The sequence below is a fragment of the Nocardia concava NBRC 100430 genome, assembly GCF_000308815.1.
Taxonomy (GTDB): Bacteria; Actinomycetota; Actinomycetes; order Mycobacteriales; family Mycobacteriaceae; genus Nocardia; species Nocardia concava.
In genome coordinates, this window is sequence record NZ_BAFX01000086.1 from 1 (window position 1) to 57,671 (window position 57,671).

At 68.7% G+C, this 57,671-nt stretch carries 51 protein-coding genes and 1 pseudogene (1 of these 52 running past the window's edge); 17 read left to right on the plus strand and 35 right to left on the minus strand.

Going from position 1 to position 57,671, the window contains the following annotated elements; all coding sequences use genetic code 11:
• Positions 1–370: pseudogene (locus ON43_RS46285) on the plus strand (shikimate kinase); the annotation flags it as partial.
• A gap of 668 nt (positions 371–1,038) precedes the next feature.
• A complete protein-coding gene (gene aroB, locus ON43_RS19805) occupies positions 1,039–2,157 on the plus strand; it encodes a 3-dehydroquinate synthase (protein WP_040809588.1) in 1,119 nt (372 codons plus the stop codon).
• Positions 2,158–2,219: 62 nt separating this feature from the next.
• Here aroB and ON43_RS19810 read toward each other — a convergent pair whose 3' ends face one another.
• Positions 2,220–2,687 (minus strand): B-4DMT family transporter, encoded by a 468-nt coding sequence (locus tag ON43_RS19810; RefSeq protein WP_040809742.1) that lies wholly within the window; start codon positions 2,685–2,687, stop codon positions 2,220–2,222.
• A gap of 123 nt (positions 2,688–2,810) precedes the next feature.
• On the opposite strand from ON43_RS19810, the gene ON43_RS19815 reads away from it, so the two are divergent.
• Entirely contained in the window at positions 2,811–3,428 is a 618-nt protein-coding gene (locus tag ON43_RS19815) for a helix-turn-helix transcriptional regulator (RefSeq protein WP_218003306.1), read from the plus strand.
• Positions 3,429–3,441: 13 nt separating this feature from the next.
• Positions 3,442–3,903 carry a DUF3291 domain-containing protein gene (locus ON43_RS19820; RefSeq protein WP_218003307.1) on the plus strand — a complete coding sequence of 154 codons (462 nt, stop codon included), beginning with the start codon at positions 3,442–3,444 and terminating at the stop codon, positions 3,901–3,903.
• On the opposite strand, the gene ON43_RS19825 is transcribed toward ON43_RS19820, so the two are convergent.
• The 4 genes from ON43_RS19825 to alaS form a co-directional block, all read right to left on the minus strand.
• Positions 3,892–4,716, minus strand: coding sequence for a shikimate dehydrogenase (locus ON43_RS19825; protein ID WP_040809593.1), 825 nt, complete (start codon positions 4,714–4,716; stop codon positions 3,892–3,894). The genes ON43_RS19820 and ON43_RS19825 overlap by 12 nt on opposite strands.
• Positions 4,691–6,184, minus strand: coding sequence for an endolytic transglycosylase MltG (locus tag ON43_RS19830; RefSeq protein ID WP_040809595.1), 1,494 nt, complete (start codon positions 6,182–6,184; stop codon positions 4,691–4,693). Before ON43_RS19830 ends, ON43_RS19825 begins: the two co-directional genes overlap by 26 nt.
• On the minus strand, positions 6,181–6,702 hold the full coding sequence (ruvX, locus tag ON43_RS19835; RefSeq protein WP_040809744.1) for a Holliday junction resolvase RuvX: 522 nt from the start codon (positions 6,700–6,702) through the stop codon (positions 6,181–6,183). Before ruvX ends, ON43_RS19830 begins: the two co-directional genes overlap by 4 nt.
• Before the next feature lie 129 nt (positions 6,703–6,831).
• A complete protein-coding gene (alaS, locus tag ON43_RS19840; protein WP_040809597.1) occupies positions 6,832–9,498 on the minus strand; it encodes an alanine--tRNA ligase in 2,667 nt (888 codons plus the stop codon).
• Between the two features lie 71 nt (positions 9,499–9,569).
• Here alaS and ON43_RS19845 point away from each other — a divergent pair, with 71 nt between their 5' ends.
• On the plus strand, positions 9,570–10,229 hold the full coding sequence (locus ON43_RS19845; RefSeq protein WP_218003308.1) for a CatB-related O-acetyltransferase: 660 nt from the start codon (positions 9,570–9,572) through the stop codon (positions 10,227–10,229).
• 48 nt (positions 10,230–10,277) lie between these two features.
• On the opposite strand, the gene ON43_RS19850 is transcribed toward ON43_RS19845, so the two are convergent.
• Both ON43_RS19850 and ON43_RS19855 read right to left on the minus strand, forming a co-directional pair.
• The gene (locus ON43_RS19850) at positions 10,278–11,636 is read right to left on the minus strand and encodes a replication-associated recombination protein A (protein WP_083913551.1); all 1,359 of its coding nucleotides are present in this window, start codon (positions 11,634–11,636) and stop codon (positions 10,278–10,280) included.
• Between the two features lie 142 nt (positions 11,637–11,778).
• Positions 11,779–12,948, minus strand: coding sequence for a phosphotransferase family protein (locus ON43_RS19855; RefSeq protein ID WP_040809600.1), 1,170 nt, complete (start codon positions 12,946–12,948; stop codon positions 11,779–11,781).
• A 357-nt stretch (positions 12,949–13,305) separates the two neighbouring features.
• Between ON43_RS19855 and ON43_RS19860 the strand changes: the two genes are divergently transcribed.
• Positions 13,306–14,205, plus strand: a complete 900-nt coding sequence (locus ON43_RS19860) for a DUF2189 domain-containing protein (RefSeq protein WP_245568674.1) — start codon at positions 13,306–13,308, stop codon at positions 14,203–14,205.
• A gap of 70 nt (positions 14,206–14,275) precedes the next feature.
• Here ON43_RS19860 and aspS read toward each other — a convergent pair whose 3' ends face one another.
• Complete coding sequence (gene aspS / locus ON43_RS19865) at positions 14,276–16,069, minus strand: aspartate--tRNA ligase (RefSeq protein WP_040809747.1); 1,794 nt, start codon at positions 16,067–16,069, stop codon at positions 14,276–14,278.
• Positions 16,070–16,189: 120 nt separating this feature from the next.
• Between aspS and ypfJ the strand changes: the two genes are divergently transcribed.
• Both ypfJ and ON43_RS19875 read left to right on the plus strand, forming a co-directional pair.
• Entirely contained in the window at positions 16,190–17,107 is a 918-nt protein-coding gene (gene ypfJ / locus ON43_RS19870) for a KPN_02809 family neutral zinc metallopeptidase (RefSeq protein ID WP_040809604.1), read from the plus strand.
• A 386-nt stretch (positions 17,108–17,493) separates the two neighbouring features.
• Positions 17,494–18,021 (plus strand): hypothetical protein, encoded by a 528-nt coding sequence (locus tag ON43_RS19875; protein WP_157514116.1) that lies wholly within the window; start codon positions 17,494–17,496, stop codon positions 18,019–18,021.
• A gap of 27 nt (positions 18,022–18,048) precedes the next feature.
• Here ON43_RS19875 and ON43_RS19880 read toward each other — a convergent pair whose 3' ends face one another.
• The 4 genes from ON43_RS19880 to ON43_RS19895 all read right to left on the minus strand — a co-directional run bounded on the left by ON43_RS19880 (position 18,049) and on the right by ON43_RS19895 (position 23,272).
• Positions 18,049–19,128, minus strand: coding sequence for a 2-oxoacid:ferredoxin oxidoreductase subunit beta (locus tag ON43_RS19880; RefSeq protein WP_040809608.1), 1,080 nt, complete (start codon positions 19,126–19,128; stop codon positions 18,049–18,051).
• Positions 19,128–21,071 carry a 2-oxoacid:acceptor oxidoreductase subunit alpha gene (locus ON43_RS19885; RefSeq protein ID WP_040809609.1) on the minus strand — a complete coding sequence of 648 codons (1,944 nt, stop codon included), beginning with the start codon at positions 21,069–21,071 and terminating at the stop codon, positions 19,128–19,130. Before ON43_RS19885 ends, ON43_RS19880 begins: the two co-directional genes overlap by 1 nt.
• 169 nt (positions 21,072–21,240) lie before the next feature.
• Positions 21,241–22,254 (minus strand): Rv2578c family radical SAM protein, encoded by a 1,014-nt coding sequence (locus ON43_RS19890; RefSeq protein WP_040809611.1) that lies wholly within the window; start codon positions 22,252–22,254, stop codon positions 21,241–21,243.
• Between the two features lie 31 nt (positions 22,255–22,285).
• Complete coding sequence (locus ON43_RS19895; RefSeq protein ID WP_040809613.1) at positions 22,286–23,272, minus strand: NAD-dependent epimerase/dehydratase family protein; 987 nt, start codon at positions 23,270–23,272, stop codon at positions 22,286–22,288.
• A gap of 182 nt (positions 23,273–23,454) precedes the next feature.
• On the opposite strand from ON43_RS19895, the gene ON43_RS19900 reads away from it, so the two are divergent.
• Together ON43_RS19900 and ON43_RS46825 are read left to right on the plus strand one after the other, a co-directional pair.
• Entirely contained in the window at positions 23,455–23,784 is a 330-nt protein-coding gene (locus ON43_RS19900) for a type VII secretion target (protein ID WP_040809615.1), read from the plus strand.
• On the plus strand, positions 23,781–25,328 hold the full coding sequence (locus ON43_RS46825; protein ID WP_051178739.1) for a hypothetical protein: 1,548 nt from the start codon (positions 23,781–23,783) through the stop codon (positions 25,326–25,328). The genes ON43_RS19900 and ON43_RS46825 overlap by 4 nt, the downstream gene beginning before the upstream one ends.
• Before the next feature lie 144 nt (positions 25,329–25,472).
• Here ON43_RS46825 and ON43_RS19910 read toward each other — a convergent pair whose 3' ends face one another.
• Positions 25,473–26,222, minus strand: coding sequence for an SDR family oxidoreductase (locus ON43_RS19910; protein WP_040809617.1), 750 nt, complete (start codon positions 26,220–26,222; stop codon positions 25,473–25,475).
• 247 nt (positions 26,223–26,469) lie between these two features.
• Between ON43_RS19910 and ON43_RS19915 the strand changes: the two genes are divergently transcribed.
• Complete coding sequence (locus ON43_RS19915; RefSeq protein ID WP_040809619.1) at positions 26,470–27,342, plus strand: TIGR03619 family F420-dependent LLM class oxidoreductase; 873 nt, start codon at positions 26,470–26,472, stop codon at positions 27,340–27,342.
• Positions 27,343–27,366: 24 nt separating this feature from the next.
• Here the strand turns inward: ON43_RS19915 and ON43_RS19920 are convergent, their stop codons facing one another.
• From ON43_RS19920 to hisS, 3 genes are all read right to left on the minus strand, one after another.
• Entirely contained in the window at positions 27,367–28,368 is a 1,002-nt protein-coding gene (locus ON43_RS19920) for a malate dehydrogenase (protein WP_040809621.1), read from the minus strand.
• Positions 28,369–28,472: 104 nt separating this feature from the next.
• Positions 28,473–29,120 (minus strand): hypothetical protein, encoded by a 648-nt coding sequence (locus ON43_RS19925; RefSeq protein ID WP_040809751.1) that lies wholly within the window; start codon positions 29,118–29,120, stop codon positions 28,473–28,475.
• Between the two features lie 255 nt (positions 29,121–29,375).
• The gene (gene hisS, locus ON43_RS19930; RefSeq protein ID WP_040809753.1) at positions 29,376–30,656 is read right to left on the minus strand and encodes a histidine--tRNA ligase; all 1,281 of its coding nucleotides are present in this window, start codon (positions 30,654–30,656) and stop codon (positions 29,376–29,378) included.
• A gap of 171 nt (positions 30,657–30,827) precedes the next feature.
• On the opposite strand from hisS, the gene ON43_RS19935 reads away from it, so the two are divergent.
• Positions 30,828–31,685: a peptidylprolyl isomerase gene (locus ON43_RS19935; protein WP_040809623.1), complete on the plus strand. Its 858-nt coding sequence runs from the start codon at positions 30,828–30,830 to the stop codon at positions 31,683–31,685.
• A gap of 403 nt (positions 31,686–32,088) precedes the next feature.
• Positions 32,089–32,655: a hypothetical protein gene (locus ON43_RS19940; protein WP_040809625.1), complete on the plus strand. Its 567-nt coding sequence runs from the start codon at positions 32,089–32,091 to the stop codon at positions 32,653–32,655.
• A gap of 64 nt (positions 32,656–32,719) precedes the next feature.
• Here the strand turns inward: ON43_RS19940 and ON43_RS19945 are convergent, their stop codons facing one another.
• From ON43_RS19945 to ON43_RS20005, 13 genes are all read right to left on the minus strand, one after another.
• Complete coding sequence (locus tag ON43_RS19945) at positions 32,720–33,106, minus strand: DUF4913 domain-containing protein (RefSeq protein ID WP_245568668.1); 387 nt, start codon at positions 33,104–33,106, stop codon at positions 32,720–32,722.
• Positions 33,103–35,082 carry a type IV secretory system conjugative DNA transfer family protein gene (locus tag ON43_RS19950; RefSeq protein ID WP_051178741.1) on the minus strand — a complete coding sequence of 660 codons (1,980 nt, stop codon included), beginning with the start codon at positions 35,080–35,082 and terminating at the stop codon, positions 33,103–33,105. Before ON43_RS19950 ends, ON43_RS19945 begins: the two co-directional genes overlap by 4 nt.
• Positions 35,083–35,119: 37 nt before the next feature.
• Complete coding sequence (locus tag ON43_RS19955; RefSeq protein ID WP_245568669.1) at positions 35,120–35,674, minus strand: hypothetical protein; 555 nt, start codon at positions 35,672–35,674, stop codon at positions 35,120–35,122.
• A 68-nt stretch (positions 35,675–35,742) separates the two neighbouring features.
• Entirely contained in the window at positions 35,743–36,051 is a 309-nt protein-coding gene (locus ON43_RS19960; RefSeq protein ID WP_040809628.1) for a transposase, read from the minus strand.
• Positions 36,048–39,035, minus strand: a complete 2,988-nt coding sequence (locus ON43_RS19965) for a hypothetical protein (RefSeq protein ID WP_444543741.1) — start codon at positions 39,033–39,035, stop codon at positions 36,048–36,050. The genes ON43_RS19960 and ON43_RS19965 overlap by 4 nt, the downstream gene beginning before the upstream one ends.
• A 3-nt stretch (positions 39,036–39,038) precedes the next feature.
• Positions 39,039–40,529 carry an SCO6880 family protein gene (locus tag ON43_RS19970; RefSeq protein WP_083913552.1) on the minus strand — a complete coding sequence of 497 codons (1,491 nt, stop codon included), beginning with the start codon at positions 40,527–40,529 and terminating at the stop codon, positions 39,039–39,041.
• Positions 40,526–42,016, minus strand: a complete 1,491-nt coding sequence (locus ON43_RS45770) for a hypothetical protein (RefSeq protein ID WP_040809760.1) — start codon at positions 42,014–42,016, stop codon at positions 40,526–40,528. The genes ON43_RS19970 and ON43_RS45770 overlap by 4 nt, the downstream gene beginning before the upstream one ends.
• An 85-nt stretch (positions 42,017–42,101) precedes the next feature.
• The gene (locus ON43_RS19980; protein WP_040809632.1) at positions 42,102–42,929 is read right to left on the minus strand and encodes a DUF8175 domain-containg protein; all 828 of its coding nucleotides are present in this window, start codon (positions 42,927–42,929) and stop codon (positions 42,102–42,104) included.
• A gap of 89 nt (positions 42,930–43,018) precedes the next feature.
• Positions 43,019–43,285, minus strand: coding sequence for a hypothetical protein (locus ON43_RS19985; protein ID WP_040809633.1), 267 nt, complete (start codon positions 43,283–43,285; stop codon positions 43,019–43,021).
• Complete coding sequence (locus ON43_RS19990) at positions 43,285–43,575, minus strand: hypothetical protein (protein ID WP_040809635.1); 291 nt, start codon at positions 43,573–43,575, stop codon at positions 43,285–43,287. The genes ON43_RS19985 and ON43_RS19990 overlap by 1 nt, the downstream gene beginning before the upstream one ends.
• 175 nt (positions 43,576–43,750) lie before the next feature.
• Positions 43,751–44,416 carry a hypothetical protein gene (locus ON43_RS19995; RefSeq protein WP_040809637.1) on the minus strand — a complete coding sequence of 222 codons (666 nt, stop codon included), beginning with the start codon at positions 44,414–44,416 and terminating at the stop codon, positions 43,751–43,753.
• Positions 44,413–45,285, minus strand: coding sequence for a MinD/ParA family ATP-binding protein (locus ON43_RS20000; protein ID WP_040809639.1), 873 nt, complete (start codon positions 45,283–45,285; stop codon positions 44,413–44,415). The genes ON43_RS19995 and ON43_RS20000 overlap by 4 nt, the downstream gene beginning before the upstream one ends.
• A 17-nt stretch (positions 45,286–45,302) precedes the next feature.
• Positions 45,303–46,049, minus strand: coding sequence for a hypothetical protein (locus ON43_RS20005; protein WP_040809640.1), 747 nt, complete (start codon positions 46,047–46,049; stop codon positions 45,303–45,305).
• Positions 46,050–46,323: 274 nt separating this feature from the next.
• Between ON43_RS20005 and ON43_RS20010 the strand changes: the two genes are divergently transcribed.
• A complete protein-coding gene (locus tag ON43_RS20010; RefSeq protein WP_040809642.1) occupies positions 46,324–47,085 on the plus strand; it encodes a 3-hydroxyacyl-CoA dehydrogenase in 762 nt (253 codons plus the stop codon).
• Between the two features lie 114 nt (positions 47,086–47,199).
• On the opposite strand, the gene ON43_RS20015 is transcribed toward ON43_RS20010, so the two are convergent.
• Entirely contained in the window at positions 47,200–47,979 is a 780-nt protein-coding gene (locus tag ON43_RS20015; RefSeq protein WP_040809644.1) for an ArsR/SmtB family transcription factor, read from the minus strand.
• A gap of 235 nt (positions 47,980–48,214) precedes the next feature.
• Here ON43_RS20015 and ON43_RS20020 point away from each other — a divergent pair, with 235 nt between their 5' ends.
• Positions 48,215–49,252, plus strand: a complete 1,038-nt coding sequence (locus tag ON43_RS20020; protein ID WP_086007982.1) for an alpha/beta hydrolase — start codon at positions 48,215–48,217, stop codon at positions 49,250–49,252.
• Between the two features lie 13 nt (positions 49,253–49,265).
• Complete coding sequence (locus ON43_RS20025) at positions 49,266–50,072, plus strand: SDR family oxidoreductase (RefSeq protein WP_040809647.1); 807 nt, start codon at positions 49,266–49,268, stop codon at positions 50,070–50,072.
• Positions 50,073–50,083: 11 nt separating this feature from the next.
• Here the strand turns inward: ON43_RS20025 and ON43_RS20030 are convergent, their stop codons facing one another.
• The 5 genes from ON43_RS20030 to ON43_RS20050 all read right to left on the minus strand — a co-directional run bounded on the left by ON43_RS20030 (position 50,084) and on the right by ON43_RS20050 (position 56,291).
• Complete coding sequence (locus tag ON43_RS20030; RefSeq protein WP_040809763.1) at positions 50,084–50,479, minus strand: PPOX class F420-dependent oxidoreductase; 396 nt, start codon at positions 50,477–50,479, stop codon at positions 50,084–50,086.
• 109 nt (positions 50,480–50,588) lie between these two features.
• Positions 50,589–51,947, minus strand: a complete 1,359-nt coding sequence (locus ON43_RS20035; RefSeq protein ID WP_051178744.1) for a lipase family protein — start codon at positions 51,945–51,947, stop codon at positions 50,589–50,591.
• 60 nt (positions 51,948–52,007) lie between these two features.
• On the minus strand, positions 52,008–54,047 hold the full coding sequence (locus tag ON43_RS20040; protein ID WP_040809648.1) for a helix-turn-helix transcriptional regulator: 2,040 nt from the start codon (positions 54,045–54,047) through the stop codon (positions 52,008–52,010).
• 278 nt (positions 54,048–54,325) lie between these two features.
• Positions 54,326–55,240 (minus strand): beta-ketoacyl-[acyl-carrier-protein] synthase family protein, encoded by a 915-nt coding sequence (locus ON43_RS20045; protein WP_040809650.1) that lies wholly within the window; start codon positions 55,238–55,240, stop codon positions 54,326–54,328.
• 4 nt (positions 55,241–55,244) lie between these two features.
• On the minus strand, positions 55,245–56,291 hold the full coding sequence (locus tag ON43_RS20050) for a 3-oxoacyl-ACP synthase III family protein (RefSeq protein WP_040809651.1): 1,047 nt from the start codon (positions 56,289–56,291) through the stop codon (positions 55,245–55,247).
• A 447-nt stretch (positions 56,292–56,738) separates the two neighbouring features.
• On the opposite strand from ON43_RS20050, the gene ON43_RS20055 reads away from it, so the two are divergent.
• On the plus strand, positions 56,739–57,671 hold the 5' portion of the coding sequence (locus ON43_RS20055) for a fatty acid CoA ligase family protein (protein ID WP_051178776.1). It continues 729 nt past the right edge of the window; the window shows 933 of its 1,662 coding nt (coding positions 1–933); it begins with the start codon at positions 56,739–56,741; the stop codon falls past the right edge of the window.

Genomic DNA, 57,671 nt, shown 5'->3' on the forward strand with positions numbered 1-57,671 from the left:
CACCATTCCGGAGATCTTCGCCCAGGACGGCGAGCCGGAGTTCCGCCGCATCGAGGAAGAGGTCGTGCGCGACGCGGTGCTGGCCGGGCACGGCGTGGTCTCGCTCGGCGGCGGCTCGGTGCTGTCGGCCGCCACCCGCGCGCTGCTGCGCGACCGCACCGTCGTCTACCTGGAAATCAGTGTGGGCGAAGGGCTTCGACGCACGGGCGCCAGCACCAACCGGCCGCTGCTCAATGATGTCGATCCGGCCAAGAAGTACCGCGAGCTGATGAAGATCCGCCGCCCGCTCTACCGCGAGGTGGCGACGGTCCGCGTGCGCACCGACGGCCGCAGTCCGGGCCGCGTGGTCCGCATGGTTTTGGCCAAACTCGGCCTGGAACCGGTTGCCCGCCCGGCGGATTCGGCCACCGAGGCCCCCACGGTCGAGCCCGGCATCAGCAGCTCGCGTTCCCGCGCCCGCCGCAAACGTCGACGTGGCGGCGGCCGCGCCGGTGCAGAGTCGCCCGCCGCCGGGACGACCGCCGTCACCGCGAATACGACTGCCGCCGATGCCGATGCGGCTGCGACCACTGCTGCGCGCAACGGCCAGGCCGCACCCGCCGACTCGTCAGAAGGCACGAACGAAGGCGCGAAACGGCCCCGCCGCAATCGCCGTTCGCGTCGCCGCGGCGGCCGAGCCGAGGTGACCTCGGGCACCGCCACACCGTCAGCCGCCGTCGCGTCCGACGCCGCCGGCGGCGAATCCGGCGCTCGCGCACCCGAATCCGGTGGCGAACCCGACGCGGTTGCCAAGCGCAGCAGCCGCAACCGCCGCCGTCGCGCTTCCCGCGCGGCCGGCGCCCCGGCGAATCCCGCTGCCACTCCCCCGGATTCGGCGCCCTCCACCGACTCGGCCGGTCGCGCCGAGTCCGGACCGTCCGCCCCCGCGGCCCCCGGCAGCGGCCGCTCCCGGCGGGCGCGTGCCCGTCGTGCCCGGGCCCGGGCGCGCGCCGACCAGCCCGCAACTCAATCCGCACAAGCAGAATCGGAGCAGCAAGCATGAGCGAGCCGACTCGCATCGAGGTCCGCACCGCCGACCCGTACCCGGTGATCATCGGACGGGGGCTGCTGGGCGACCTGGTCGACGAGGTGACCGGCCGGTCCGGGGTGCGGACGGTGGCGATCTTCTATCAGCCGTCGCTGGCCGAGACCGCCGAGGTGGTGCGGAAGGCGCTGGTGGACAAGGGCGTCGACGCGCACCGGGTGGAGATCCCGGACGCGGAGGCCGGTAAGGATCTGCAGGTCGCGGGCTTCTGCTGGGAGGTGCTGGGCCGGATCGGGCTGACCCGCAAGGACGTGATCGTGAGCCTCGGCGGTGGCGCGGCCACCGACCTGGCCGGATTCGTGGCCGCCACCTGGATGCGCGGCGTGGACATCGTGCACGTGCCGACCACCCTGCTGGCCATGGTGGACGCCGCGGTCGGCGGCAAGACCGGCATCAATACCGAGGCGGGCAAGAACCTGGTCGGCTGCTTCCACGAGCCCGCCGCGGTCCTGGTCGACCTGGCGACGCTGGAAACCCTGCCGCGCAACGAGATCGTGGCCGGCATGGCCGAGATCATCAAGGCCGGTTTCATCGCCGACCCGGTGATCCTGGAGCTGGTGGAGCGCGACCCGGAGGCCGCCCTCGATCCGACCGGCGAGGTGCTGCCCGAGCTCATCCGCCGCGCCGTCCAGGTCAAGGCCGATGTGGTGGCCGCGGATCTGAAGGAATCGGACCTGCGCGAGATCCTCAACTACGGCCACACCCTCGGCCACGCCATCGAGCGCCGTGAGCGCTACCGCTGGCGGCACGGGGCGGCCGTGTCGGTCGGCCTGGTGTTCGCGGCCGAATTGGGCCGTCTGGCCGGGCGTCTCGACGATGCCACCGCCGAGCGCCACCGCACCATCCTGGCCAGCATCGGCCTGCCCACCACCTACGACGCCGACGCGCTGCCGCAGCTGCTGGACGCCATGCAGACCGACAAGAAGACCCGTTCGGGCGTGGTCCGTTTCGTGGTGCTCGACGGTCTTGCCAAGCCGGGCCGCCTGGAGGGCCCGGATCCGAGCCTGCTGGCCGCCGCCTACTCTGCGGTCGCCCGCGAGGACGGCCCGACCGGCGGAGCCATCCTGCTGTAAGCCGGACACACGAAAAACCCCGCGCCACAACGAGGATGGCGCGGGGTCTTCTTTGTGGAACGTCAGGCGTTGACGGCTTCGGGGGTGGTGGCCGGTGCGCTCTTCTTCTGCTCCCGCCCGACCAGGAAGCGGCCCAGCGCCACACCCAGCATGCCCGGGATGAAGATCAGCAGCACGATCCAGGCCGCGCCGGAGGTGAGGTTGAAGAACAGCCCCTGGTCGCCGAGGTCGAACTTGGGCAGGAAGTCCAGCAGCCACGACACCAGCCCCGCGCCCAGGCCGCCGACGAGGGCGGCCTTGAGCCAGCGCATGGTCAGATCGGACCCGTGCTCGGGATCGGGATGGGCCTTGCGGTCGGCCCGGCCGTCCAGCACGCCCCAGGCGATGACCGCGCCGACCAGGACGATCAGGCACAGGATCCGCATCCACGCGCCCGCGGTCGGCCAGCTCATCATGCCGAAGCCGAGGAGGGTCTCCAGCACAACGGTCAGCGCCCCCAAGCCCACGGCGCGCAACACCCACGCATTCATGTCGATCACCTTAACCTGCGCGGCCGCACGGCCGAACCCAATGAACTGAAACTTGTTCCAGAACCCTAGCCGGACCGGGCCCGCGAGACACACCCGACCCCGACACGCTGCTAGAAATGCGTGGTGAGCATCGAAGCCGTCGCCCTGCTGCAGGACCCGATCCGCAAGCGGCTCTACGACTATGTCGCGGCCGCGGATCACGACGTCAGCCGGGACGAGGCCGCCGAGGCGGTGGAGATCAAACGTCCGCTGGCGGCCTTCCATCTGGACAAGCTCACCGAGGCGGGACTGCTCGACGCGGTGTTCCGCCGCCCGGAGGGCCGCACGGGACCGGGTTCGGGACGGCCCGCCAAGTTCTATCGGCGCGCCGAGACGGAATTCAGCATCAGCCTGCCCGCACGCGACTATCACACGGTCGCAACGGTTCTCGCCGAGGTGGTGGAGCACCAGGGTTTCGAGGAGGCGATCGAGAAGGCCGCGGCCGCGCACGCCCCGAAGCTGGAGGGCCGCAGCCTGTTCGAGGCGCTCGGCGAACACGGCTACGAGCCGTACCTCGACGGCGAGACGATCCGGCTGCGCAATTGCCCCTTCCACAAGCTGGCCGTGGACTTCCCGCCGCTGGTCTGCGGCATGAATCTGGCCCTGCTGGCGGGCCCGGCCGCGGCGGCGGGCTGGACCGCGCGGATGGACCCGGCTCCGGGCCGATGCTGCATAAGCTTTTCTAAAATCAACGATGACTAGTTATAGTCGAGACATGCACCTCGCACAGTTCAATATCGGGCGCATGATCGCGCCCCGCGGCGATGCGCGCGTCGCCGAGTTCTACGACCACCTCGATGAGATCAATGCCGTCGCCGACAACTCCCCCGGCTTCGTCTGGCGCATGGTGGACGAGGAGTCCAACGACGCCACCTCGATCCGGCCCTATGACGGCGATCCGGACATGCTGGTGAACCTGAGCGTGTGGGAATCGCGGGAGACGTTGTTCGACTACGTCTATCGCAGCGGCCACATGGATTTCGTGCGGCGGCGCCGCGAATGGTTCCTGCCGCTGGGCGAGGTCTTCACCGCGCTGTGGTGGATTCCGGAGGGCACCATCCCCACCCTCGGCGAGGCCATGGATCGCTTGACGCATCTGCGTGAGAACGGGCCCACGCCTTACGCTTTCACCTTCCGGCAGGCGTTCGAACCGGAAGTGCCGGAATCAGTTCTGTAGTGCCGCGGCCATTTCCGCGCGCGGGGCGGGCTTGCCGGTGAACTGCTCGACCTGGCCGTAGGCCTGGTTCAGCAGCATATCCAGGCCGCTGACGACCGTATTGCCCGCGCGGGCAACGGCTTCGGCGAGCGGTGTCGGCCAGGGGTTGTAGATGGCGTCGAGCACCACCGGCGCCACCGCGACCGAATCCGCCACGGCCGCGGCCGCTTCCGCGGGCACCGTGCTGACCACGGCGTCCACATCGGAGCAGACGAACAGCAGCCCCTCTGGATCGAATCCGAGCACCTCGGCCGACATGCCGAGCTGCTCGGCCAATTCCAGGGTGTCGGCGGCGCGCCCGCGGTCACGAGCGACGATGGTGACGGTGTGCGCGCCCAGATCCGACAAGGCCAGCAGCGCCGGGCGGGCGGTGCCGCCCGCGCCCAGCACGACGGCCCGCGAAATCTCCTTCACGCCCGCGCCTTCCAGCGCGCCGCGCACCCCGTCCACATCGGTGCAGTCGGCGCGCCAGCCGGTTTCGGTGCGCACCAGGGTATTCGCGGACCCGACCAGTTCGGCGCGTTCGGTCCGCTCGTCGGCGTACGCCAGCGCGGCGACCTTGCCCGGCATGGTCACCGACAGCCCGACCCATTCCGGCCCGAGCCCGTCCACCAGCCCGGGCAGCTGCTCCCCGGTGCATTCGATGCGCTCGTAGGTCCAGTCCAGGCCCAGCGCCCGGTAGGCCGCCAGATGCAGTTGCGGCGAGCGCGAATGCGAGATCGGGCTGCCGAGCACGGCCGCCTTGCGCTTACCGTCCACTGTCGAGGATTCCACTCTGCCTGGCCTTTTCGATATTGCGCAGGTGTTCCTTGTAGTCCTCGGTGAACAAGGTAGTGCCCTGCTTGTCGACGGTCACGAAGTACAGCCACGGCCCGGGCGCGGGATTCTCCATCGCGCGCATGGCATCCAGCGACGGCGCGGAGATCGGCGTCGCGGGCAGCCCGACCATCGCGTAGGTGTTCCACGGGGTCTGCTTGGCCCGGTCGGCGTCGGTGGTCGCGACCTCGGTCTGGGCCAGGCTGTAGTTGACGGTCGAGTCGAATTCCAGCTTCTGTTTGGCCGCCAGGCGGTTCACGATGACCCGCGCCACCTTGGACATGTCCTGCGGCAAGGCTTCCCGCTCCACCAGCGACGCCGCGATCAGCGTGTCGTAGGGCGAGAGGCCGTTGGCCGCGCCCGACTGCTGCAGCCCGCTGGCCTCATAACTCCGCGCGCTCGCGGTCACCAGCTGCTTGAGGATGTCCTGCGGGCTGGCCGCCGGATCGAAATCCATGGTGCCACCGGCGATCAGACCCTCGAGCTGCCGCGAACGGTCCGGCGCCGTCTTCACCCGGTCCAGCGCCCACGCCGGGACGCCCAGCGCGACCGGATCCCCGGCTCCCGCCTGGTCCAGCTGCTCGTAGGTCACGCACTTGGCCGCGGTGCCGGTGCCGACACAGCTGGCATCGGCGATCTTGCGGTAGATGCCGTCCTTGCGCGCACCGGTATTGACGTCGGTGGAGTCGTGCAGCTGGCGGCCCTCGGAGATGACCACATTGCCGACCCGCGCGTCCTTGGCGAACAGCGCGGTCACCGCTTCGGCGCCCTTGCTGTGGCTGGGCACGGCGTAGTAGCCGGGCTGGATGGAGCTCATGTTCGTATTGCGCACGGCCGCTTCGTAGAACGCGCCGCTGCTCTGCACCACGCCCTTGTCGGCCATGGTCTGCGCGATATTCGTGGCGGTGTCGCCCGACTTGATCTGGATGATCACCAGCGGTCCCTGCGGACCGGAGAAGTCGGCGGGACCGCTCAGCTTGCCGACGAACTTCCAGCCCGCGAACCCGACCGCGCCGACGAACAGGATGGCGAACACGCCCGCGATGACGAACAGGTTGCGCCGGCGGCGCTTGCGCTCGGCCGCCTTGCGCGAGGCCATGCGGGATCGCTTGGGCCGCTGGCCACCCCGGCCCTTGCCGCCCGACGCGCGCGAGCCCACCCGGGCCGGGCGCTCGGGGGCGCGGCGGCCCACGCGGTCGGCGCGCTGAGGTGCGCTGCGACGCGGGGGTTCCGGGTCGAGGGGCGGCTCGTCGTACTCGTCGCCCTCGTAGGGCTCGTCGTCGTAGCGCTCATCCTCGTAGCGCGGGATGACGGTGGTGTCGTCCTCGTAGTCGTCCGCCTCGGACCATTCCAGATCGTCGCGGCGGTAACGCCGTTCGGCATTCTGCCGGTAGCGTTCCTCGGCCCGAGTCCAGCGGTCGGTCATGCGTCACCACGCGGCTTCAATAGGGCACTCCGTTCGTCCAACCATCCTTGCAGGATCGACACGGCGGCGGCTTGATCGATGACCTGCCGCTGCCCGCGTGCGCGAACTCCACTGTCTCGCAACGCACGTGCAGCAGACACCGTAGTCAAACGTTCGTCGGAAAGTCGCACCGGCACCGGCGCTACCAGCGTCCGCAAACGCCCCGCGAAGGTGGCCGCCAGCTTAGCCGAAGAGCCGCTCTCCCCGCGCAATGTGCGCGGCAGGCCGACGATCACTTCGACGGCCTCGTACTCCCGCACAATCTCGGCAATTCTGGATAGATCGGACGCCAGTGTCCCAGGTGCGACTTTCTTCGCGCGCGGAACCGTCTCCACCGGCGTGGCGAGCAGACCGTCGGGATCGCTGGAGGCGACACCGATTCGGACCGAACCGACATCGATGCCGATGCGCCGGCCGCGCCCGGGATCCCGCTCGGCGCTGGGTCGTTCGGAGGCGAATCCGCGACCGTCCGGAGACACGCCGGAGGCCTCGGTGGGCGTCCGGGCAAATCCGGAGGAATGTCGCGAATCCGTCGGCGACGGATTCGCTTCCGGTGTGGACCGGGTCCCGCGTTCGGGACCCGGTGTGTCGGAGTCGTCGGCGGACATCTACCCGGCGAGCTCGGCGACCCGCACGCGCAGCGCGGCCAGACCCGCCTCGATGCCCGACGGGTCGGTACCCGCGCCCTGGGCCATCTCCGGCTTGCCGCCACCGCGACCCGCGATGGACGGGCCGAACGACGCCACCAGATCCCCGGCCTTGATGCCGAGATCCTGGGCGGCCTTGGTGACCGCGGCGACGAAGGGCACCTTGCCGTCGGCATTGCCGAGCAGCACCACGATGGCGGGCTCGGAACCCAAGCGGCCCTTGATGTCCTGCACCAGGGTGCGCAGATCGCCCGCGCCGACACCCTCGGGCGCGGCGGCGGCGACCAGCAGCACCTTGCCGACCCGCTGGGCCTGCTCGGCGAAGGTGCCCGCACTCGACAGCACGGCGGCCATCTTGGTGCGCTCGAGCTCCTTCTCGGCGACCTTCAGCCGCTCGACCAGCTGCTCGACGCGCCCCGGGACCTCGTCCGAGGGCACCTTCAGCGAGGAGGCGACACCGGCGAGCAGCGCGCGCTCCTTGGCCAGGTACTTGTAGGAATCGAGGCCCACGAAGGCTTCCACGCGGCGGATACCGGAACCGACCGACGACTCACCGAGCACGGTGATCGGCCCGATCTGCGCCGAGGACTGCACGTGGGTGCCACCGCAGAGCTCCATGGAGAACGGTCCGCCGATCTCCACGACGCGCACCTCGTCGCCGTAGTTCTCGCCGAACAGCGCCATGGCGCCCATCTTCTTGGCCGAGGGCAGATCGGTGACGAAGGTGTTGACCTGGAAGTCGTTGGCCACCGCGTCATTGGAGACGGCCTCGATATCGGCCTTCTGCTGCTCGGACAGCGCGCCCTGCCAGTTGAAGTCGAAGCGCAGGTAGCCCGGCTTGTTGAGCGAACCGGCCTGAACGGCGTTGGGGCCCAGGATCTGTCGCAGCGCGGCATGCACCATGTGGGTGCCCGAGTGGCCCTGGGTGGCGCCCTTGCGCCAGGCCGGATCAACCTGGGCCAGCACGGTATCGCCCTCGGTGAGCTGACCGGCCTCGACGGTGGCCTTGTGCACCCACACCTTCTTGGCGATCTTCTGCACGTCGTTGACCTTCACCTTGAGGCCGTGCGACGAGACGAGGGATCCGCGGTCGGCGATCTGGCCGCCGGACTCGGCGTAGAGCGGGCTGCGGTCGAGGATGACCTCGACGTCCTGGCCCACCTCGGCCACCGGCACCCGGACGCCGTCGCGGATCAGGGCGAGAACCGTTGCCTCGGTGGCCAGTTCGTCGAAGCCGGTGAACTCGGTCGCGCCGCGGTCCACGAACTCCTTGTAGACGGTGAGATCGGCGTGCGCGTGCTTGCGCGAGAGCGCGTCCTCCTTGGCGCGCTTACGCTGCTCGGCCATCAGCGCGCGGAAGCCCTCCTCGTCGACCTGCAGTCCGGCCTCGGCGGCCATCTCCAGGGTCAGGTCGATCGGGAAGCCGTAGGTGTCGTGCAGGGTGAACGCGTCGGTGCCGCTGATCTTCTTGCTGCCCTGGGCCTTCACCTCGTCGACGGTCTCGTCGAAGAGCTTGGTGCCGGTGTTGAGGGTCTTGAGGAACGCGGCTTCCTCACCGACGGCGACGGTCTCGATGCGCTTGAAGTCGGTGGCCAGCTCCGGGTAGGAGGGGGCCATGAGCTCGGAGACGACCTTGATGAACTCGCCCATCACCGGCTTCTCCGCGCCCAGCAGGCGGGCCGAGCGCACGATGCGGCGCAGCAGGCGGCGCAGCACATAGCCGCGACCGTCATTGCCGGGGTTCACGCCGTCGCCGATGAGCATGGCGGCGGTGCGGGCGTGGTCGGCGATGACGCGGAAGCGCACATCGTCGGCGTGCTCGACACCGTAGGAGCGGCCGGTCAGTTCCTCGGCCTTGTTGATGATCGGGCGCAGCAGATCGGTCTCGTAGACATTGTCGACACCCTGCAGCAGGAAGGCGACGCGCTCGACGCCCATGCCGGTGTCGATGTTCTTCTTGGGCAGCGGGCCCAGGATCTCGAAATCATCCTTGCCGCGACCGGCGCCCCGCTCGTTCTGCATGAACACGAGGTTCCAGATCTCGAGGTAGCGGTCCTCGTCGGCCTCCGGGCCGCCCTCGACGCCGTACTCGGGGCCGCGGTCGAAGTAGATCTCCGAGCACGGGCCGCACGGGCCCGGAATGCCCATGGACCAGTAGTTGTCGGCCATGCCGCGGCGCTGGATGCGGGAATCCGGCACGCCCAGCTCACGCCAGATCTGCTCGGCCTCATCATCGTCGAGATACACGGTGACCCAGAGCTTTTCCGGATCGAAGCCGTAGCCGCCGTCCTCGACGGACTTGGTCAGCAGCGACCAGGCCAGTTCCATGGCCCCGCGCTTGAAGTAGTCGCCGAAGGAGAAGTTGCCCGCCATCTGGAAGAAGGTGTTGTGGCGGGTGGTGACGCCGACATTCTCGATATCGCCGGTGCGCACGCACTTCTGCACGCTGGTCGCGGTGTTGAAGGGCGGGGTCTGCTGACCGAGGAAATACGGCACGAACTGGACCATGCCTGCGTTGACGAACAACAGGTTGGGGTCGGCCAGGATCAGCGAGGCACTGGGCACCTCGGTGTGTCCGGCCTTTACGAAATGCTCCAGGAAGCGCCGTCGAATCTCGTGGGTCTGCACAACGTTCAAGCCTACCGGTCGCGGTCCAGGGAGTTTCCACCCACCACCGGGCGATAGCTACCATCGCCCTGGTGACTGTGATCCCGGACCCATCCCAGCCATTCCCGCTGCCCCACGCGCACCGGACCGTCTTCCTGAAACCCCATGTGACCTCGCCGAATATCGTGGTCGGCGACTACACCTACTTCGACGATCCAGAAAAGCCGACGGCCTTCGAGTCGGAGAACGTGCTCTACGCCTTCGGACCCGAGAAGCTCATCATCGGCAAATACTGCGCCATCGCCACCGGCACCCGCTTCATCATGGCGGGCGCCAACCACGCCACCTCGGGCGTGTCGACCTTCCCGTTCACCATCTTCGGCGGCACCTGGGCCGAGGAGACCATGGACATCATCACCTCGATCCCGTCCAAGGGCGACACCGTGGTCGGCAATGACGTGTGGTTCGGCTACAACACGCTGATCATGCCGGGCGTGACGATCGGCGACGGCGCGATCATCGCCACCGGCGCGGTGGTGACCGCCGACGTCCCGCCGTACACGATCGTCGGCGGCAACCCGGCGACCGTGGTCAAACAGCGCTACGCCGACGCGGATACCGCCCGGCTCCTGCGGGCCGCATGGTGGAACTGGCCCGTCGAACTGGTCACCGAACACGTCCGCGCCATCATGGGTGGCACCCCGGCCGACATCGAGCGCATCGCCGTCCAGAACGGACTGCTCACGGACTGAGCGGCTCCCGAATCCCCTTGGCCCACCAGCCATCCGGTACTTCCGGGACTATTTACCGCGGACGATCCGGCGGAGTTTGGTGACGCGGGGTCCGACTTCCCGTTCGTAGCCGTGGTCGGTGGGGACGTAGTAGTCGGTGCCGACCAGCTGGTCCGGCGGATATTGCTGGGCGAGAACGCCATCCGGGTGATCGTGCGGGTACTTGTAGCCCTGCGCGTTCCCCAGGGCCGCCGCTCCCGCGTAGTGCCCGTCACGTAGGTGAGCGGGGACCGCGCCCGCCTTGCCGGCGCGGATGTCGGCCATCGCGGCCCCGAGGCTCTTGGGCACCGAGCCCGACTTCGGGGCGGTGGCGATGTGGATGGTGGCCTGGGTCAGGGCCAGTTGCGCCTCGGGCATGCCGACCAGCTGGACTACCTGGGCGGCGGCGACGGCGGTCTGCAGGGCGGTGGGGTCGGCCATGCCGACCTCCTCGCTGGCCTGAATCATCAAGCGGCGGGCAATGAATCGCGGATCCTCGCCGGCGCTGATCATGCGGGCCAGATAGTGCAGCGCCGCATCGACATCGGAGCCGCGCAGGGATTTGATGAAGGCGCTGATCACGTCGTAGTGCTGGTCACCGGCGCGGTCGTAGCGCACGGCGGCCTTGTCGACGCTGGCCTCGACCAGCTCGACGCCGACGGTGCCGTCGAGCGAGGATTCTGCCGAGGCTTCGAGTGCGGTCAGCGAGCGCCGCGCGTCGCCGCCCGCGATGCGCACGATGTGATCGATCGCCTCATCGGTGACGGTGTACTCCCCCGCCAGCCCGCGCGGATCCTCGATGGCCCGCTCGAGCACCGTGCGAATGTCGTCCTCGGACAAGGACTGCAGCTGCAGCACCAGCGATCGCGACAGCAGCGGCGACACCACCGAGAACGACGGGTTCTCCGTGGTCGCCGCGACCAGCAGCACGATCCGGTTCTCGACCGCCGCCAGCAGCGCGTCCTGCTGGGTCTTCGAGAACCGGTGCACCTCATCGATGAACAGCACGGTCTGCTCGCCCGCGGTGAGCCGGCGGCGCGCCAGGTCGATGACCGCGCGGACCTCCTTCACGCCCGCCGACAGGGCGGACAGCGCCTCGAATCGTCGCCCGGTGGCCGTCGAGAGCAGCGACGCGAGGGTGGTCTTGCCGGTTCCGGGCGGGCCGTACAAAAGCACCGACGCCGCACCGGACCCCTCGACCAACCGGCGTAGCGGTGAACCGGGCCCGAGCAGATGCTGCTGACCGACCACCTCATCGAGGGTGCGCGGACGCATCCGGACGGCCAAGGGCGCGAACCGGTCGTCCCCGCTCGGAATGCGCGCGGCCGCCCGGTCGTAGTCGTCGACTACGGTCTGCGCGCCCGGCGCGTCGAAGAGCCCATCACTCACGTGCACGACCCTACTCAGCGGCTCCGACAGAACCCGAACACCTCGACATCACTCCCGCGGAACGCGGCACGGGCCGGAATCTCACCCTCGGATTCCGGCCCGCACCTCGCGGAGGATCACTCCTCCCATTGATTCCGGAGGACTACTCCTCCCAGTGCTCTTCCAACGTGGCCGAGACGTGCTCGGCGAAATCGCCGAGGGTGTCGTCGCCGGTGCAGCGGGCGTCCTCGGCGAGGGCGGCCCAGCGGTTGATCAGCGCGGCCGACCGCGGAATCGACAGCCCGTGCTCGCGGGCCGCGGCGATGCGCGCGTGATCGGCCGGCAGGAACCAGTAGGTCGACAGCCACACCCAGATCAGCCGGGCCTCGAGAATGCGCTCCGCGAGCACATCGTCATCGGCGAGAGCGGGCCACACCGCGACCACCTCGGACCGCCACGCCTCCACCATCTGCCGGGCGCGTTCGCGCGACAGCTCGAAATCGCACAGGCAGCCCGGGAACGAGACCAGGGCGTAAGCGATATCGAGGGCGGCGTCGCGGAAGCCGCCCCACTCGTAGTCGAGGAACCGCGCGCCCTCCTCATTGAGGATGACATTGTCGGGGCACAGGTCCGAGGGGCTGAAGGCGCGGTAGCGTCCGGCCGAGAACAGCCGGTTGCCGCGCACGATGCGCTCGGCGATCTCGCCGGGCACCTCGATGCCCAGCTCGCGCTGCAGCATGATCGGCACCTCGGCGACCGCGGTTTCGGCCTGCTGCGCGATCCCGTCCACCCGGTGCACCACATCCACGCGGCGCAGCAGCGCGACGAAGTCGGCCTCGCGGCCCACGGTCGCGGCGTGCATGCGCCCCAGTGCCTGCGCGAAAGCCATGAGCGCATTGCGCCCGGCCGGTTCCAGGCGGGACTGCAGGACCGCGGTGAGCGAGGTGTTCTCGCCGAGGTCGCTGAGAATGAGCAGCCGCTCGGGCAGGCTGTAGCCGAGTAGGTAGGCGCCGGGCCGATGGTCACGGCCGAGGGCGGTGGTGAATTGGTAGGACACCGCCTCGCGCAGGAATGCGGAATCGATGCTGGCGACACCGGGGGCCATGCCACCGGTGCGTCGCTGATTCGCTGGGCCCGCAACCTGCTTCACTATGAGGGTGCGCGGTAGTGAAAAGGCGTTCTCCGCAACACGGACGCGGAGCACGGTTGTTCTACCACTGCCGCTGAGTTCCATAGGATCGCTCAGCTTTACCGGAGCACCCATTCGCTTTGTGAGCAACTGTTGTGCCGCGGACACGACTTCGGCGGCGCGTTCGGCCAATAGTGCGGTCATCGGAACCCAAAGTACTCCCGTCAGGTCACTTTCAGCGAGCGGTTGCGCAACCTTTCGCGCGTCGGACGGCGTGTCTTTGTGAAGGGTTTGCCCACGCGGCGCTGGTTGCTTGACACAACCAGGACCGTCTAGTTGTCTCATGGTCACTTGCTGTGCGCCACACCGTAAACCGGGAAATGTGAAAGGCTTGCGACCATGACTGGCACGCCGCCCTCAGCACCGTACGACCCCTCCGGCGACCGCCCGGTCGCAGGGGGTGGCGAACAGCATCCACCGCATACGGGACAGCACCAAAACCCCGAGCCCGCACCGACTTCCGGCACACCCGAGCCGGGGCCGATACACGGCCGTCACCAAATGCCCGGTTTGGCCGGATATCCGCAGTTCGACGGACCCGGCGCGGCGCAGTACGGCAGCGAGCCGGTGGAACCCCCGCCGCCACTGAACCCGCAGTCGGGCGCGGCGCAGCCATCTCCCGGCTACGGCCACAACGTGCCGCCGCAGCAGCAGCAACCCGGAATGATGCCGCCGGGCAATCCGCCTCCGCCGGGCGGATTCCCGCCCGGCGCGATGCCGCCGCCCTCGGGTCCGCCGCCGGTCGAACCGGGCGGACAGCAGCCGATCATGCCCCCGCGCGAGCGGCTCGATGTCGGCGCGGCGCTGACCTACGGCTGGGATCGCTTCCGGCTCAATCCCGTTCCCTGGGTGGGCATGGTGCTGATCGGCCTGATCGCCTGGTTGGTGGTCACGCTGCTGGTGAATATCGTTGAGGTGCGGTCACTCTCGGCGGTGATTCTGCTGTTCGCGGTGGCTTCGCTGGTGGTGTGGCTGCTGCAGGCGGCCATGATCCGCGGCGCGCTCTACGAAACCGACGGCACACCACCGGATTTCCCGGCGTTCTTCGGTTTCGTGAATGCGGGCAATGTGCTCATCACCGCGCTCATCGTGTTCGCGCTGTCCTTCGTGGCCGCGATCGCGTGCGTGTTTCCGGCGGTGATCGTCGGTGTGCTGTGCATGTTCGCGTTGCATTTCGTGATCGATCAGGACATGAATCCGGTCGCCGCGATCCAGGCGAGCGTCCGGTTGGTGATCGCCAACGCACTGCACGTCACGCTGCTGGCGCTCGCGGTGCTGCTCATCACCGCGATCGGCGCGCTGTTCTGCGGACTGGGTCTGCTGGTGGCCGGACCGGTGACGGCCATCGCCACCACCTACGCATACCGCACGCTGACCGGACGCTTGGTCGTTCCCGTCTGAACGACCCGATAGACGACAGTGCCCCCGGTCTCCACGAGACCGGGGGCACTGCTCATTTCGGGCGTATGCCCTACTTGGCGTCTTCCTTGACCGGGTTACCGTTCGCGTCGAGCTTCGCGTTCAGGCCCGCCTCGGCGCGCTGCTGCAGCGTGATCGGGGTCGGCGCGTCGGTCAGCGGGTCGACGCCGCCACCCGACTTCGGGAAGGCGATGACCTCGCGGATCGAGTCCACCCCGGCCAGCAGCGCGGTGATCCGGTCCCAGCCGAAGGCGATGCCGCCCATGGGCGGGGCGCCGAAGGAGAAGGCGTCGAGCAGGAAGCCGAACTTGTCCTGGGCCTCCTCCTCGCCGATCCCCATCACCTTGAACACCCGCTCCTGCACGTCGCGGCGGTGGATACGGATCGAGCCGCCGCCGATCTCGTTGCCGTTGCAGACGATGTCGTAGGCGTAGGCCAGCGCCGCACCGGGATCGGTGTCGAAGGTGGCCAGGTGCTCGGGCTTGGGCGAGGTGAACGCGTGGTGCACCGCGGTCCAGGCCGAATGGCCCAGCGCCACATCGCCGCTCGCGGTGGCGTCGGCGGCGGGCTCGAACATCGGGGCGTCCACGATCCACACGAACGCCCAGGCGTTCTCGTCGATGAGACCGCACTTGCGGGCGATCTCGCCGCGGGCCGCGCCCAGCAGCGCCCGGCTGGACTTCTGGTCGCCGGCGGCGAAGAAGACGCAGTCGCCCGGGTTCGCGCCGACCTGCTTGGCCAGGCCCTCGCGCTCGGCCTCGGTCAGGTTCTTGGCGACCGGGCCGCCGAGGGTGCCGTCCTCCTGGAAGGTGATGTAGGCCAGGCCCTTCGCGCCGCGCTGCTTGGCCCACTCCTGCCAGGCGTCGAACTGGCGACGCGGCTGCGAGGCGCCGCCCGGCATGACGACCGCGCCGACGTAGGGAGCCTGGAAGACACGGAACTCCGTGTCCTTGAAGTACTCCATCATCTCGGTGATCTCGACCTCGAAGCGCAGGTCGGGCTTGTCCGAGCCGTAGCGGCGCATGGCCTCGGCGTAGGTCATGTGCGGGATGGGGGTCGGGATCTCGTAGCCGACCAGCTTCCACAGCGCGGCGAGGATGTCCTCGGCCAGCAGGATGACGTCTTCCTGCTCGACGAAGCTCATCTCGATGTCGAGCTGGGTGAACTCGGGCTGGCGGTCGGCGCGGAAGTCCTCGTCGCGGTAGCAGCGCGCGATCTGGTAGTAGCGCTCGATGCCGCCGACCATGAGCAGCTGCTTGAACAGCTGCGGCGACTGCGGCAGGGCGTAGAACTTACCGGGCTGCAGGCGGGCCGGAACCAGGAAGTCGCGCGCGCCTTCCGGAGTCGACCGCGTCATGGTGGGGGTCTCGACCTCGACGAAGGCGTGCTTGGCGAGCACGTCGCGGGCGGCGGCGTTGACCTTGGAGCGCAGGCGGATCGCGTGGGCCGGGCCCTCGCGGCGCAGGTCCAGGTAGCGGTACTTGAGGCGGGCTTCCTCGCCGGGCTCGTCGTCGAGCTGGAAGGGCAGCGGCGCGGCCTCGTTGAGCACCTCGAGTTCGGTCACATTGACCTCGATGGCGCCCGTCGGCAGATTCGGGTTCTCGCTACCGGCCGGTCGGTTCTCGACCACTCCGGTGACCTTCACGACGAACTCGTTGCGCAGCTTGTGGGCTGCCTCCGCGGGCACGCCTTCACGGAAGACGGCCTGGGCAACACCCGACGCATCGCGCAGATCGATGAAGATCACGCCACCGTGGTCTCGCCGCCGGGCCACCCATCCGGTGAGGGTGACGGTCTGACCGGCGTGCTCGCTTCGCAGCGAACCAGCCAAGTGGGTGCGCAGCACGGGATTCCTTTCGACGGACTCGTAGCACCAGTGAGATGTGACCGGGTGCAGACCCATCGTAGAGAGACACGTTCAGCGAGTGGAAACCGATATCGACTCGCCCGTGTCAGAGTGATACCCATGACCTTCAACGAGGGCCTGCAAATCGACCCGAACCGGGCGAGCGGCGGCGGACCAGGTATGGGCGGCGGGTTGGTCCTCGGCGGTGGCGCGATCGGCATCATCGCCCTGATCGCGAGCCTGCTGCTCGGCGGCGATCCCGGCAGCATCCTCGGCCAGTTCACCGGTGCGGACTCCAACTCCAAGTCCGGCACCGCGACCACCCCCGACCACTGCAAGACGGGCGCGGACGCCAACAAGTACGTCGACTGCCGCGTCATCGCCACCGCGCAGAGCCTCGACAATGTGTGGACCACCGAGCTGCCCAAGCAGACCAACCGCAAGTACGTGGTGCCGAAGCTGGTCCTGTTCTCCGGCGCGGTGAGCACCGGCTGCGGCCGCGCCTCCTCCGCGGTCGGCCCCTTCTACTGCCCCGCCGACCAGACCGCCTACTTCGACACCAGCTTCTTCCAGGAACTGGTCGACCGCTTCGGCTCGTCCGGCGGCGCGCTCGCCCAGGAGTATGTGGTGGCCCACGAGTTCGGCCACCACATCCAGAACCTGCTCGGCGACATCAACCGCGCCCAGCGCGACCCCCAGGGCCCCACCTCCGGCGCGGTCCGCACCGAACTCCAGGCCGACTGCTACGCCGGCGTCTGGGCCTACTACGCCGACAAACTCCCCGCCCCCGGCTCCAACACCCCGTTCCTGAAGCCGTTGACCGACAACGACATCCGCGACGCGCTCTCCGCCGCCTCCGCCGTCGGCGACGACCGCATCCAAAAGGCCTCCACCGGCCGCGTCAACCCCGAAGCCTGGACCCACGGCTCCTCGGAGGAACGCCAGAAGTGGTTCCTCACCGGCTACAAAACCGGCCAGGTAAAGGCCTGCGACACCTTCTCCGCCAAGGATCTGGGCAACCCACCCGCCCTCCGCTGACCCAGCCCTCCCCCAGCACCCCGCGAGGTCCCCGGCCCTATGGCCCGGGGACCTCGGCATTTCCGGCCCGCTCACCATGGCCGCTCACGCGCGCACACCGCCAAGCAACCCATGGACTTCCGCCGAGCGGCACATCAGCGCGGCCAATCCGGACGAATCCCCTCGATGGTGCGCCACTCAGCGCGTTGGGGTGGGCGGCGTGGCGGTTTCGGCGTGGCGAGGCTGGGCGGCAGAATCGGCGGCGGCGGGTGGGTGCCCGCAAGGGAATTCGGAGGGATGCGATGCGGATGGCTTCGGCGACAGGACTTTTCGGAGGAAATGGACGTGATAGGAGGAGAGGCGGGCGGGCGGCCACCACGGCCAGGGCGGGGATGGGTGGTGGCTCAATGGGATTCGCGGCGGCGGGGGCATGGCGGATGGCTGCGGCCGCAGCGTTGGCCACGGGGATGGTGATCGGAACTGACGGGGTCGCGGCCGCAGATCCCGGTGCGGGTGCGCCCACTCCGGCGCAGGCGCCCGCACCCGCGGTGGCGTTGTTCACGCTGACCGCGATGCCCGCGGGGTGGCAGACGCGGACGGATCTGCATCCCTCATTGCTGGTTCAGGCGGACGGGCATGCGACCAAGCGGGCCGACAGTACCGCGCAGGCGGTGGAGGGGACGGTGCCCGCGGATGTGATCGGGGCGGCTGCGGCCGAGGTGAAGGCGCTCGCCGCCGTGGATATGGGGACGCCGGAGCAGGGTGACAAGGGCACTTCGATCATCGATTACATGCCGCAGTCACCGGATCAGGACGTGCATCTGATCGTGTACGCGCCCGAGGTCAGTGACGGGCTCACCGATGAGCAGAAGGCGTCCCGCAAGCGCTTCGACGATGTCTTCCAGCGCATGCTGAACGCCTTCGTGCCGTCCTAGCACCGAATCCGGCGTAGAACCGAAAACTTATCCGACCGTCCAGGTTTCGCGGCCGGTGAGCAGGCTCTGGAGCGAATCCTGGCTCACCGGTTTGCGTTCGGCGGCGGTGTCGAGCTGGGCTCGGACGCCGTCGTCGTAGGTGGGGCGGGAGACGCTGCGGAAGATGCCGGTCACCACGTGGGTGAGGTCCTGGTCGGACAGGCGGGACAGGGCGTAGGCGTATTCGGGGTGGTCGGTGTAGGCGTCGTGGATGACGATATCGGATTCGGCGACCGTGTCGGCGCGGGCGACCCGCAGGCCGAAACCGTCACGGACCACGGCGAATTCGCGTTCCGCGCCGAACCGGATGGGCTGGCCGTGCTGCAGCCGGACCAGGTGCGATTCGGCGTTCTCGCGGCGCAGCGCGTCGAAGGACCCGTCGTTGAAGATCGGGCAGTCCTGCAGGATCTCCACGAACGAGGTCCCGCGGTGCTCGGCGGCGGCGCGCAGCACCTCGGTGAGCCCGGCGCGGTCGGAGTCCAAAGCCCGTGCGGCGAAGGTGGCTTCGGCACCCAGCGCCACCGACAGCGTGTTGAACGGGTGGTCGACCGAGCCCATCGGCGTGGACTTGGTGACCTTGCCGGTCTCCGAGGTCGGCGAGTACTGGCCCTTGGTGAGACCGTAGATCCGGTTGTTGAACAACAGGATCGTCATGTTCACATTGCGGCGCAGCGCGTGGATGAGGTGGTTGCCGCCGATGGACAGCGCGTCACCGTCACCGGTCACCACCCACACCGACAGGTCCGGACGCGTCACCGCCATCCCGGTGGCGATGGCCGGGGCGCGCCCGTGGATCGAGTGAATCCCGTACGCCTCCAGGTAGTACGGGAACCGGCTCGAGCATCCGATACCGGAGACGAACATCAGGTTCTCGCGCTTCAAGCCCAGCTCGGCGAGGAATCCGCGCACGGTGGCGAGGATGACGTAGTCGCCACACCCCGGGCACCAGCGCACCTCCTGGTCGGAGGTGTAGTCCTTCGGCTTCTGCGGCCCGTCGGCGTGCGGCACGCCGGAGAGCCCGGTGAGCCCGAGATCGGTACCCACCAGCGGGTTTTCGAGAATCGTCATTACTTACCCCCTGCGGTGCGGTAGGTCGCCCGTGCGCGGGCGGCGAAGGCCTTGGCCTGCTCCATCTCCGCGATGGAGCCATCCAGGGCCGCGTCGATGACACCGACCAGTTCCTGCGCTTGGAAGGCGGTGCCGGCGATCTTGGTCCACGGCTGCACATCGACCAGGTAGCGGGCGCGCAGCAGCATGGCCAGCTGGCCGCCGTTCATCTCCGGGCAGACCACGGTGCGGTAGCGGCGCAGCACGTCACCGAGGTTGGGCGGGAACGGGTTCAGATGCCGCAGATGCGCCTGCGCCACCGGGACCCCGCGCCGCCGCGCCCGCCGGCACGCCTCGCCGATCGGCCCGTAGGAGCTGCCCCAGCCGATGAGCAGCAGTTCGGCGCGCTCCCCCGGATCGTCGACCTCGAGGTCGGGCACCGCGATGCCGTCGATCTTGGCCTGCCGGATGCGCACCATGAGCTCGTGATTGGCGGGCTCGTAGGAGATATTGCCGCTGCCGTCGGCCTTTTCGAGACCGCCGATGCGGTGGGCGCGGCCCACGGTGCCCGGTACCGCCAACGGCCGGGCCAGGGTTTCGGGATCGCGCGCGTAGGGCTGGAACGAATCCTCCTCCGCGCCCGCGGGTTCGAAGGCCGGATCGATCGGCTCGAGTTCGGAGACCTGCGGAATCGCCCACGGCTCCGAACCATTGGCGATCGCGCCGTCCGAGAGCAGCAGCACCGGGGTGCGATAGGTGAGCGCGATGCGCGCGGCCTCCACCGCGGCGTCGAAGCAGTCCGCGGGTGAGCGCGGCGCGACGACGGCCACCGGCGATTCACCATTGCGCCCGTAGAGCGCCTGCAGCAGATCGGCCTGCTCGGTCTTGGTGGGCAGACCCGTCGAAGGTCCGCCGCGCTGCACATCGATGATCACCAGCGGCAGTTCGGTCATGACCGCCAGCCCGATGGTCTCGCTCTTGAGCGCCAGCCCGGGCCCCGACGTGCTGGTCACACCCAGCGCCCCGCCCAGCGAAGCACCGAGCGCCGCACCGATTCCGGCGATCTCGTCCTCGGCCTGGAAGGTGGTGACACCGAAGTTCTTGTGCTTGCTCAGTTCGTGCAGGATGTCCGAGGCCGGGGTGATCGGGTAGGTGCCGAGGAACACCGGCAGCCCCGACAGCTGCCCGGCGGTGACGATGCCGTAGGCGAGCGCGGTATTGCCGGTGATCTGCCGGTAGGTGCCCGGCGGCAGCGTCGCGGGCGCTACCTCGTAGGTGGTGGCGAAGGACTCGGTGGTTTCGCCATAATTCCAGCCTGCCCGAAATGCGAGGATATTTGCTTCGGCGACATCGGGTGTGGCGGCGAATTTCTCCCGCATGAACTGTTCGGTGCCGCCGATGGGCCGCCCGTACATCCACGACAGCAATCCGAGCGCGAACATATTCTTCGCGCGCTGCCCATCCTTTTTGCCCACACCGGTCGGTTCGGTTGCCCCGAGTGTCAAAGATGTCATCGGCACCCGGTGCACGACGAAATCGGTCAGCGTGTCATCGGTGAGCGGATCACCGGTATAGCCGACCTTGGCCAGATTGCGTTTGGTGAATTCGTCAGTATTAACGATCACCGTGGCCCCGCGGGCCAAATCCTCCAGATTCGCCTTCAGCGCAGCGGGATTCATGGCGACCAGTACGTCCGGCTGGTCACCCGCGGTGAGGATGTCGTAGTCCGCGATCTGGATCTGGAACGACGACACACCGGGCAGCGTGCCCTGGGGCGCGCGGATCTCGGCCGGGAAATTCGGTTGGGTGGCAAGGTCATTGCCGAAGGCGGCCGCCTCATGGGTGAAACGATCACCGGTGAGCTGCATACCATCACCGGAGTCGCCCGCGAAGCGGATTACGACTCTTTCCAGCTTTTCGACTGCCAATTTCCCTGTGGCGCGCCCGTTCCCGGGCGCTGCCACTCCGCCCTCGGGCGGAGTTGTCACAGAGTCATCCTGCTGCACGGAGTCTTTTCCCTGAGCCATGCGCGTGCATCACTTCCTAGTCAGGTGTGAGGTACCAACGCCAAACTACTCCGCAATATTCGCGACACACCCGTGAAGTGCAATGGTTTCGATCAAACAACCGGCGTCAGGCGAACAACGCCAGCTGGGTATCGGGCGTGTGCGATCCGGCGGCGCGTACCTCGGGTTCGGCCGGCCGTTCGCGGTTCAAGCGGTGTTTCTCCAGCAACGGCTCGATTCGGCCGCGTAGCCACGCAGAATACTCCGGAGTGACCGAAGCCCCACGACCATACAGTTGCCGGTAGCGCCGCAGCAGCGCCGGGTGGGCCTCGGCCAGCCAGTTGAGGAACCAGCCGCGCGTGGACCCGCGGAGATGCATGGGAAACGCCGTGACGCCCGCGGCCCCGGCCTCGGCGATGGCGGCGAAGAGCTCGTCCAGATGCGCCTGGGAGTCGGTCAGATACGGAATGACCGGTGCCACCATGACATTCACCGCGAACCCGGCCTCGGCCAGGGCGCGCACCAGCTCGAGCCGCGCTCGCGGCGAGGGTGTGCCCGGTTCGAGGCCCTTGTGCAGCTCCTCGTCGAGGATCGCGATCGATACCGCCAGATGCACCGGCACCTGCCCGGCCGCCGAGGTGAGCAGCGACAGATCGCGGCGCAGCAGCGTGCCCTTGGTGAGAATGGAGAACCCGGTGCCGGATTCGGTGAGCGCGCTGATGATCCCCGGCATCAGCCGGTACCGTCCTTCGGCGCGCTGATAGGGATCGGTATTCGTGCCCAATGCAACGGATTCCCGCCGCCAGGACTTCTTGTGCAGCTCACGCCGCAGGATCGGGACCACGTTGGTCTTGACCACGATCTGCGAGTCGAAGTCCGCGCCCGCATCCAGATCGAGATACTCGTGCGTGCCGCGCGCGAAGCAGTAGCGGCACGCGTGCGAGCACCCGCGCATGGGGTTGATGGTCCAGCTGAAGGGCAGGGTGCTCTCGGGCACCCGGTTCAGGGCGCTCTTGCAGAGCACCTCGTGAAACGTAATGCCCTCGAACTCCGGGGTCTGTACGCTGCGTACGAAACCCGCACGTTCGAGCCCGGGGAGCGCGCCGTCATCGGCGTTCAGGGTTTGCCTTTGCCACCGCACTACCCCAGTCGAACATGTGTTCTAACCGCTGTCAAGCGATCTTCTGCGTGTCGGCCTCGATCGGCTGCCCGTTGTAGAAGGCAACCAGGTCCCGAATGGTCTGCTCGGCGGGCCGCGGCCGGTAGCCGAGTTCCTCGGTGGCCTTGGCGTGTTCGACGATCGGAGCGGCCAGCAGCGCGCCCATGGCGGCCTTGGAGATGCGATCGCTGCCGAACGCCTTGGCGACCGGCTCCATGACCGGCATGCAGGCGTTGATGACCTTGGCCGGAATCGCGAAGGCGGGCTTCATCTTTCCGTTCACCGCGGCCGCGGTGCGGGTGGCCTGGAACATATCGGTGAAGTGCCCGCCGAGCAGGTAGTTCTCGCCGGTGCGGCCGCGCTCTCCCGCGAGGATCAGGCCGCCCGCCACGTCACGCACGTCGACCAGGTCGAAGCCGCCGCTGATCATGACCGGCACCCGGCCGCGCGCCGCGTCCCACAGCGTGCAGTTGATGCGCGAGTTGGTGTTGTCGACCGGGCCGTACACACCGGTCGGGTTACAGATGACCGCGTCCAGACCCTTGTCGACGATCTTGCGCAGTTCGATCTCGCCCTGCCACTTGGAGCGGTCGTACACCGGCAGATCCGGATCGATGGACCGCGGCGAGCGCTCGTTGATGCGGCCGCCGCAGGAGTACTGGTTGAACGCGTGAATGGAGCTGGTGTGCACCATCCGCCGCACCCCGACCTCGCGCGCGGCGTCGGCGACGACCCGCACGCCCTCGGTGTTGACCCGCCAGGCGAGGTCGTTCTTGTGCGCGAGGGTGATGAGCGCGACCAGGTGGTAGACCACCTCGGCCCCGTCGAGGGCCTGGCGCATGGACGCGGGGTCCAGGACATTGCCGTTGACCCAGGTGACACCGGGCTGGCTCGGGCCGGGGGTTCGATCGATGGCTGTCACCTCGTGACCGCGATCCGTAAGCAGGCGAAGCAAATTGGTGCCAAGGAACCCGGCAGCGCCGGTGACTGCGACCTTCATGGGGATGAGAATATAGAACTTGTTCTAATTTGCAACAACGGCCGCATTGCGGTTGCGCGGCCTCTCGACTCGCCGTCGCACCTCCCCGTGACACCCTCCGAGGAGGCGAACGCCACGCCAGGCTGGACGCTCGATGGGATATATTCGGCTCCGCATGTCCACGACGATTGGGGGGCTCTGATATGGCCGATCTCTCGGTCGACACCGGCGCGGTCCGCGCCTTCGCCGCCACGCAGGACGGCGTGGCCGCGGATATCGCCGCCCAGGGCGGCCTCGACACCGTCTCCCACGTCGCGGCCATGACTCCGGTCTTCGGACTCATCGGCGCGGACTTCCTGGCCAGCTTCGCGGTCGCGGAACTACTGCACGATCGCGATATCAATGCCCTCTCGGCGCGCTTCTCCAAACTCGGGCAGGCCGCCTTCGGTTCCGCGGCCACCTACGACGCCACCGACTCCGAATTCGCGGGCGGACTCGGGAACATCGCCGGGCAGATCGGTGAGCAGGCATGAGTGGCCTCGAGTCCGGTGTGATCGGACTGCCGCAGATCCCCAACGACAGCGTGATGGGAGTGGACAACGTGACCACGATTCCGTCCGGCCCGCTCCCCGATGTGCTGCTGGGCACCCTGCCCGCCGATATGCCGCCGTTCGAGCCGCCCGAATTCGCCTTGTCCCGCAAGGAATTCGAGCAGGGCGGGCCCCAACTCGGCGGCGGCGTACCCGGTGGCATGCCGGGCGGTACGCCCACTGACGCCCAGGCGGCGGGTGTGCTCGCGCCTGCCCTGGACGGCGCGCACGGTGCGCTCTCCGGCGCACAGCAGACCCTCGGCACTGCGCAGTCCGTCCTCGCCGACGCGCAGACCGCCCTCGGCAATGTGCCCGCCGCGCTGAACGCCGCCCAGGCCGCGCTCGCGAAGGCCGCCGCGAATCCGGCCGCGATTCTCCCGGCGCTGCCCGCCGATCCGGTCGGCGATCTCATGAAGGGCCTGGCCCTGCCCGCGATCCCCGGCATGGACGCCCTGTTCAAGCCGTTCCTGGATCTGCTGCAGAGCTTCGGCACCGGCGTGCTGGGCAATGTCAATCCGACCACCCTGCTCAGCCAGGGTTCGAAGTTCATCGAGTCCGCGGTACAGGTCGGCGGCGGCGCGCTCAAGACCGTCGAATCCCTGTGGCAGGGCAAGGCTTCCCAGAGCGCGCAGGAGACGGGCAAGCAGGCCGAGAAGCACGGCGAGGAGACCACGCAGCGCGGGTTCGATCTGTCGTCGATCACCAATCAGGCCGCGGCCGTGGTGCAGCGCGGCAATATCCAGCTCACGGCCATCGCGCAGGCGTTCGCCGCCGAGGCCACCGCCATGGCACCGCTGATCCTCACGCCGATCGGTCAGACCACCTTGATCGCCTCGGCGACGCGTCATCTGGCCGAGGCCGTCACGGTCGTCAACGCCACCCACGGCGAACTGTCCGTCTACACCGCGCAGATGCAGGGCGTCATCGGCCAGCTGCTGGGCCAGGGCGGCGGGCCGAATCCGGCCGAGGTCGCGCAGTCGCTGGCGCAGAACGTGGGCCAGCCGATCCTGGAGCAGGCCAAGGGATTGCTCGAAAGCGGTTTGCAGGCAGGCACTCCCGGCAATCAGCCCGGTAAGACCGATCCGGTGGGCGGCGCGCCCGACACCACCGCCGCGGGTGTCGGCGGAGGCGGCGGGGGTGGTGGCGCCGGAGGCGGCGGTCTCGGCGGCGGGGGCGGTCTGCCCTCGACACCCGGCGGTCCCGGTTCCTCGATTCCGGGCGGCAAGGTCACCAACCCGGCCAATCCGTTCGGCGCGGCCATGGGCGGAGTCGCCGGTATGGGCGGTCCCGCCGGTTCCGGCTTCATGGGCTCCCCCGCCGCGGCCGGCGCGGGCAAGGGCGGCGCGCCCGACGGCCAGCACGGCCGCACGGTGCAGCCGCACCAGAGTGCCTCACAGGAAAGCGAACTCACCGGCAATCTGGGCACCTTCGCCCCGGGCGTGATCGGCGAGCCCGACGAAGAGCCCGCCGACGACGCCGGACAGTAGGACAACTCCGCGCGAAAGCGCTGGAGCGAAGTGATGCCGTGGCGATCGGGGTAGCTGCCCCGATCGCCACGGCATCGGTGGAGGCCGATGTGCGGCTGTACACCCCGCGGACCCGGCCACCGTTTCAGGCGACGCCCCGGTGGATCACACCGCGGTCGGCCGCGTCTGCGCGTCTATGCCGCCGTCGATGACGAACTGCGCGCCGTGGATGAACCCGGCCTGCGGGCCGAGCAGATACGTGATGAGCGAGGCGATCTCCTCGGGCTTGCCATTGCGGCCGATGGGGGCCACGAAGTTGCGGATGGCCTCACCGTAGCGCGGATCGTCCAAACCGGCTTGCAGCAGCGGGGTTTCGACGCTGCCGGGAGCGACGGTGTTGAGCCGCACGCCCGCCGCACCCCATTCGACGGCGCGTTCGCGCACGGCCACGGTGACGGCGTTCTTGGACGACGCGTAGGCGTAGTGCCCCGCGAAATCCCCGGCCTGGGCGAAGGCCTCGGCCTCGTTGCCCTTGGCGATCGGATTGTCCTCCCACTTGATCTGGGTGGAGGCGACCGACGAAACCACCACGGCCGCAGCGTTTTCGCCCTTGCGCAGCGCGGGCAGCAGCGCGTCGAGGACGGCGACGGTGGCCCGGTAGTTGATCTCCACCACCAGGTTCGGGTCCGGCACCTGCGGCCCGACGCCCGCGCACAGCACCAGTCCGTCGAGCACTCCCCCGGACCGCTCCAGCACCGCCTCGACCGCGGCCGCCCGCGCGTCGGCGTCGGTCAGGTCGACGGTGATGTCGGCATTGCGCAGGTCGATCCCGATGATGTCGTGCCCGGCGGCCCGCAGGGCGGCGGCGGTGGCCGCGCCGATGCCGGAACCGGAGCCGGTGATGGCGATCGTCATACCGCCGATTAGAACAAGATCCAGGAATGCGGACAAGCCCACCGGGACCGGCATCTCAGCCACCGGGACGGCTACGACCGGGCGGTCTCGCGCTGGGATACGACAGTTGAGCACTGGCAGTGCAATCGGATCACACCGAGTCCGGATCGGCGGAACGGGTGCCTTCCGGCGAGCCTGCGGCTAGCATCACTCCCAGAACTAGAATCTGTTCTAGTTTTCGCACTGCTCACTGTCGAGAGGACGATCGATGCGCTTCACCTACGCGGAGGCGATGACCAACCCGGATTACTACATCCCCCTCGCGCAGGCAGCCGAGGCCGCCGGGTTCCACAGCATCACCGTGGCCGACAGCGTCGCCTACCCGGCCGAGTCGGATTCCAAGTATCCGTACACCAAGGACGGCAATCGCGAATTCCTCGACGGCAAGCCGTTCATCGAGACCTTCGTGCTGTCGGCCGCCATCGCCGCGGCCACCACCACCCTGCGCCTGACCCCGTTCGTGCTCAAGCTGCCGATCCGCCCGCCGGTGCTGGTGGCCAAGCAGGCCAGTTCGCTTGCCCGGCTGAGCAACAACCGCTTCGCCCTGGGCGTGGGCATCAGCCCGTGGCCGGAGGACTTCGAGATCATGGGCGTGCCGTTCGAGAAGCGCGGCAAGCGAATGGACGAGTGCATCGAGATCGTGCGCGGCCTGTCCACCGGCGAATACTTCGAGTACCACGGCGAGTTCTACGACATCCGCAAGATCAAGCTCACCCCCGCCCCGACGAAGCCGCTGCCGATCCTGCTCGGCGGCCACAGCGACGCCGCGCTCAAGCGCGCGGTGCGGTTGTGCGACGGCTGGATGCATGCCGGCGGCAACGCCGAAGAACTCGACAAGTACCTGGCCCGCATCAATGAGCTGCGCGCGGAGCGGGATCACAAGGGCGACTTCGAGATTCACGCGGTCTCCTACGACGGCTACACCCCGGACGGGGTGAAGCGCTGCGAGGAGAAGGGCATCACCGACCTGATCATCGGCTTCCGCAACTCCTACGCCAAGGAGCAGGACACCGAGATCCTCGAAGAGAAGATCACCAAGATCAAGTGGTACGGCGACAACGTGATCAGCAAGCTGAACTGATCACGCTGCCCGCCGCGGCCTGGGTCACGCCTTCTTGGCGTACCCCAGGTCGACCACGGCATCGCGTTCGCCGATCAGCTCGGCGACGCTGAGATCGATGCGCTCCCGGGCGAACTCGTCGATCTCCAGGCCCTGCACGATGGTGTATTCACCGTTCGCGCAGGTCACCGGGAACGAGCTGATGAGTCCCTCGGGCACGCCGTAGGAGCCGTCGGAGGGCACCGCCATCGAGGTCCAGTCGCCGGGCGCGGTGCCCAGCACCCAGTCGTGGATGTGGTCGATGGCGGCGCTGGCCGCACTCGCCGCCGAGGAGGCGCCGCGCGCCTTGATGATCGCGGTCCCCCGCTGCTGCACGGTCGGGATGAAATCGTCTGTCACCCAAGCCTGGTCGTCGATCACGCCCAGCGCAGCGCGGCCCGCTATGGTCGCGTGCGCGAGATCCGGGTACTGGCTGGCGGAATGATTGCCCCACACCGCGATCCGGTGGATATCGGCCGCGGCCGCCCCGGTCTTCTTGGCCACCTGCGCGATCGCACGATTGTGGTCGAGCCGGGTCAACGCGGTGAACCGACCGGCCGGAACGTCCGGTGCGTTGCTCATCGCGATATAGGCATTGGTATTGGCCGGATTCCCCACCACCAGCACCCGGACGTCCTCGGCCGCATTGGCATTGATGGCCGCGCCCTGATCGGTGAAGATCGGCCCGTTGGCGGCCAGCAGATCCGCCCGCTCCATCCCCGCCGTCCGCGGCCGCGCCCCCACCAGGATCGCGATATTCGCGCCATCGAACCCGACCCACGGGTCATCGGCGATATCGATCCCCGCCAACAGCGGAAAAGCCCCGTCCTCGAGCTCCATCGCCACGCCTTCGAGCGCCCCCACCGCCGCCGGAATCTCCAACAGCCGCAACCGCACCGGCGTCTCGGACCCGAGCAGTGCCCCGGACGCGATCCGGAACAGCAACCCATAGGCGATCTGCCCGGCGGCCCCGGTCACGGTAACGGTCACTGGCGCAACGTTGCTCACGACGAAAACTCCTCGCGGTACGGGTGATTACGCCCTCACCCTAACCACGCTCACCCGGCCGCGTCGCGCCCGGTGAGCAACCAGACACCGCGTCCGGCAACGAATCAGCGCGCCAGGTCGGCTATGTCGGAGTCGGCGAGGATGATCGGGGCGGCTTCGTCGCGGGCGCGGACCATGCGGACCGCGCGGTAGAGGGGGCGTTCCTCGGCGATGGCGTCGCGCGCCTCGGCGCGGAGTTGCTGGACGAGCATGTCGGAGATGGCGAGGGCGGCGGCCAGGGGGCAACTCGTGAGGGCGTCGGCGAGTTTGCGGAGGCCGAGGATGTGGAGTTCGCGGCCGCTGCCGGAGTCGCTGTAGATGGCCAGGGGCACGATGCGCGAATCAGGCCCGGCGGTGATGCGCAGGACGATACGGCTGATCTTGCCCGGGTAGACCAGGATTTCCAGAGCCGTCGCCGACGCCAGATCGATGCTGCGTTCCCCGCGCCAGGTGCGCGCCCGGATCACCGTGCCCGACACCGTGATCCGCCGCCGCTGCACCGCCATCGCATACAGCGCGGTCGGCGCCCCCAGCACGATCCCGGTAGCCAACGCCACCGGCCAGTGCACGAACAGCGCCATCAACAACCCGACCCCGATGCCCACCCCCAACGCCGCCAGGGTGAGCTTCCGCAGCGCCGGAGCCAACAACTCCGGCGCGATCAGATCCAGCCCGACTTCCCCGCCGGACCCCGCTTTCGATTCCTCAGTCACCACAGTGCATTCGTCCAAGAGTCGATGGGTCGTGTGTGCCGGTAGCACGCACCGCCCCCGCGCGACGCACCGCACGGTACCAGCAGGCCCTTGCTCCATACCCAGAATCAGGCCAGGTCATGCCACGGCACGCACCGATTATTGCCACCCCCGTAATTCCGGCGCGCCGAGATGACGGCGACGCCGGTCCCGCTGTCGCCTCGAGGACGGTGGGCCGACCCGGTCAGCGGTTCGCTGCCCGGGTCGGCCGCTGGGTCAATCCTTTTGGGCCGCAAGGGCTGCGGCTACCTGGGCGACGGCCTCGTCCAGGGGGATTTGGCGCTGATCGCCGGTGGTGAGGTCTTTCAGACCGATTTGGCCTTCGGCTACCTCGCGGTCGCCGAGGACCAGGGCCAGGGAAGCGCCGGACTTGTCGGCGGCCTTCATGGCGCCCTTCATGCCGCGGCCGCCGTAGGCGAGGTCGGTGCGGATGCCGGCCTTGCGGAGTTCGCCGGCTATGACGACGAGGCGTTGTTTGGCGACGTCGCCGAGGGGGACGCCGTAGACCTGGATGCGGGGGACGGTGACGGCGGATTTGCCTTCGGCTTCGAGGGCCAGGACGGTGCGGTCGACGCCGATGCCGAAGCCGATGCCGGACAGGGGCTGGCCGCCGAGTTCGGCCATCAGGCCGTCGTAGCGGCCGCCGCCGCCGATGCCGGACTGCGCGCCGAGGCCGTCGTGGACGAACTCGAAGGTGGTCTTGGTGTAGTAGTCGAGGCCGCGCACCATGCGGGGATTCACTACATAAGGAACACCGAGGGCGTCGAGGTGGCCGAGGACCTGTTCGAAGTGCGCCTTGGCGGATTCGGACAGGTGGTCGATCATGAGCGGCGCGGCCGCGGTCATCTCCTTGACCTCGGGGCGCTTGTCGTCGAGCACGCGCAGCGGGTTGATCTGCGCGCGCCGCTTGGTCTCCTCGTCCAGCGGCAGCTTGAACAGGAAGTCCTGCAACAGTTCCCGATACTGCGGACGGCAGGTCTCATCGCCCAGCGAGGTGATCTCGAGCCGGAACCCGTCGAGCCCGAGCCCCCGGAAGCCGGCGTCGGCGATGGCGATCACCTCGGCGTCCAGCGCCGGGTCATCGATGCCGATGGCCTCCACGCCGACCTGCTGCAACTGCCGGTAGCGGCCCTTCTGCGGGCGCTCGTAGCGGAAGAACGGCCCGGCGTAGCAGAGCTTGACGGGCAGCTGCCCGCGGTCGAGGCTGTGCTCGATGACCGCGCGCATCACACCGGCGGTGCCCTCGGGCCGCAGCGTGAAGCTCTCGCCATTGCGGTCGGCGAAGGTCCACATCTCCTTGGACACCACGTCGGTGGATTCGCCGACACCCCGCGCGAACAGGGCGGTCTCCTCGAAAACCGGCAGCTCTATATGCCCGTATCCGGCCAGTCGCGCGGTCTCCACGAGGCCGTCGCGCACGGCGACGAACTCCGCGGAGGTGGGTGGCAGATAGTCGGGGACCCCCCTCGGGGCACTGAAGCTGCTGGTCTTGGTCACGATGGTCAAGTTTCCACGATGGCCGTGGGCCAAGTCCAACCGGTTACCACCTGCCTGCCACCGACCACTGGCATATGTAGGTTTTTCTCAGCGAATGCAGGTAATGTCTGCCGCGGCCGCTGGGCTGACGGCCGTAACTAGTAATACCGACCGTTCACGGAGGGACAGTTAGTGCCGAGCAATGAACAGCGACGCGCTGCGGCGAAGCGGAAGCTGGAGCGTCAACTCGAAAACCGGGCCCAGCGGGCGCGCAAGCGCAAGCAGCTCACCATCGCGGCGTCGGCGCTGGGCGTGTGCGTCGCGGTCGCGGCCGGTGTCGGCATCTACTTCCTGACCAAGGGCGATGACAGCAGCACCAGCGCGAAGGCCACGGAGACCCCCGACGCGTCGCTGACCGCCGCTCCCCCGCCGGCCGCCAAGGCCAAGGCCCCCCAGGTGAACTGCACCTACACCCCGTCGCAGAAGCCCGCGGACAAGCCGGTGACCCCGCCCGGCACGGCCAATATCTCCACCGCCGGTCAGGTGAAGGCCACCATGGACACCAGCCAGGGTCCGATCACCATGACCCTGAATCCGGGTGAATCCCCCTGTACGGTCAATAGTTTCGAGTCGCTGGCGAAGCAGAAATTCTTCGACAACACCTCCTGCCACCGCATCACCACGGGCAAGGGCCTGCAGGTGCTGCAGTGCGGTGATCCGACGGGCAGCGGAATGGGCGGTCCCGGTTACGAGTTCGCCAACGAGTACCCGACTGACCAGTACGACGCGAACGATCAGGCCGCCCAGTACCCGGTCGAGTACAAGCGCGGCGTGCTCGCCATGGCCAATGCCGGCCCGGGCACCAACGGCTCCCAGTTCTTCCTGGTCTACGGCGATTCCCAGCTGCCGCCGCAGTACACAATTTTCGGTACGGTCGACGACAACGGCCTGGCCACCCTCGACAAGATCGCCAAGGCGGGCGTCCAGGGCGGCGGTCAGGATGGCAAGCCGGCCGCGGATGTGAACATCCAATCGGTCCAAATCAACTGACCAGCACGGTTTTTCGGGCCCGGCACGCGAGGTGCCGGGCCCGTTGCTTTTCCGGCCAAGGTCTCGGGAAGGTCCCGTTGAACCTCCAGACTAAGGGTTCCCTAACCAAAGAAAATCCTGAATTTTCCGCTTCACGCCGGAATTGTGCGATATATGCTGGATCGCGACGCACGCGTACGGCGGTTTCGGAGTTTTCGCTGGTAACCTCGTAGAACGGAGTACCAAGGCGTAGTAAAGCCCACCGGGCAACCCCCATCGGGCCGCTCCAACGCCCCACGTTCTCCCGGTGTCCACGTTTGCAGGCGGGACATGGCTATTCGCGACCACCGTTCGGATGGCGATGTCCGTGACGAAGCACCACAATCATCCATAGTGATCTCACTGCAGCATCGGGGAGCAGGCAATGGCCGAGGAACTCGACGACATCGGCCGCGAAACAGCGGCGATGATGAGGCAAATGTTGCAGCTCGCGACACTTGTCGCGCTGCGCACCCGGGAACGTGGCCAGAAAGAAGCGGAAGCACGCGTCAGGGTCACCGAGGCCCGGCAGAAGGAGACTCGCGAGCGTCGGCTGCGCGAGGCCGCGGACGCCAAGGCGCGCGATCCACGTAACCGCGAACTGTCGCGAATCCTGGAGCGCCCGACCGTGGATCGGGGCGTATCCCTGGAGAAGGATCGATTCGCCGCGGCCGCGGAGGCCTCGCGGATGGCCGCCCAGCAGGCGAGCCGCAACTCCATGCGATACGACTCGGTGGAACGGCGAACCGCTCTGGCGCAACATCTTTCGCGCATGGGTATCTCACCCGAGCTGCAATCGGTGCGCATGCTGATGGAAGTCGGACAGGCGCAGTCGGCGCAGGACGCCGTGCAGATTCGCGAACAGGAAGCCGCGCAGCGGCGCGTGCGGGAGCAGGAAGCCCGCGAGCGCGAACGGGAACGTGAGCGCGCCCGCTCTCGTGAACGGGTCTGAGCGACAGGATCTTTGATCATGTGGCGGATCGGTTCACGATCCGCCACATAGTCGTTTCCGGCCGCTAGAGCGGGAACTCCCCCAGCGCCGGATTACTGAAAAGCCCCTGCTGGGGCGACTTCAGCGGCAGCGGAGTCAGCATGTCCTTGTGCCCGTTGCGCACACTGCAGTACTTGAACGGCCCCTTGGGGTCGAACAGTTTCGCCATGTGCGGGTCGGCGTGGTCGAGAAACCAGATGCTCAGTCCGGTTTTGCCGTCGTACCGGTAGTGCTCCCACGCCCGCCACATCGCATCCAGCCGCGCGACCGCCTCGGCGTGTTTCCACCACTCCGGGCACCACACGGTGTCGCTGATGTCGGTCACCTGCCGGCGGTACACGAGACTCAGGTAGTTCTCCACGAACTCGACCACGCTCGCGTAGACCATGGGTGTTTGCTGCTCTTCGCTCACAGCGGACGGACCTCCTTGGGTGACGCGACGTCGGCTTGGGCTTCCTTGATCAGCTGCGGTGAGCCGAGCAGATCGGCGATCTCGGTCTTCTTACCCGCCGAGGGGACGTGCGCGAGGATCGAATTCTTCACGTCTTCCGCGAAATCGGCTTCCCACCAAGGCATCGCGCGCAGCAGCACGGCGGGCATGCCGGAGGGGAACAGGATCGCGCGGCCGCGCGGCAGGGTCGCCAGGCCGTGCGCGTTGAAGGTGCGCGACGAGCTCAGCGAGCGCGAATAACTCTTGCCGCTCTTCGATTCCGAGACCGACTGGGAGATACTGTCGTAGTCGCCGATGGCCTCGGAGCGCTGCTGCAGGAAGTTCATATCGTCGATACCGCTGCCGATGACCTTGATATTGGCCGCGCCCCAGAGCGCTTCCATACCGTCCGGGCCCCAGCAGCGCGCGCCCTGCGCCCAGGATTGCAGGACCGTCATCACCACGATGCCGCGAGAACCGAAGTGGCTGTACTGCTTCGGCAGGTCCTTCCAGCGCACCACGTTGGCGGCCTCGTCGAGGGCGGCCAGCAGCGGGACGCTCAGGCGGCCGCCCGGCGAGCGGGTGGCCTTGGCCGTGGCGGTTTCGATGACGGCCTCGGTCAGGGCGCTGACCAGCGGCGCCGCCGAGCCTCGGCCCTCGAGCGAGAGGCAGTAGAGGGTGCCGTTGCGGTCGATGAAATCCGATTCGTCGAACCGGTCGCGGTTGCCGCCGGGCACGATCCACGGCTGGATGTGCGGGAGCTTGAGGCTGCGGATCATGGCCTTCGCACCGCCGAAGACGCCGTCGCGGGTGCGCACGTCCAGGTTGTACTGGCCGGCGAGACCCCGTGCCATGTAATGCATCCCGTTCATGTTCAGGATCTCGATGGGCGTGTGGTCGAGGGGGTTGTTGACCCAGTCCCACGCGCGCAGGATGGTGCTGCCCTCGAAGCCCGCGGCCAGGAACAGCGCGGCCAGCAGATCCTCGGCCTCGGGGTCGAAGTACGAGTCGGCGCCCTGTCCGGCCGAGGGGCTGCCCTCGGCGTCGGAGAAGTGACCGGCCAGCCGGACCGCCCGCACCTCACAGCCGGGCCGGTACACATCCACCCAGCCCAGCGGATCCCAGTACCAGGTGGGTTCCTGATGCTGATTCATCAGATCGCGCGAATCCGGCGCCACCGATTGCGGATCGAAGACGAACACGGGGCTACCCATGTTGTCGCGCACATCGCGGGTGGCGTCCACGACGTCCCGCTTGTTGGAGGTGACCACCACCGGGCCGACCGCGGCGACGATGGCCGGGATCACCCGCGTGGTCGTCTTGCCCTGTCGCGGACCCCAGATGTCGACCTGCAGATCCTCGTAGGAGCCGTACAGCATTTCGCCGTCGGCGACCGAGATGCCGATCGGGATGCCCGGAACCAGTGGGCCGAAATGCTTCTGGACGTCCTCGAGGTCGATGCCGCGTTCCTGCGCGAACTTCCGCTGTAGTCGCGGATCGGTCAGCGAGTCGGGGATGTAGGACCGTCCCTTGCCGGGGAACTGATCCCACTTCTTCAACGGGACGCCGATCTGGTCGGCCTTCTCCATCACACCGGCCGCGGTGAGCGCCTTGATGGCGCCGCCGGAACCCATGTAATCGGCCTTGTCGTCGATGGCCAGCCGCCCCTTGGCGGCCACGGTCTTCTGCCGTCGCTTGTAGAGCTGCCAGGCGATCGCGGCCAGCACGATGACGACCACGATGATCGTCGCCGCGCCCGGCCAGTGCAGATCGCCCTTGACCATGTTGACGATGATGGCGATCGGGTTGATCGGCATGTGCTGGCGCGGGCTGGACAGCAGATTGCCCAATTGCACGGCCACCCACAGGGTTCCGAAGACCGCGAAACCCGCGTAGATGAGCTGCAGTGTGGTGTCGGGACCCGGGTCGGCCGGATCCTTCACCGGTGCTTTCGCCATCTCTAACCTCCTGGGATGACCTGTAAGTCGTTAGCGCTCAACGATATTCGTCCAGCAACCAGACACCCGCAGCGCCGCGCACAACGGTGGCGACGACCGTGGCCGGGGGTAGCGCCTCACGCCTGCCGTCCGGATAGACGACCGTCTGCTCGATACCGATCTTGTACTGCTGCCGATTCGGGTCGGCGCCCGCGGGGGCCTTCTCGCCGGACGCGAACGCGAATGCCTCGACCCGTGCTCCGGCCTTGGCCCAGTCGGCCCAGCGCAGTTGCGGTCTCGGTGTTTCCACGCCGGTGGATGGGGTATCCAGTGTACGGATCAGGCTGGGTCCGAGCCATTTTCGCGCCCGCTTCAGTGCGTCGCCCTCGGCCTCGGTGGCCGGATACCAGGTGTAGATCTCCTCCAGCGCGCGCACGGCGACGCCGTCGGCGGTGGTGGGGTCCGGGGCGGGGGCAACCTCGAGCAACCGGGTGGTGGAGGTGGGCGGTTGCGCGCCGGTCGATTTCGAGCCGCCACCGCCACTCGAGCCGGTGGCGCACGCGGTGGCCGACAGCGCCGTGCCCACCACCACCGTCATGCTCAGCACAGCCATCACCACCTGCGAAGGGCCTCCCTTCCAGGCTAGTCGCCGATGTCGATGCCCGCGCCATATCACGCGGCTCATGTGCCCCGCTTGGCGTCGGACAGGGTTTCCACCAGGGTGCGGTTCATCTCGGCCGCGGCGGCCAGCTGCTGCTGCAGCAGCGCCACCTTGCGGCGCAACGCGATAGCGTCCATGCGTTCCAGGCCCGGGCTCTCCGCGGCCCGGACCCAGTTGCGCACCGAGTTGGTGTGCACGCCGATCTGGTCGGCGACCACCCGGCAGGCCTCCGATTCGGAGCGGAGCTTGCCGGTGAGCGCGATGACCTGTTCGACCGCCGCCTGTCTGACCTCGGGCGACACTCTTCGGTACGACCGGTGCGGCATCATGCGGCGCTCCCCTCGTCCGAGCCGCGGCTCGCGGTGCTCTCGGTGAATTCGCTGAAACGCTGGTTGGTGTCGTGGATTCCGCTCTCTCGCTCGGAGAGGGTGAACTCCATGTGGAACGGGATTCCGGGGCGGCGGTCCTCACCGATCTTGAGCAGGAACTTGCCGGTGCCGGGCGCGGGCGGGCGCTGCTGGCCCGGTTTGAGCGCCTCGCCGGTCAGTGCCTGCGGCGCGGACCAGCTGGTCACCATCTCCTCCTCGGCGGCGGTGAACGGCACGGTGGAATCCAGCCGCGAGATCTCCTCGGCCGGCAGCGCGCCGAAGATCTTGGCGCGGGCGCGTTCCAGGAAGCCGAGCGCCTTGGCGATGGCGGCCTCGGAGCCCAGGGCCTGCAGGTCCTTGATGGTGTGGCTGATCATGATGAGCGAGGTGGCGATGCCGCGCTGCAGACGGGTGAGCTCGTCGACGCGGTCGACCATGAAGTCGCCCAATCCCAGCACCTGCCACAGCTCGTCCATGACGACCTGGAAGTAGCGCTGCGGGCCCAGATCCGCGTCGGCGAGCACGTGCGCGGCCTCGACGGAGGCGAAACCGTCGGCCCAGCAGGCCAGCATGACGGCGGCCTTGAGCTTCTTGTCGCCGTTGGGGATGTGGGAGACGTCGATGCAGACGGCGGTGGCCGTCGTGTCGATGGGAGTCGTGGTGTGGCCGTTGAAGATCGCGCCGAAGGGGCCCTGGGTCAGGGCGCGCAGGGAGCGGCGCAGGCCCTTGATGGCCTCGTGGTATTCCTCCGGGTTGTCCGCGCCCGCGTCGAGTTGCATTTCCGCGCCACCCGCGACGACCACATCGAGGAGGTTCTCCAGGATGGGCGGCTGGTCGGGGGTGAAGCCGCTGCCCTCGCGGTAGAGGATGCGCAGGCCGGTGTTGATGAGGGTTTCCTCGAAGTCGCGCACCCGGGCGCCGCGCACCAGTTCCACCAGACCGGCCACGAGAGTGACCTGGCGGGCGCGCATTTCCTGCATCACCTGGGTCTGCAGTTCCGGGAAGGCCTCCAGCATCGGCACGATCGAGCCGAGCACGCCGGCGGCGAGCGGGTTGAGTTTGCCGTGGCCGTAACCCAGGTCGATGACCTGGCCGCCGACCAGTTCCACCAGCTTGCGGTAGTCGGGCTTGACGTCGGCGAGGATCAGCGGCGTAATGCCTTGGGCGACACCGCCGAGCACGATCCGCCGCACCAGCGAGGACTTGCCGAAACCGTTGAGACCCAGGACGAAAAGGCTCGGCGCGGTGATGAAGCTGCCGCGCATGAACCAGTTCATCGGGTCGAAGCACACCGGCGCGCCGGTGTGCAGATGCGAACCCAGCGGGGTTCCGATCAGCGGCGCACCGGCGCCCACCGACCACGGCCACAGGCCCGCGACCTGCGCGGTGGTGGCGCGGTACTCCACCGGCCGTCCGACCACGTTCATCCGCCCGCCGCCCGCGCCGATGTAGCCGCGATCGGTGAGTTGCGCTGTGGTGCGATCGAATTCGTCGAAGCTGCCGTATTCCATCCGCTCCGCGCGCGCCGCGAAATTCCGGCGCCGCAGATCGTCGGTGTGCAGCCGGAAGGTGGCCCAGGCAGCCTTGATCCCGTTGCCCTCGCGTGCGGTGACCTCGAGTTTGGCGCGGGTGCTGTCGTCGAGGAGCTTGGGGCCCTGCTGCTTCTTCTTCGCCGCCGCCTTGCGGGCCGCGGCCCGCTTGGCCGCCGCCTCCCGCTCGGCCTTCTCGGCGGCCTTGTCCCGCTGGCCCTTTCGCGCGCGCTCGGCCTCGATGGTGGCCCGGTCGGGGCGGGCGCTGCGCGCGGGGCGCTTGCGCACCGGCCGCTCCCCCGCCTCGCCGCCCGGTCGCGCCGACCGTCCGCGGCTCGGCGCTCCGGCCCGTCCGCCCAGATGCACGCGATCGGCGTCCGTGGGCCGTCCACGCCCTTCGGAGCCATTGCGGCCCTCAGCGCCGGTACGCCCCTCGGAGCCGTTGCGTACCTCAGATCCGTTGCCGCGGAGCGTTTCCCGTTCGGGGTCGGTCCGCCGCACGCGTCCCGGCTCGCCCTCGCCGCCGCGCCGCTCCCCTTCGGCGCTACGCCGGTCGCGCCGGACGCGATCCTCCGCCTCCGTGCGCCGCGGCGCTTCGCCGTCGGCCGTCGTCTCACTCCGCTTGCGCCGCATCCGCTCCCCCTCGGTCGGTTCCGGCCCGCGCACCCGCCTGCGCTCCGGCCGTTCGGCCGCGAGTTCTTCGCGCAGCCCGGTCGCCGCCGCGCGCAGCGCATCGGCGGAGTCGTGCTCGTGCGGCAGTGCGAGCTCGCGGCCCGCCGAAGGTTCGGCTATTCCCGACATTTCAGGCGCGGAAGCAGTGCTGCCGTCACCCTCTGCCGCCGCCGTGTGCGCGGTTTCCGCGATGTCCGCGATCCGATCGCCCGATGCGGCCGCACCGGTGGGTTCGAGTGCGGGCAGGGCCGGAAGCCGTCGCCGCGCAGGCGGAACGGCTTCGGCGGCAGCCTCTTCTCGACCCCTGCCGTCCTCTTCTCGATCCCCACCGTCGCGACCGGTCGGTTCGGCCAGTGCGGCCGCCTCCCACGCGGTCACACCGGCGTCCGCCTCCGGCCTCGACCAGCCGGAATCACCCTCGCGCACACCGTGGTCCGCGGTTTCGCGGACCGGTGACTCGAGCTCGGGCCGGGGCGTTTCCACCACCGGCTCGGGATCCGCGAACTCCGCCGAGTAGTCGATCGGGGTATCGCGGCGGAGCATGCGGCGGTCCGGGAGGGTGCCGCGGCGGGGCCGGTGCTCATCGCGCATGACCCGGGAGGGGGCGGGCGCGTACGGCTCCGGCTCGTCGCGGTGGTCCGGTTCCGGGCGGCGGCGTTCGGCCGCGTCCGGGTCGCGCCGGGGGCCGCGCCGGGTGGGCGCGGCTTCGCGGTCGCGGACCGAGGGATCGATATCACGTGGCATGGGTTACCCCGCAAGCGCTTTCGGGATGGTGGCGTGTTCGGGGAGGATCACCCCGCAGCCGAGGGAGGCCGCGAACGCGGCCGCTTGATAGCGGTAGCAGCGGCGGATCTTCAGGCGCGCCTGGGTGGACAGGTCGCGGGTGATGGCCTCGATGCGGGGCAGGTCGCCGCGCAGCGGTTCGGTGATGGTGACCAGGGCGCCGAAGCGGGTGACGCCGTGGCCGCGGGCCTGCTCCTCGCGGGCCTGCTGGGTGGCGCCGACGCGCAGGGTGGCCGCCGCGGAGACGACGCCGCGCTCGGATTGCTGTGCCACCAGGGCGTTCTTGTAGTCGTCGTCCACGATCTGGGCGGCGTCACCGGCGGAGTGCGGGCGGTAGACGATGGTGATGCGCTTGCGCGGCACCTCCGGGTTGGGGGCGAGCAGGCGCTGCAGCACGCGCTCGTCGACCGCGCCCTCGGGGGCGGTGTCCATCTCCCAGGTGACCGAGCGGCCGCCGTCGTGAATGAAGTGGTCCCAACGCTCTTCGTGCGAGACCGGGCCCGCGTCGGCCCAATCCAGCCCGTGCCCACCGGGTTCGCCCGCCGCCACCTCGAGATCGGCCTGCGCGGCCGGGTCGTAGCTGCGGCGGATGAAGGAGATGATCTCGTCGGCGGCCATGGGCTGGGCGCGAACTCCGGCCTCCGCCAACGCCGCACAGATGCCGGGCAGGCGGCGGCCGATCTCCACGGCCTCCTCGGCCGGGTTCTTGCGGCGCTCGGCGGTGGTGGCCTTGAAGGTGATGGCCACGCGCGGCAGCAGTTGCACCCGCTCCTGCGGTAGCTCGGTGGCCAGCTCGTACATGACCTGCTGCGCCAGATCCGGAGCCTCGGGCCGGGTGATGGTGGAAACCTCGGTGAGCAAACGGTTTCCGGTCTCGGGCACGGTGTCGATGACCGGCACCACCGCCACGATGTCGGAGGTCTGGCCCAGCGAGGCCAGGAAGGTGCCCCAGGCGCCGACCCAGCGGTCGATGACCGGCTGGTCGACGGCCTCGTGGCCCTGCGGCCAGGCCCGCAGAACCACTGTGTACTGGGCGAATTGCGGTAGGTGGATCATGCCGAAGCTGTAGCCGCCCGCGTCGATGCCCTCGTACAACCGCGACGGGGCCATCAGCCCGGGCAGCCGGGTGACGCCGCCCGGGATCCGGGAGAAGCGCCCGCCCCGGTACACGTGCTCGCCCTTGGATCGGCCGCGCAACCAATGGAACATCATCAATCCGTTCTCGTAGCCGGAGCGGCCCCCCGTCCGCCACACCAGTGGAACCATCACGACCGTGCCGATGACCGCCACGAACAACGCGGGTTTCGGTCCGGCCGCCAGCGCCGTCAGCAGCGCGGTGATCACGACGGCGAAACCGACCACGGTCTCACCCCAGCGCAGGCCGAAAAGTCCTGCGCTGCGGGGCTTGTTCCACAGGCCGTACGAGCGGCGCTCGTAGGTGTCGGTCATCGTCATCGCGGAATGGTGCTCCTGCCGAGGTCGGGGGAACGGTTGACCCAGCGGTCACCGGCCACGTCGCCGGCCGTGTTCTCGGCCTTGCCCAGCGACGCGGTCGCGGCGCGGACCTGGGCGACACGGTTGGCCACGCGGGACGCGCCCGAGGGTGCGCCTGACGGTACTGCGCCACCGCCGCCCTGGGCCGCAGGACTCGCGGCGGCACCGCCACCGCCTCCGCCGCCACCCGGCCGCGGCACCGGTGTCGGACGAGGCGCGCCGCCGCCGGGTCCACCGGGTCCGCCCGGACGGCCGGGCCGTCCGCCGCGTCCCGCCGCCGCATAGCCCGGGGCGCCGGTCGCCGCGCGCGGCGCGACCGCACGCGAACCGACCGCGCCCAGCGCCGCGATGCCGACCAGGGTGCCGGTGGTGGCGGCCAAACCCGAACCGCCCGAACCGACAATGGCCACTTCACCGGCGGTCGCCAGCCGCATGAGCGCGGGCAGCACGAAGGCGACGCTGCCCAGCAGCACGATGGCGACCAGCATGCGCTGGGCCTCGTCGGCGTCGGGCAGGTTCACCGTGCCGGTGCGCTCGTCGGTGGCGCCGGCGGTGGTGAAGGCGATCATGTAGACGATGGCCGCGACCGGCTTGTACAGCATGAACGCGATGATCCAGCGGATCAGCTTGCTGTAGGAGCTGCGGCCGATGCTGGTGCCGGATCCCGCCGCCGCCAGCGGCAGCACGCCGGCCGCCACCACGAGCATGCCCTGGCGCACGATGGCCAGCACGATCTGGGCCAGCGCGCCGAGCAGGCCGACGATGGCGATGATCAGCACCAGACCCGGCGAGAAGGCTTGCAGCTTGGTGGTTTTCACCATCAGCTCGGCCATGTTCTTGGCATTGCCGTTGGTGGAGTCGTCGATGATCCACTCGGAGAACTTGTCCGAGGCCTGGGTGGCGGCCACGATCACCGCGCCGAGCATCCACGAGCTGAACACCACGCGCGCGAACATCCAGAAGGAATCGGTCGCCTCACTGACGGCGGCTCCCCGTCTCGCCTGCGCGAGTTTGAGTCCGGTCAATATCACCGACGCCATCAGCAGGATGATCTGCGCTTGATAGGTGTAGTCGTTGATCTTCGTGAACAGTGTGCCCGCGTCGCTGACTCTGTCGTTGGGCAACTTCATCCAGAAGGTCAGCGCCAGGATCAACGCCTCGCCCAGGCCGTTCATCAGCGAGTCCACCACCTTGCCGAAGGTGGAGTCCCACGCCTTGTCGCGCACGGTGGCGGCGGCATCGGTCGGGTGGGTCGCGACATTGCTGGCCTTGCAGGCCGCCGACGCCGCGTCACCCAGAGAGAGACCGGGCACGCCGAGACCGTCGAGCGAGTCGTGTAATTCGTTGCAGGCCTGGTCATACCCGTAGGTCTGGCCGTAGGCCACCGTCGGGGTCGCGATCATGACGGTGAATACGACCGCGAGGATCGTGAATAGCCGCCTCAGCATGTGGTCCACCTTTCGATGGGTCGCGATGCCGCGTCCTGAAGTATTGCCGGGCAAACGTGTGTTTCCGGATGTGTCGCTGCGGGATTCACCATCGGGTCCACCCCGCCAGCGAGTCCACGTTCTCGGTTTGCGATGTCTTCGACGTCGCGGGCTTGAGCCGCCAGTCGCCGGCGTCCCAGACCATGATCAGGCGCACCGCGGCCCACCACTGCCGGTTCTCCACGACCGGGCCGCGCACGGCCAGCCGCACGATGGCCATATCGTCGGCGTAGTTCTCGATCTGGAAGCCGTCGGGGGCCACCAGATAGCGGGTCACCTTCTCCGGCTGCTGTTTCGGCAGCCGCTGATCGGCCAGCGCCTGGTCGTAGGCGGCGAGCTGATCGGCGCTCACGCGCACTTCGCGCACGTAGAGCTCACGGTCGGCGGGACGGGCGTTGAGCCGGTAGGTGATCTGCGCCGCCGCCAGGGCCGCGCCCTGCGGAGTGTGCGAATACCCTACGGCCACACCGTTTTCCAGGCGCGCCGGACCGTCCGAGGTGGAGAAGGGCACGGACGCGCCGTGCACCCGCTGCCAGCCGTGCGGATCGGTGGTGCCCTGCGGGGCGGCGGTGAGCCAGTCGGTGTCGGAGGCCCGGCGCTGTTTGGCCGGATCCTGCGGCAGCGGTTGTCCCGCCGAATTGTTGGGGATGTCGACACGGCGGCCGAACAGATCCACCTCGGGCGAGGCGAATCCGGTCACGCCGGTGTCGGCGGTGGCCACCGGGTCGGTGCCCTCGTTCTTCGCGCTCGGCTTGGACGAGCCGTGACTGAAGTAGACGACCAGGCCCGCGACGATGATCACCGCGACCAGCGCGGCCGAGGCGATGACGCCGAACGAGACGCCGTCGCGCTCGGACGGCTCCTTCTCGCTCATCGTTTCGCCTCCACGGTGTCGTTTGCCGGATCCACGGTGTCGTTGATTGAAGTGGTTGTGCCAGTGGACAAATCAGCCGCCCGTACCCCTCAGGTCGGCAGCAGGGCCAGCGCGATACCGCTGGCCGAGGTCGCCATGATCGCGCCCAGCAGGCTCATCACCACCCCGTGCGTCGCCTCGTTGGCGGCCCAGTCGCCGCCGCGGAACGCGTACCAGGCCCGCCCGGCCGCCAGGATCATCCAGGCCAGGCAGAACAGCAGCACGCACCACAGCAGCCAGTCGACGAGCTGCATCAGCGGGCGGATCACATCCGCCGGCATCTGTTTGTAGGCCAGCACGGCCACGGCGGAGGACATTAGGTGATCACTGCGTTCATGATCGTGCCCGCGCTCGTGGCGACAATCCCTCCGATCATGGCCCCTGCCACCATCTTCGGCGACTCCAAACCGCCTCCTGTCCATTTCTCCCAGGCGAACCGGCCACCGGCGTAGGTGATGCCCAGGATTCCCGACAACAGAACGAACCAGGTGAAATACCGAACCAGCTTCAGCAACTTGTCCGACGCGGGCGGCGCCTCGGGGGTCGGATTCCCGACCTGGGCGAGGTACTGCCCGTACACATCGTGTACGGCGAGGAGCATGCTCATTGTCTGTCCTTCTCCAAAAGCGAACTGCTAGTAACAATTTCGCCGATGACCGGGCCTCCCGTCCAACCGGCGGTGCGAACTCTTTCGGTTAAGCGCCCTTCCATCCCGGCGGACCGGGAAACCTCACGTGCCCAACGCATCTCGGATACCTGACGCATTCCGTCGACGATCATGATCACTCCTCCGGATCGTCGTCGTCGGAGCGGGGTGCGTCCAGCGCCTCCTGGACCGCGGCCAGGATGCCGGAGCCGAGCTCGCGCACATCCGCCGTGATCTCCTCCAGCGGATCGGATTTGCGCTTGCGCTGCTGCGGCAGCGGGTCGCCGGGCGACCACACCGGGAGCTGGTCGGATTCCACCAGCGTCCACTCCTCGTGCCACGGCAGCTGCCAGACCTGGCCCGCGAGCGAGCCGACCACATCGCGGTAGCGGCGGATCTCGGCCGGGATCCGGCCCGGCCGCGCGGCCACGGTGATCAGGCCCAGCACCTCACTCGGGCCGGCGAGCCCGGCGTGATGCTGGCGCAGCAGGTCGTGGGCGCGGGTGAGCCCGGGAATGGTCTCGCGGGCCACCAGCACCACGAACGGGGATTCGCGTTCGAAGACGCCGGGCCAGCGGCGGTACGAATCCGCCGCCGGCGCAAGCACATGCGAGAGCGTGGTCGCGCCCGCGCCCCCGTGCACACCGAGCAACCACACCAGCGGAGCGCGGCCACCCCCGGGTACGGGTCGATCCCAGATCGGTGCGCGGCGAGATTCGGGCGGTGGCACGACACCGGCCGCCATCGCGGCCCCGGCATTGTGCTGAGCGGAGGATCGGCGTTCCTTCATGGCTGCGGTCATGATGCCACTCCAGCAAGCAGGCGGCGATACGCGCGGCGTGTCTCGGCGGCGAGGTTGCTGTGCCGCACCAACTCTCCGCGCGCGAGGTGCGGATCATAGGGTATCTCGACAATCTCGCGGACCCAACCGTCCAAATGCTCCCGCAAATGGTCAGCGATCCGAGAATCGCTGCCCGGCAACTGATGTGAGACGACAATCGTGGTATCCCCGACTATCCCGTCTCCTTGACCCTCACCGTGCCCGCCGAACTGGTCGTCGAGCCACTCCAGGGTGACGCGCAACCGGTTGGCGGCGTCCACGCGGGCCGGAATCGCCAGCACCAGCGCGATATCGGCGTCCTCGAGCAGCGGCCGCAGATGCCGGCTGGCGATCGGATTGCCGCCGTCGTAGACCGGGGTGTAGCCGGTCTCGCCGAGCGCGCGGGCGACGGTCAGGTAGGTGGCGCGGCGGCGCAGCGGCGCGGGATCGCGCCACAGCAGGCCGATTCCGGAGGTGGCGCGCGAGAGGCACTCCTTGAGCGGCGCGGCCTCGTCGTCACCGCGCCCGTAGAGCCAGGCCTGCAGGCTGATCGGGCTCAGATGCTCGTCAGCGCCGCGCAGCGCGAGGTCGCTGCCCGCGAAAGTGCCGTCCACGGCGACGGTTTGGGCGCCCGCGGCGCCCATCTCCCCCGCGATGCCCAGTGCCGTGGTGGTGGTGCCGGCGCCACCGCAGCCGCCCACCACCAGGATCGGGCGCGGCGCGGGACCGGCGTCACCGTCCCCGCGACGTTTGCGCAAGCGCATCACCGGAGCCTTGGAACGCGCGGCAGGACCCGACGATTCGCCCTCCTCGGGCAGCTCGTCGAGCCAGCGGCTCCAGTCCTGATCCATTGTCTCCGCTCTCCTCGTTATCCGGCCGGAACGCTGACGGCGGGTCCATGGTCGCCGATGAGCGCGGGGGCCGTCATCTCGTTGTACGCCGCCGCGGCGGCTATCGGGCCGGAACCGGGTCCCGTACCGGGTGTGCCGGTGGATTGCGCAGTGCCGCCATGGGAATTCAGCACATATAGGGCAACCCCACCGGCGATGGCTAGCAAAACAATGGCAACAATCAGGAAGGCGAAGGCGAAAAACCGCCGCCCCGTGGAGCGCTCGGGCCGGGCGGGCGCCTCGGCGTCCAGGGCGTCGAAAAGTTCGGAGGCGCGATCGGTGCGCGGTTCCTCGCTCCGGTCCGGGCGCGACGCGGCGGCCCGGGCGGTGCGCCGGTCGGCCTCCGGCGCCTCGGCCGCGCGCGGCGCCTCGGCTTCCTCGGTCTCGGAGGGGAATTCGATCACCGTGCTGCCGCGGTAGCGCACCGGCGGTGCGTAGGAGTCGCTCTCGGCACGCTCACCGCGCTCGGTCATCCAGTCCGACCAGGCGCCGTCGAAGTGATTGCGGCGCAGCACGGATTCGGGCACCGGCGGAATGTCGAGCTCGGGCTCGGCGTCCTGGATGTAGTGCGGGAAGCGGGCCGGGCCCTCCTCGTCACCGAAAGCCGGTTCTTCCTGCGGCTGCTCGGGAGCGGGAGCCTGAGCGGCCGGGTCCAGTGCGGGGTACCAGCGCGACACTTTTTTGTACGACTTCAACATTCCCGCTGCGGGCACGTCGCTCTGCATCGTCTGACCCTCTCGCGGTCGGTCGTGGCGGACGGTGTGTTGTCGTCGTGTTCATCAGACCTGCCCGCTCAGCTGCGGAACGGTCCCGATCGGAAATTCTCTCGCATGAACAGGATTCCAACGACTCGACGCGCCGCACGACACTCCTCTGAATCCGCGCGCGCACGCGGATAGCAGGGTTCGCACCATCGCGTGAACGCCACGCCGACGGGCCGGTCTTCCCTCCTGATGGACCAGAATCTACATTAACAAGACCAAGCATTTTGGAGGTTTTGTGAAGACAGCAGACATCGTCGCGGTGGTAACCGGCGGCGCCTCGGGACTCGGCCTGGCCACCGTGCGCGAACTGCACTCGGCCGGCGCGAAGGTCGTGATCATCGATCTTCCCTCGTCACAGGGCAAGGCCATCGCCGAGGAACTCGGTGAGCGCGTGGTGTTCTCGCCGGGCGACGTCACCAGCGAAGCGGATGTGACCGCCGCGCTGGACGCCGCCCAGGAGCTCGGCACGCTGCGAATCGCGGTGAACTGCGCGGGAATCGGCAATGCGATCAAGACGGTCGGCAAGCAGGGCGCGTTCCCGCTGGAGAGCTTCACCAAGATCATCAACGTTAACCTGATCGGAACGTTCAACGTCATCCGCCTGGCGGCCGAGCGCATCTCGGCGGTCGAGGAGGCCGACGGCGAGCGCGGCGTCATCGTCAATACCGCTTCCGTCGCGGCCTACGACGGGCAGATCGGGCAGGCCGCCTACTCCGCCTCCAAGGGCGGCATCGTGGGCATGACGCTGCCGATCGCGCGCGACCTGGCCTCGTACAAGATTCGCGTGATGACCATCGCGCCGGGCCTGTTCCACACCCCGCTGTTCGCGACCCTGCCGCAGCAGGCCATCGACGCGCTCGGCGCGCAGGTGCCGCACCCGTCGCGGCTGGGCGATCCGACCGAGTACGGCGCGCTGGTGCGCCACATCGTGGAGAACCCGATGCTCAACGGTGAGGTCATCCGGCTGGACGGCGCGATTCGCATGGCGCCGCGGTAAGCAGGAGAAATAAGGAAGGCACCGGAGCGAATCCCTTCGCTCCGGTGCCTTTTCGTTTATCGGGCGCTGCGCATTCCGGCCGCCGCACCTTCCCGCCGGGCAGTGGTCGCCGGGTCAGGCGTGGGCCGCACTGGCCTCCATCTCCCACGGCTGCTGCGGCAGCACCTTGCCGGTCTCCAGCAGGGACTTCAAGTTGGCCAGCACGGCGGGCCAGCCGCTCGAAATGCCCTGCAGCATTTCCTTGTTCGGCAAATTCTCGTGGGTGACGGTGAGCCGCACGATGTCCTGGTGCGGCTCGATCAGGAAGGTCACCACCGAGGGGCTGCGGTCCTCCTGCGGGGAATCCTCGAAGGTGAGGACCAGGCGGCGCGGCTCGTCGACCTCGAGGATCTTGCCGACCACGTCGACCTTGCCGGAGCCGTCGGCGCGGCGGTGCTCCCAGGACGAACCCTCCTGCCAGTCCGACAGATTCTCGTGACCCCAGTACTGGGCCGTGAGATCGGCGTCGGTCAGGGCCTTCCAGACCTGGTCGGCGCTGGCGTGGATATAGGTGACGTAGACGTAGCTCGGGATGGTTTCGGTCATGGCGTACTCCTCTGCCTGGTTCTTGATGGCGCGCAGGACATCCAGCCGGGGGCGATCGAAAACGGAGATCCAGCGCTGTTCGATGTCGTGAATCGGTGTCGGATTGATGTAGTGCACCCGCTCGCGCCCGCGCCGCAGCACGGTCACCAGCCCGGCCCGCTCGAGAATGTCGAGATGCTGGGTCACCGACTGCCGGGCCATCTCCACCCGCTCGCACAGTTCGCGCAGGGTCTGGCCGTTGTGCTCACGCAGCCGGTCGAGCAGCAACCGGCGGGTGGAGTCGGCCAGGGCCTTGAAAACCGCGTCCATGTCGGGTTCGGATCGCACGCTCCAAATTATGCAGGCATTTACCTGCATAAGTCAACGGCCCGACCTCGGATGATGTCGGACAAGCTATTGACCTTTCCGGCCACCGGGCGGGAATTCGGCTCTCGGACATGACAATCCGCGTTCCGGAGGTCAAGATGATCAACGGCCCCCGGGCCGGAATCGACATCGTTGTCTCACCAGCGCCCGGTGCCTCGCGGCGCGGACAGGAACGCCCGTGGCGACGTTGCCCCAGACCCCGGAACCCGCCTCGACGGTGATCGTGGAGACCGTCCGCCCGGCGCGGATCGGCACCCGGCTCGCGCATCCGGTGCTGCGCACCACCCTGCAGTCGTTCCTGCGCGCGGGCGCATGGGTCGCCGATCTCGGGCCGCTGCCGGCCGAGCTGATCTTCCGGGCGACGCGGCTGTCGGAGAAGCCCGCCCGGGTGCTCGGCACCCCGCGCGGGGTACGGCGCGAACCGGTGCGGTTCGAGCATTTCGAGGCCGAATGGCTGTGGAGCGCACCGGTTCCGGATCCGCGGGTGGATCGCGAGGCCGCGATCCTGTACTTCCACGGCGGCGCGTTCATCGCGGGCGGGCTCAACAGCTACCGCCGGCACACCGCGCGCATGGCCGCGTGGAGCGAACTGCCGGTGCTGACCGTGGATTACCGGCAGCTGCCCGACGCGCATCCCAATGACAGCCTCGACGATGCGCTCACCGCCTACCGGCATCTGCTCGCCGAGGGTTTCGCGCCCGGGCAGATCATCGTCGCGGGCGATTCCGCGGGCGGCGGGCTGGCCTTGCGGCTGGCGTTGACGCTGCGGGAGCTGGGTCTGCCGCTGCCGGTGGCGCTTTCGGTCACGTCGCCGTGGGCGGATTTCGATTCGACCGCGCGGCTGGCGCACCCGAACGCGCGCTACGACGCGGTGCTGCCCGCGGCCGGGCCGGACATGGTGGTCCGCCGCGGCATCGCGGTGGACGGGGAGCTGGATCCGAGCTGGTCGGTGGTGAACCACGACTTCACCGGTCTGCCACCGATTCTGCTGCAGGTCGGCTCCCGCGAAATGCTGCTGACCGATGCGCTCGCGGTGGCGAAGCGGGCCGAGGCGGCGGGGGTTCCGATGCGACTGCAGATCCGCCCGAGCGCCCCGCACACCCTCATCCACCTGGGCGCGGGCCTGCTCGCCGACGGCCGCGACGCGGCGCGCGATGCCGCCGACTTCCACCGTGCGATGATCGAGACCGGACGTTCCGATCGCACGGCTGCCTGACCGAGAGGCCCCGATGTCCCAGCCCGCCACCACTTCCCGTCCCGCCGTCTTCGTTACCGGCGCGGCCGCGGGTATCGGCCGCGCCATCGCCACCCGCTTCGCCCGCGAGGGCTGGACGGTCGGCCTCTACGACATCGACGCGGACGCGGTGGCGGCTACCGCCGAGGCCATCGGCGGCCACACCGTCACCGGCTGCTTCGACGTCACCGATCCGGCGGGCTGGGACCGCTCGCTGAAGGAATTCGCCGACGCGACTGGCCGTCTCGATCTGCTGGTCAACAACGCGGGCATCCTCTATTCGGGGCCCTTCGGCGATATGCCGCTCGAGCGTCACCATCGTCTGATCGACGTCAATATCAAGGGAGTTCTCAACGGCTGCCACGCCGCGCTCCCCTATTTACGCCGTACCTCCGGCAGCCGCGTCATCAATCTCGCGTCCGCGTCGGCCCTGTACGGTCAGCCCGGCCTCGCCACCTACGGCGCGACCAAGGCGGCGGTCCGCTCCCTGACCGAGGCCCTCGATCTGGAGTGGCGTCACTTCGGCATCCCGGTCACCGATCTGCTGCCGCTGTTCGTCGCGACCGACATGATGACCGAGGTGAACCGCGGCTCGAAGTCCGCGTCCACCCTCGGCGTCCACCTCACCCCCGACGACATCGCGAACTCGGTGTGGCACACCGCGACCGCGCATCGTCCCTGGTCCGGCCCCCACGTGCTGGTCGGCCTGCAGACCAAGCTCACCGCCCTGGCCACCCGGCTGTCGCCGCCGTTCGTCACGCGCGCGATCGTGGGCTGGCTCAGCAAAGCCGACTCCCTGTGAGCGCCTGAGTATCAGGCGCTGCGACCGGCGAAGTCGAAGGATCCGCCGTCGATACCCCAGGAGATGACGCGTTCGGGCCGAATCCGGATGACGGCGCGTTCCTGATGCGGGAACGGCGGCTCCACGTCCTCGAGCGCCTCGGCCATGCCGCGTACCTCGATACCGCGAATCACGTACGGCTCCACCGAAACCTGCTCGTCGACGACGAAGGACACCCGGCTCCCGGCCTCGACATTGCGGTACTTCCGGCTCCCCCGCATCCGCATCCCGCCGATGTCGATGGTGCCGTCCGCGTTCACCCGGTAACCGGTCGGATTGTTCTGCACCACACCGTCGGTCGACACCGTCGCCAGCCGCCCGATACCGGCCTCCGCGAGAAACTTCTGTTCATTGCTGGTGAAGGTCATCTCGATCACTCCTCGTTCGCCTCATTTCTAGCATCGCTAGAAACTGGAGCAACCGTAACATCCACCCCGCCAGGTTGTCTAGCGACGCTAGATTTCGGATCGCCCGGACTCAGAGGGCGGCGAGGTCGGAGGGGTGTTCGCGGTTCATGGGAATCGATGCCCGGTCGTCACGGTGGGCGCGAAGGGGGCGGGATGTCACGGCTCTGGCCAGGATCGACACCAATCCGAGGTAGCCACGGACGGCGGGCAGCGAGAAGGCCAGTGACGGGACGGTTTTCGTGGTCGCGGCGGGCACGGGACGCTGTGCGAAGCGGTCGGCCAGCCAGTTCTCGCACAGCGGTGCGGCCAGCAGGCCGAGGCTGACGTGGCCGCCGAGGATGTCGCGCAGGTAGCGGACGGGGGTGCCGGTGGCGCGGTAGCGGTCGATCAGGCGATCGACATTGCCGCAGGGGATGATCAGGTCGTGGACGCCCTGCACGGCGAGGATCGGGAACCGCGGCGGGCGCTCGCCGGGGTTGAGGTCGGTGAGGACGGCGCGGACCTCGGGCAGGGTGCGCAGGGTGGCCAGGGCCGAACCGTCGAGGTCGTCCATGCGGGAACGGCCGCTGTGCAACAGGAGCGGGATGGTGGCGCTGGACTCGGCGCGGTCGAGCAGGGCCAGCGAGGCCGGATCGAGGTGCTCGCGCAGGCTGCGGTCGAGGGCCGGGTAGGCGCGGCGCAGGCCCGCCAGGCACAGGGTGGCCAGGCCGCCGAAGGTGGAGCCGTTGAGGCGGAAGAAGGTCGCTTCGAGGTCGCCGACCGGTGAACCCAGCACCGCCGCAAGGATATTCAGTTCGGGGGCGTAGGTGGCGGCGAGCTCGGCGGCCCAGGTGGTGGCCAGGCCGCCGCCGGAGTAGCCCCATAGGGCGACCGGGGAATCCGGGGGCCGGTTCAGGAAGTTGAGGGTCGCGCGCAGGCCGTCGAGGGTGCGGTGGCCGGGCTCGCGAGGCGCGCCGAAGCGGCCCGCGGTGCCGGTGTGATCGGGCACCGAGATCGCCCAGCCTCGGGTGAGGGCGTGTTCGATGAGCAGCAGTTCGAATTGCGGCACCGAACCCAGTGCGCGGGCGCCGCGGCGAAAGGCGTAGGAGGGCAGGCATTTCGAGGCGACGGCGTCGATCGCGCACTGGAAGGAGACGATGGGCCGCTCGGCGGCGGGATCGGCGCCGAAGGGCAGCAGCAGCGTGGTGACCGTCGCCTCGGCGCGGCCGTGCAGATCGGTGCTGCGAAACAGCAGCTGGGTGGCGGTGATTCGCTGCGGGATCAGGCCGAGCAGCGCCAATTCGACCGGACGCGAGCGCAATACCGTGCCGGGGGCCACCCGGTTCAGTCCGCGCGGGCGCCGATAGAAGGGGTCTTGCTCGGGCAGCGGCAAGACCGGTCGGTCCTCCTCCGTCAACGTTGTCGATTCCCCGGACCGAGACGCGATCATGCCAATCCCCTTTCGACCAACGGTTATCCGACCGCGGTGCCCCTATCCGACCGCGGTGTCCTATCCGACTGCGGTGCGGGCCCGCCCCTCCGTCCTGGCGGCCAGCGCGAAGCGCAGTTCGCTGCGGCGGGCGACCGCGAGTTTGCGGTACACCCTGGTGAGATGCTGTTCGACGGTGCTGGGGGTGATGCCGAGGACGTCGGCGATATCGCGATTGCGGTTGCCGAGCGCGGCCAGTTCGGCGACCCGGCGCTCGGCGGGACTCAGCGCCTCGAATCCGCCTTCGCGCGGTCCGGCCTCCGCGGCGCCGGGTGCGGGATCGACCCGCAGCCGCACCAGCAGCGCCTCCGAGCCGCACGATTCCGCGAGCCGCGCGGCCTCCCGCAGCGGCGGCCGCGCCCGGTCCACCTCGCCCAGCCCCCGGTAGGCGTCGCCGAGATCGGCCAGCACCGTGGCCAATTCGAGCTCGTCACCGCCGGTGCGGGCCAGGGCGGCCGAGCGCCGCAGCAGCGTCACCCGCCGCAGTGGATCGCTGGTGGCGGCCAGTATTCGCAGTGAGACCCCGCCGGTGTGATGCTGTTCGGCCCCGCCGATCGCCTCCAGGTGCCGGTTCGCGAAATTCTGGGCCTGCCACTGCTGCCCGGCCTCGAGGGTGGCGGCGGCGAGATCATTGCGCCACGGTGCGAGCCACGGGAAATCCATCCCCCACTCGTCCATGAGCCGTCCGCAGCGCCGGAAGTGCCGCAGCGCCTCCTCCGGGCGGCCGGTGGCCAGGCAGTGCTCACCGTGCGCGCGCAGATAGCCCAGCGCGAAACGGGATTCGAACAGGGCGCGCGGCACCGGACGCTCCAGTTGCGCGGCGGCCTCGGCGTGTCTGCCCTGCGCGGTGAGGGCGCGGACCAGGACCGCGAGCGGTCGCCCGATCCAGATGCCGAGCTGTTCGGCGGGCAGCAGGTTGAGGGCGATCAGCGCGTGCCCGGCCGCCTCGGTCAGATTCCCTTTGCGCAGCAGGGTTTCCGCGCGTGCGGAGGCGAACAGCGCCTGCCAGGTCGGGGCGCTGCGCGCGGTCGCCTCGGCGAGCAGCGACGCGCACCAGGCGTCGGCGGCATCGAGCCGATCGGTGTGCAGCAGGCAGTCCACGGCCGCGACCAGCACCTCGACGGTGGTCGGGGTGAGCCGGTGCTGGGCCAGGATCCGTTGCGCCGCGGCCGCGGTGGCGGCGGGCGGGCGTTCCGACCACAGTCCGGACAGCAGCGCGGCGGCCTGCCGATGCGCCGAATCACGGTCCAGCGGTATGGATTCGGCGGCACGTCCCGATACCAGCCACCGGTGGCGTTGCGCCTGTACCGGATGGGTGTAGCGCAGCCACGCGCCGAGGAATTCGAGCCGATCCGCCAGCGCGCCCGCCCCGTCCGCGCCGCGCCGGAGCCGCACCAACGACTGGTCCGCGTGCAGCACATAACCGTGCCACAGCATCTGCAGCGCGGTCATGGGCAGGTCCGGGTAGGGCACCCGCCCGGTGCGCAGCGCCGCCTTGAGCCTGCCGAAATTGCGGGTGCGGCTGGAGGGATTGATCCGCCATTCCACCGCGACCAGCCGGGTCGCGATGGCCGCCCGCTCATCGGCGCGGCGGCTGGCGCGGTAGGCCAGCTCCAAATGCCTTCCCGCGCCGTCGAGTTCGTCGGCGTCGATGGCATTGTCGGCGACCTCGAGCAGGATCTGGGCGGCCCACGACCCGCGCGCGTCGCCCGCCTCGACCAGGTGGCGCGCCACCGTCTCGGCCGGCAGGCCCTCGCGGCACAGCAGTTCCGCCGTCTGCGCGTGCAAGAGCCGGTACTCGTCGTCGGGCAGCTCGCGCAGCACCCGCGCGGCCATCTCCGGGTGTGGGCGGCACTCCCCCACGATCAGCCCGGCCTGCGCCAATTCCGCCAGCACCGAGCGGGTTTCGTCGAATCCCGCGTCCAGCAGCTCCGCCACCCGACCGATATCGGCGGCGTCTCCCAGCACCGCGACCGCGCGTGCGACGCGCAGCCGCGCCGCCTCCGGTCCGCCCGGGACGGCACCCGAACATCGCATCCCCCGGCCGGCCCCCACCGGCATGTCTTCTCGGTCCCGAGCGACCGACCGCGCCATCTGACGTCCCTTTCACGATCGGAGGCACCGACTGAAGTGGCGTGGCACGGCGAGCTTCGGTGTGCTGGAGCGGCATCATTGCAGCGAGGGCGCTTGGCGCGCCCAGGATCAGCCGGGGCACAACGGGTCTTGAACGAACACTGTGAGAAAGTCCATCACCGGTGGTCACCGGCGGACCCGACGTGGTCCGCCGGCGCGTATTCACCGGATGAAATTTCTTGTCAAACAGTGTATTTCAGATCGGCCTACGGCGCGGCCTCAGCGGCGACCAGCGCCTGCGGCCGGTAGACCAGGCAGGCCGCCGAGTTCTCGTCCGCGGCCAGGAACACCACCGCGCGGGCCTCGTCGAGCATGCCCTGGGTGGCGGCGCTCAGGTAGGCGTGCACCGGGCCCGCCGAATACGGGTCGCCGACAAAGGGATCGATGCCCGCGACCGCCGCGGACGGAATCCCGAGATGGTAGGCGACGCGTTCGCGGAAGCCGGGCACCGGCGCGGGGGCGAGCACGACGGCCTTGCCGGTGGCGAAATCGGCCGCTTCCAGGCCCTCACCGGCGAGGCATTGGCGCAGCACCTCCTCGGCGAGGGCGAGGGGATCACCGACATTGGTGGTCACCGTGAGCGCCTTGCGGCCGTCGGTGCCCGCGGCCTCGAGATCGGCCCAGGCGGTCGGTCCGGTCGGGCCCGGGGTCTCGCTGGTGTAGATGCGGCCGAAACCGCCCGCACCGGCCGAGGCGTGCAGCAGGATCGCCGCACCGCTGGCGGTGTACGGGAAGTCGTCGCGGCCACGCTCGGTGGTCGGGTGGGTGTCCCCGGCGACGATGAGCGCGTACTCCACATCCCCGAGCCCGGTGAAGCACTGCGCCGCCATGAGCGCGTGCACCACACCGGTGCCGCCGTTGAGCAGGTCGAAGGAGAACGCGGGCACCCGGCCGGTCGTGTACTCCAGACCCACCTCGAGGCGCTTCTGAATCAATGCCGCCACGGCCGGTTCGGCGATATTGCTGTCGCGGAACACACCCGCGTTGACCACCAGGCCGACCCGATCGGGTGAGATCTCCGCCGCCGCGAGCGCCTGCCGTCCGGCCCGCGCGGCCAACTCGAAGTAGCTGCCGGTGTCCGTGTCGGTGCACACGGCCGCGGAAACAATTGCGGTGCTCATATATTCACGCCTCCAGCCGGGAGATGGTCGCGGCGAGATGCCCGGAGACCACGCCGGACGCCTCGGGGATCAACAGCACCTTGGAGCCGCGCGGAATCTTCTGCTGCGCCAGATGTTCCCGCAACACCAGGAAGTGCGAGGTGGACGCGGTATTGCCGTACTCGGAATACACATTGAGCGCCTGCGGCATCGGGGTGTCGAAGTGCCGCTCGGTGAGCGAGCTGATGTACTCGATCGCCGGGCCGGAGAACTGGTGGTGGATCCAGTAGTCGTACTTCTCGCTCTCCCAGGCCCGCCCGGTCTCCAGCAGGAAGTCGGCCATGCGCGAAATGCCTTGCAGGAAGCGGGATTCGCTGGCGAGCGCGCGATTGTCGGTGTACATGGCGATGCCGGTGGTCTTGTCCGACGGCTGGCCGATGCAGTGCTCGGCGCCGGCCGAGGTGGTCATCAGCTCGATGTAGTGGATCTCGTCGTCATCGTCGCCCTGGTCGTCGACCACCACCGCGACCGCCGCGTCACCCACGGTCAGCGCCGCGAACTGCGGGTCGTAGGGCTTGGAGATCTCACGGGTGGCGGTCTCGGCGATGGGGGTGATCTGCTCGCCGCTGACCACCAGGCCCCGGCGCACCACACCGGCCTTGATCATGCGGTCGAGCACCAGCACACCGGTGATCATGCCCGCGCAGGCATTGGACAGGTCGAAGTGCAGCGCCTTGGTCGCGCCGATCGCAGTGCCGAGCTGCGTGGCGAAAGACGGTGCGTAGCAGAACTGCCCGGGCCCGGTGAAGCGCGTGATGGACACCGAGATGATCACATCCAGGTCCTCGGCCGCGTAGCCGGAGCGCTCGAGGCAGTCCTCGATGGCATGGCGCGCCAGCACGAACGATGATTCGTAATTCTCCGGATCGGCATTGTGCACCCGCCGATTCTTGATTCCGGTAATTCGCTCCAGGTCCAATGCCCTGGGCACGGAAAGGGCGTTGATCACGTCTTCCGTGGAGCGGACCGTACCGGGTGTGTACGCACCGATCGATTCGAAGCGTGTACGCATGTGGCCCCCTACTCTCTGGACTGTGTGCGTCCTGTCGAATTTGGCTGCGGCGGCCGCAATTCGGTGTCCCCCGAGCCGGCCCCGCTGATATCCCGTAGCCCCGATGCCGAGTGAAACGCTACCGTACCCACGGGTAGTCGGGTGTCACACGAGCCACACGAATCACAGTGCGCTCGAGCCGGTTTCACGGCGAAACCGCTGGAAATGACTGGTGAACAACCCTGTTCGCCAGCGGCGGCGAGTGAGACCCGTAGGGGTGGAATAGGGGGTTGCAAGGAACCGGTGTCGGTACCTGGAGACACAGTAAAACCGTTGTATATCAAGTGAATACGGAACGCCACGGCTAGCGGTTCGACAGCACCCCGTGTAGCCTCACCGATACATTCCTCGCATTCCTCGACATATTCAGTGAATGAACTCAGAACTGGGGGAAGTGTGTCGCATTCCTTGCCCACCATTTATTGGCGCGCCCTCGATCGTTTCCGCGATATCGTGGCCGCCCACCCCGAACGAGAGGCGGTGATCTACGCCGCCGGTAAGAATCGGGCGGGCCTGCCCGAATACGAGCAACTCACCTACGCCGAACTCGACGCCTGGTCGGAGACGATCGCCGAGCGCTTCGCCGACGCCGGCGTGGGCCGCGGTGTGCGCACCATCGTGCTGGTGCGGCCCGGGCCCGAGCTCTACGCGGTGCTGTACGGGCTGTTCAAGATCGGCGCGGTGCCGGTGGTGATCGACCCGGGCATGGGCATGTTCAAGATGCTGCGCTGCCTGCAGGCCGCCGACGCCGAGGCCTTCGTGGGCGTGGTGGAGGCGCAGGCGCTGCGCATCGTGTTCCGCGCCTACTTCCGCAAGGTGCGGGTGGCGATCACCGTCGGGCGGTCCTGGTGGCAGGGGCCCACGCTCGAAAGCTGGGGCCGCACACCGGCTTCCACGCTGCCCGAGCGCGAGCCCGCACCCGATGACGAGCCGCTGCTCATCGCCTACACCACCGGCAGCACCGGGCCCGCCAAGGCGGTGGTGCTCACCCACGGCAATCTCAGCGCCATGGTCGAGCAGGTGGACGACGCACGCGAGCATGTCGCGCCGGGCACGTCCCTGATCACCGCGGTGGTCGCCGGGATTCCGGAGCTGCTGCTCGGATCCCGGTGTGTGCTACCGCCTTTGATCCCCTCGAAGGTCGGCGCGACCGATCCGGCGCACGTGGTCGACGCGGTGCACCGGTTCGGGGTGCGCACCATGTTCGCCTCCCCCGCGGTGCTGATTCCGCTGCTGCACCACATCGAGGAGACCGGCGAATCCCTCGACAGCATTCAGAGCATCTACTCCGGTGGCGCACCCGTGCCGGACTGGTGCATCGCGGCGCTGCGGCAGATGCTG

Bases quoted from the DNA above. Each gene is read 5' to 3' on its own strand.
- ON43_RS19875 (WP_157514116.1), top strand. From the start codon at position 17,494: ATGGGATTCGCGGCGGCGGGGGCATGGCGGATGGCTGCGGCCGCAGCG.
- ON43_RS19915 (WP_040809619.1), top strand. From the start codon at position 26,470: ATGCGCTTCACCTACGCGGAGGCGATGACCAACCCGGATTACTACATC.
- ON43_RS19820 (WP_218003307.1), top strand. From the start codon at position 3,442: ATGCACCTCGCACAGTTCAATATCGGGCGCATGATCGCGCCCCGCGGC.
- ON43_RS20015 (WP_040809644.1), bottom strand. From the start codon at position 47,979: ATGGACGCGGTTTTCAAGGCCCTGGCCGACTCCACCCGCCGGTTGCTG.
- ON43_RS19940 (WP_040809625.1), top strand. From the start codon at position 32,089: ATGGCCGAGGAACTCGACGACATCGGCCGCGAAACAGCGGCGATGATG.
- ypfJ (WP_040809604.1), top strand. From the start codon at position 16,190: ATGACCTTCAACGAGGGCCTGCAAATCGACCCGAACCGGGCGAGCGGC.
- ON43_RS19855 (WP_040809600.1), bottom strand. From the start codon at position 12,948: ATGACCGCACTATTGGCCGAACGCGCCGCCGAAGTCGTGTCCGCGGCA.
- ON43_RS19965 (WP_444543741.1), bottom strand. From the start codon at position 39,035: ATGCCACGTGATATCGATCCCTCGGTCCGCGACCGCGAAGCCGCGCCC.
- ON43_RS19810 (WP_040809742.1), bottom strand. From the start codon at position 2,687: ATGAATGCGTGGGTGTTGCGCGCCGTGGGCTTGGGGGCGCTGACCGTT.
- ON43_RS19955 (WP_245568669.1), bottom strand. From the start codon at position 35,674: ATGGCTGTGCTGAGCATGACGGTGGTGGTGGGCACGGCGCTGTCGGCC.
- ON43_RS19960 (WP_040809628.1), bottom strand. From the start codon at position 36,051: ATGATGCCGCACCGGTCGTACCGAAGAGTGTCGCCCGAGGTCAGACAG.
- ON43_RS20045 (WP_040809650.1), bottom strand. From the start codon at position 55,240: ATGAGCACCGCAATTGTTTCCGCGGCCGTGTGCACCGACACGGACACC.
- ON43_RS19995 (WP_040809637.1), bottom strand. From the start codon at position 44,416: ATGACCGCAGCCATGAAGGAACGCCGATCCTCCGCTCAGCACAATGCC.
- ON43_RS19970 (WP_083913552.1), bottom strand. From the start codon at position 40,529: ATGACGATGACCGACACCTACGAGCGCCGCTCGTACGGCCTGTGGAAC.
- ON43_RS19950 (WP_051178741.1), bottom strand. From the start codon at position 35,082: ATGGCGAAAGCACCGGTGAAGGATCCGGCCGACCCGGGTCCCGACACC.
- ON43_RS20005 (WP_040809640.1), bottom strand. From the start codon at position 46,049: ATGCAGAGCGACGTGCCCGCAGCGGGAATGTTGAAGTCGTACAAAAAA.
- ON43_RS20030 (WP_040809763.1), bottom strand. From the start codon at position 50,479: ATGACCTTCACCAGCAATGAACAGAAGTTTCTCGCGGAGGCCGGTATC.
- ON43_RS19880 (WP_040809608.1), bottom strand. From the start codon at position 19,128: ATGACGATTCTCGAAAACCCGCTGGTGGGTACCGATCTCGGGCTCACC.
- ON43_RS19980 (WP_040809632.1), bottom strand. From the start codon at position 42,929: ATGAGCGAGAAGGAGCCGTCCGAGCGCGACGGCGTCTCGTTCGGCGTC.
- aroB (WP_040809588.1), top strand. From the start codon at position 1,039: ATGAGCGAGCCGACTCGCATCGAGGTCCGCACCGCCGACCCGTACCCG.
- ON43_RS19860 (WP_245568674.1), top strand. From the start codon at position 13,306: ATGCCCGGTTTGGCCGGATATCCGCAGTTCGACGGACCCGGCGCGGCG.
- ON43_RS19985 (WP_040809633.1), bottom strand. From the start codon at position 43,285: ATGTCCTCCGCCGTGGCCGTGCTGGCCTACAAACAGATGCCGGCGGAT.
- ON43_RS19830 (WP_040809595.1), bottom strand. From the start codon at position 6,184: ATGACCGACCGCTGGACTCGGGCCGAGGAACGCTACCGGCAGAATGCC.
- ON43_RS45770 (WP_040809760.1), bottom strand. From the start codon at position 42,016: ATGCTGAGGCGGCTATTCACGATCCTCGCGGTCGTATTCACCGTCATG.
- ON43_RS20050 (WP_040809651.1), bottom strand. From the start codon at position 56,291: ATGCGTACACGCTTCGAATCGATCGGTGCGTACACACCCGGTACGGTC.
- ON43_RS46825 (WP_051178739.1), top strand. From the start codon at position 23,781: ATGAGTGGCCTCGAGTCCGGTGTGATCGGACTGCCGCAGATCCCCAAC.
- ON43_RS19990 (WP_040809635.1), bottom strand. From the start codon at position 43,575: ATGAGCATGCTCCTCGCCGTACACGATGTGTACGGGCAGTACCTCGCC.
- ON43_RS20025 (WP_040809647.1), top strand. From the start codon at position 49,266: ATGTCCCAGCCCGCCACCACTTCCCGTCCCGCCGTCTTCGTTACCGGC.
- ON43_RS20040 (WP_040809648.1), bottom strand. From the start codon at position 54,047: ATGCCGGTGGGGGCCGGCCGGGGGATGCGATGTTCGGGTGCCGTCCCG.
- ON43_RS20035 (WP_051178744.1), bottom strand. From the start codon at position 51,947: ATGATCGCGTCTCGGTCCGGGGAATCGACAACGTTGACGGAGGAGGAC.
- ON43_RS19895 (WP_040809613.1), bottom strand. From the start codon at position 23,272: ATGAAGGTCGCAGTCACCGGCGCTGCCGGGTTCCTTGGCACCAATTTG.
- ON43_RS19900 (WP_040809615.1), top strand. From the start codon at position 23,455: ATGGCCGATCTCTCGGTCGACACCGGCGCGGTCCGCGCCTTCGCCGCC.
- ON43_RS19910 (WP_040809617.1), bottom strand. From the start codon at position 26,222: ATGACGATCGCCATCACCGGCTCCGGTTCCGGCATCGGCGCGGCCACC.
- ON43_RS20000 (WP_040809639.1), bottom strand. From the start codon at position 45,285: ATGGATCAGGACTGGAGCCGCTGGCTCGACGAGCTGCCCGAGGAGGGC.